General features: G+C 46.3%; 57 protein-coding genes (1 of these 57 running past the window's edge). 20 read left to right on the forward strand and 37 right to left on the reverse strand.

What is annotated here, in order from left to right:
• Positions 1–80: 80 nt before the first annotated feature.
• From BLS59_RS19695 to BLS59_RS19850, 32 genes are all read right to left on the reverse strand, one after another.
• Positions 81–743: an ArdC-like ssDNA-binding domain-containing protein gene (locus BLS59_RS19695; RefSeq protein WP_091151784.1), complete on the reverse strand. Its 663-nt coding sequence runs from the start codon at positions 741–743 to the stop codon at positions 81–83.
• On the reverse strand, positions 733–1,146 hold the full coding sequence (locus BLS59_RS19700; RefSeq protein WP_091151786.1) for a hypothetical protein: 414 nt from the start codon (positions 1,144–1,146) through the stop codon (positions 733–735). Before BLS59_RS19700 ends, BLS59_RS19695 begins: the two co-directional genes overlap by 11 nt.
• A gap of 23 nt (positions 1,147–1,169) precedes the next feature.
• Positions 1,170–3,185 (reverse strand): type IV secretion system DNA-binding domain-containing protein, encoded by a 2,016-nt coding sequence (locus BLS59_RS19705; protein WP_091151788.1) that lies wholly within the window; start codon positions 3,183–3,185, stop codon positions 1,170–1,172.
• A 96-nt stretch (positions 3,186–3,281) separates the two neighbouring features.
• Positions 3,282–3,833 (reverse strand): N-acetyltransferase, encoded by a 552-nt coding sequence (locus BLS59_RS19710; RefSeq protein WP_143014177.1) that lies wholly within the window; start codon positions 3,831–3,833, stop codon positions 3,282–3,284.
• Between the two features lie 2 nt (positions 3,834–3,835).
• Positions 3,836–3,997, reverse strand: a complete 162-nt coding sequence (locus BLS59_RS31675) for a hypothetical protein (protein ID WP_162842700.1) — start codon at positions 3,995–3,997, stop codon at positions 3,836–3,838.
• 205 nt (positions 3,998–4,202) lie between these two features.
• Positions 4,203–4,694, reverse strand: coding sequence for an RsmD family RNA methyltransferase (locus tag BLS59_RS19715; protein WP_091151792.1), 492 nt, complete (start codon positions 4,692–4,694; stop codon positions 4,203–4,205).
• 14 nt (positions 4,695–4,708) lie between these two features.
• Complete coding sequence (locus BLS59_RS19720; protein ID WP_091151794.1) at positions 4,709–10,243, reverse strand: helicase-related protein; 5,535 nt, start codon at positions 10,241–10,243, stop codon at positions 4,709–4,711.
• Positions 10,233–10,448 (reverse strand): hypothetical protein, encoded by a 216-nt coding sequence (locus BLS59_RS19725; protein ID WP_143014178.1) that lies wholly within the window; start codon positions 10,446–10,448, stop codon positions 10,233–10,235. Before BLS59_RS19725 ends, BLS59_RS19720 begins: the two co-directional genes overlap by 11 nt.
• 140 nt (positions 10,449–10,588) lie before the next feature.
• The gene (locus tag BLS59_RS19730; protein ID WP_091151798.1) at positions 10,589–10,879 is read right to left on the reverse strand and encodes a DUF6922 domain-containing protein; all 291 of its coding nucleotides are present in this window, start codon (positions 10,877–10,879) and stop codon (positions 10,589–10,591) included.
• Between the two features lie 22 nt (positions 10,880–10,901).
• The gene (gene traN, locus BLS59_RS19735) at positions 10,902–11,741 is read right to left on the reverse strand and encodes a conjugative transposon protein TraN (RefSeq protein ID WP_091151799.1); all 840 of its coding nucleotides are present in this window, start codon (positions 11,739–11,741) and stop codon (positions 10,902–10,904) included.
• A 2-nt stretch (positions 11,742–11,743) separates the two neighbouring features.
• A complete protein-coding gene (traM, locus tag BLS59_RS19740; protein ID WP_091151801.1) occupies positions 11,744–12,925 on the reverse strand; it encodes a conjugative transposon protein TraM in 1,182 nt (393 codons plus the stop codon).
• A gap of 4 nt (positions 12,926–12,929) precedes the next feature.
• Positions 12,930–13,349, reverse strand: coding sequence for a hypothetical protein (locus BLS59_RS19745; RefSeq protein WP_091151802.1), 420 nt, complete (start codon positions 13,347–13,349; stop codon positions 12,930–12,932).
• Positions 13,327–13,941, reverse strand: coding sequence for a conjugative transposon protein TraK (traK, locus tag BLS59_RS19750; protein ID WP_091151804.1), 615 nt, complete (start codon positions 13,939–13,941; stop codon positions 13,327–13,329). Before traK ends, BLS59_RS19745 begins: the two co-directional genes overlap by 23 nt.
• Positions 13,942–13,959: 18 nt before the next feature.
• Positions 13,960–15,123, reverse strand: a complete 1,164-nt coding sequence (locus BLS59_RS19755; RefSeq protein ID WP_091151806.1) for a TraJ family protein — start codon at positions 15,121–15,123, stop codon at positions 13,960–13,962.
• Entirely contained in the window at positions 15,123–15,902 is a 780-nt protein-coding gene (locus BLS59_RS19760) for a hypothetical protein (RefSeq protein WP_091151809.1), read from the reverse strand. Before BLS59_RS19760 ends, BLS59_RS19755 begins: the two co-directional genes overlap by 1 nt.
• A gap of 72 nt (positions 15,903–15,974) precedes the next feature.
• Positions 15,975–16,211 carry a hypothetical protein gene (locus BLS59_RS19765; protein ID WP_091151811.1) on the reverse strand — a complete coding sequence of 79 codons (237 nt, stop codon included), beginning with the start codon at positions 16,209–16,211 and terminating at the stop codon, positions 15,975–15,977.
• Entirely contained in the window at positions 16,165–16,731 is a 567-nt protein-coding gene (locus BLS59_RS19770; protein ID WP_091151813.1) for a hypothetical protein, read from the reverse strand. Before BLS59_RS19770 ends, BLS59_RS19765 begins: the two co-directional genes overlap by 47 nt.
• Before the next feature lie 43 nt (positions 16,732–16,774).
• Positions 16,775–17,443 (reverse strand): hypothetical protein, encoded by a 669-nt coding sequence (locus BLS59_RS19775; protein WP_091151814.1) that lies wholly within the window; start codon positions 17,441–17,443, stop codon positions 16,775–16,777.
• Positions 17,440–18,108, reverse strand: a complete 669-nt coding sequence (locus BLS59_RS19780) for a hypothetical protein (protein ID WP_091151816.1) — start codon at positions 18,106–18,108, stop codon at positions 17,440–17,442. Before BLS59_RS19780 ends, BLS59_RS19775 begins: the two co-directional genes overlap by 4 nt.
• Positions 18,105–18,734: a hypothetical protein gene (locus BLS59_RS19785; RefSeq protein ID WP_240315289.1), complete on the reverse strand. Its 630-nt coding sequence runs from the start codon at positions 18,732–18,734 to the stop codon at positions 18,105–18,107. The genes BLS59_RS19780 and BLS59_RS19785 overlap by 4 nt, the downstream gene beginning before the upstream one ends.
• Positions 18,724–21,519: a TraG/VirB4 family ATPase gene (locus BLS59_RS32305; protein ID WP_240315290.1), complete on the reverse strand. Its 2,796-nt coding sequence runs from the start codon at positions 21,517–21,519 to the stop codon at positions 18,724–18,726. The genes BLS59_RS19785 and BLS59_RS32305 overlap by 11 nt, the downstream gene beginning before the upstream one ends.
• On the reverse strand, positions 21,497–21,805 hold the full coding sequence (locus tag BLS59_RS19800; protein ID WP_091151818.1) for a plasmid transfer protein: 309 nt from the start codon (positions 21,803–21,805) through the stop codon (positions 21,497–21,499). The genes BLS59_RS32305 and BLS59_RS19800 overlap by 23 nt, the downstream gene beginning before the upstream one ends.
• On the reverse strand, positions 21,805–22,113 hold the full coding sequence (locus BLS59_RS19805; protein ID WP_091151819.1) for a DUF4134 domain-containing protein: 309 nt from the start codon (positions 22,111–22,113) through the stop codon (positions 21,805–21,807). Before BLS59_RS19805 ends, BLS59_RS19800 begins: the two co-directional genes overlap by 1 nt.
• A gap of 100 nt (positions 22,114–22,213) precedes the next feature.
• A complete protein-coding gene (locus tag BLS59_RS19810) occupies positions 22,214–22,507 on the reverse strand; it encodes a DUF4134 family protein (protein WP_091151821.1) in 294 nt (97 codons plus the stop codon).
• Between the two features lies 1 nt (position 22,508).
• A complete protein-coding gene (locus BLS59_RS19815; protein WP_091151823.1) occupies positions 22,509–22,802 on the reverse strand; it encodes a hypothetical protein in 294 nt (97 codons plus the stop codon).
• On the reverse strand, positions 22,799–23,062 hold the full coding sequence (locus BLS59_RS19820; RefSeq protein ID WP_091151825.1) for a hypothetical protein: 264 nt from the start codon (positions 23,060–23,062) through the stop codon (positions 22,799–22,801). Before BLS59_RS19820 ends, BLS59_RS19815 begins: the two co-directional genes overlap by 4 nt.
• On the reverse strand, positions 23,059–23,394 hold the full coding sequence (locus tag BLS59_RS19825; protein ID WP_091151827.1) for a hypothetical protein: 336 nt from the start codon (positions 23,392–23,394) through the stop codon (positions 23,059–23,061). Before BLS59_RS19825 ends, BLS59_RS19820 begins: the two co-directional genes overlap by 4 nt.
• Positions 23,391–24,020 (reverse strand): ParA family protein, encoded by a 630-nt coding sequence (locus BLS59_RS19830; protein ID WP_091151829.1) that lies wholly within the window; start codon positions 24,018–24,020, stop codon positions 23,391–23,393. Before BLS59_RS19830 ends, BLS59_RS19825 begins: the two co-directional genes overlap by 4 nt.
• A 17-nt stretch (positions 24,021–24,037) precedes the next feature.
• Positions 24,038–25,321 (reverse strand): relaxase/mobilization nuclease domain-containing protein, encoded by a 1,284-nt coding sequence (locus BLS59_RS19835; protein ID WP_091151831.1) that lies wholly within the window; start codon positions 25,319–25,321, stop codon positions 24,038–24,040.
• Positions 25,322–25,458: 137 nt separating this feature from the next.
• On the reverse strand, positions 25,459–25,869 hold the full coding sequence (locus BLS59_RS19840; protein ID WP_091151832.1) for a plasmid mobilization protein: 411 nt from the start codon (positions 25,867–25,869) through the stop codon (positions 25,459–25,461).
• Positions 25,870–26,037: 168 nt separating this feature from the next.
• On the reverse strand, positions 26,038–26,949 hold the full coding sequence (locus BLS59_RS19845; protein WP_162842701.1) for a toprim domain-containing protein: 912 nt from the start codon (positions 26,947–26,949) through the stop codon (positions 26,038–26,040).
• A gap of 363 nt (positions 26,950–27,312) precedes the next feature.
• Positions 27,313–28,242: a D-2-hydroxyacid dehydrogenase family protein gene (locus BLS59_RS19850; RefSeq protein ID WP_091151837.1), complete on the reverse strand. Its 930-nt coding sequence runs from the start codon at positions 28,240–28,242 to the stop codon at positions 27,313–27,315.
• Positions 28,243–28,531: 289 nt separating this feature from the next.
• On the opposite strand from BLS59_RS19850, the gene BLS59_RS19855 reads away from it, so the two are divergent.
• Positions 28,532–29,035, forward strand: coding sequence for an ACT domain-containing protein (locus tag BLS59_RS19855; protein WP_091151839.1), 504 nt, complete (start codon positions 28,532–28,534; stop codon positions 29,033–29,035).
• A gap of 15 nt (positions 29,036–29,050) precedes the next feature.
• The gene (locus tag BLS59_RS19860) at positions 29,051–29,299 is read left to right on the forward strand and encodes a hypothetical protein (protein WP_091151841.1); all 249 of its coding nucleotides are present in this window, start codon (positions 29,051–29,053) and stop codon (positions 29,297–29,299) included.
• Here BLS59_RS19860 and BLS59_RS19865 read toward each other — a convergent pair.
• Entirely contained in the window at positions 29,293–30,273 is a 981-nt protein-coding gene (locus tag BLS59_RS19865) for a hypothetical protein (protein ID WP_091151843.1), read from the reverse strand. The genes BLS59_RS19860 and BLS59_RS19865 overlap by 7 nt on opposite strands.
• A gap of 90 nt (positions 30,274–30,363) precedes the next feature.
• On the opposite strand from BLS59_RS19865, the gene BLS59_RS19870 reads away from it, so the two are divergent.
• The 3 genes from BLS59_RS19870 to BLS59_RS19880 are packed head-to-tail and all read left to right on the forward strand — an operon-like array spanning position 30,364 to position 33,708.
• Positions 30,364–30,936 (forward strand): RNA polymerase sigma factor, encoded by a 573-nt coding sequence (locus tag BLS59_RS19870; protein ID WP_091151845.1) that lies wholly within the window; start codon positions 30,364–30,366, stop codon positions 30,934–30,936.
• 13 nt (positions 30,937–30,949) lie between these two features.
• Positions 30,950–32,752, forward strand: coding sequence for an AAA family ATPase (locus tag BLS59_RS19875; RefSeq protein WP_091151847.1), 1,803 nt, complete (start codon positions 30,950–30,952; stop codon positions 32,750–32,752).
• Positions 32,752–33,708, forward strand: a complete 957-nt coding sequence (locus tag BLS59_RS19880) for a hypothetical protein (RefSeq protein ID WP_091151849.1) — start codon at positions 32,752–32,754, stop codon at positions 33,706–33,708. Before BLS59_RS19875 ends, BLS59_RS19880 begins: the two co-directional genes overlap by 1 nt.
• On the opposite strand, the gene BLS59_RS19885 is transcribed toward BLS59_RS19880, so the two are convergent.
• From BLS59_RS19885 to BLS59_RS19895, 3 genes are read right to left on the reverse strand one after another with little or no spacing between them, the layout of a single operon-like run.
• Positions 33,705–34,565: a potassium channel family protein gene (locus tag BLS59_RS19885; protein ID WP_091151851.1), complete on the reverse strand. Its 861-nt coding sequence runs from the start codon at positions 34,563–34,565 to the stop codon at positions 33,705–33,707. The two genes, BLS59_RS19880 and BLS59_RS19885, sit on opposite strands and share 4 nt — an antisense overlap.
• A 3-nt stretch (positions 34,566–34,568) precedes the next feature.
• Positions 34,569–35,342: a hypothetical protein gene (locus BLS59_RS19890; RefSeq protein ID WP_091151853.1), complete on the reverse strand. Its 774-nt coding sequence runs from the start codon at positions 35,340–35,342 to the stop codon at positions 34,569–34,571.
• Entirely contained in the window at positions 35,332–35,646 is a 315-nt protein-coding gene (locus tag BLS59_RS19895) for a hypothetical protein (protein ID WP_091151855.1), read from the reverse strand. The genes BLS59_RS19890 and BLS59_RS19895 overlap by 11 nt, the downstream gene beginning before the upstream one ends.
• 17 nt (positions 35,647–35,663) lie before the next feature.
• Between BLS59_RS19895 and BLS59_RS19900 the strand changes: the two genes are divergently transcribed.
• The 6 genes from BLS59_RS19900 to BLS59_RS19925 all read left to right on the forward strand — a co-directional run bounded on the left by BLS59_RS19900 (position 35,664) and on the right by BLS59_RS19925 (position 46,811).
• A complete protein-coding gene (locus BLS59_RS19900) occupies positions 35,664–36,437 on the forward strand; it encodes a GIY-YIG nuclease family protein (RefSeq protein ID WP_091151857.1) in 774 nt (257 codons plus the stop codon).
• A 48-nt stretch (positions 36,438–36,485) separates the two neighbouring features.
• Positions 36,486–37,604: a FecR family protein gene (locus tag BLS59_RS19905; RefSeq protein WP_091151859.1), complete on the forward strand. Its 1,119-nt coding sequence runs from the start codon at positions 36,486–36,488 to the stop codon at positions 37,602–37,604.
• A 156-nt stretch (positions 37,605–37,760) separates the two neighbouring features.
• Positions 37,761–41,150, forward strand: a complete 3,390-nt coding sequence (locus BLS59_RS19910) for a SusC/RagA family TonB-linked outer membrane protein (protein WP_143014179.1) — start codon at positions 37,761–37,763, stop codon at positions 41,148–41,150.
• A gap of 28 nt (positions 41,151–41,178) precedes the next feature.
• Positions 41,179–42,678: a RagB/SusD family nutrient uptake outer membrane protein gene (locus BLS59_RS19915; RefSeq protein ID WP_091151863.1), complete on the forward strand. Its 1,500-nt coding sequence runs from the start codon at positions 41,179–41,181 to the stop codon at positions 42,676–42,678.
• 54 nt (positions 42,679–42,732) lie between these two features.
• A complete protein-coding gene (locus BLS59_RS19920) occupies positions 42,733–44,061 on the forward strand; it encodes a thioredoxin family protein (RefSeq protein WP_091151866.1) in 1,329 nt (442 codons plus the stop codon).
• A gap of 80 nt (positions 44,062–44,141) precedes the next feature.
• Positions 44,142–46,811: an alpha/beta hydrolase family protein gene (locus BLS59_RS19925; RefSeq protein ID WP_091151868.1), complete on the forward strand. Its 2,670-nt coding sequence runs from the start codon at positions 44,142–44,144 to the stop codon at positions 46,809–46,811.
• Between the two features lie 4 nt (positions 46,812–46,815).
• Here BLS59_RS19925 and BLS59_RS19930 read toward each other — a convergent pair whose 3' ends face one another.
• Positions 46,816–47,697: an AraC family transcriptional regulator gene (locus tag BLS59_RS19930; protein ID WP_091151870.1), complete on the reverse strand. Its 882-nt coding sequence runs from the start codon at positions 47,695–47,697 to the stop codon at positions 46,816–46,818.
• 116 nt (positions 47,698–47,813) lie between these two features.
• Here BLS59_RS19930 and BLS59_RS19935 point away from each other — a divergent pair, with 116 nt between their 5' ends.
• The 9 genes in view from BLS59_RS19935 to galK are tightly spaced (at most 40 nt apart) and all read left to right on the forward strand, a layout consistent with a single transcriptional unit that may run on beyond the window.
• Entirely contained in the window at positions 47,814–49,139 is a 1,326-nt protein-coding gene (locus tag BLS59_RS19935) for a sugar porter family MFS transporter (RefSeq protein WP_091151871.1), read from the forward strand.
• A gap of 4 nt (positions 49,140–49,143) precedes the next feature.
• Positions 49,144–50,025: a phytanoyl-CoA dioxygenase family protein gene (locus BLS59_RS19940; RefSeq protein ID WP_091151873.1), complete on the forward strand. Its 882-nt coding sequence runs from the start codon at positions 49,144–49,146 to the stop codon at positions 50,023–50,025.
• Positions 50,022–50,804, forward strand: coding sequence for an apurinic/apyrimidinic endonuclease family protein (locus tag BLS59_RS19945; RefSeq protein ID WP_091151876.1), 783 nt, complete (start codon positions 50,022–50,024; stop codon positions 50,802–50,804). Before BLS59_RS19940 ends, BLS59_RS19945 begins: the two co-directional genes overlap by 4 nt.
• Positions 50,797–52,332 (forward strand): right-handed parallel beta-helix repeat-containing protein, encoded by a 1,536-nt coding sequence (locus tag BLS59_RS19950; RefSeq protein WP_091151878.1) that lies wholly within the window; start codon positions 50,797–50,799, stop codon positions 52,330–52,332. The genes BLS59_RS19945 and BLS59_RS19950 overlap by 8 nt, the downstream gene beginning before the upstream one ends.
• Before the next feature lie 40 nt (positions 52,333–52,372).
• Positions 52,373–52,801, forward strand: coding sequence for a hypothetical protein (locus BLS59_RS19955; protein WP_091151880.1), 429 nt, complete (start codon positions 52,373–52,375; stop codon positions 52,799–52,801).
• A 1-nt stretch (position 52,802) separates the two neighbouring features.
• Positions 52,803–55,142: a glycoside hydrolase family 2 protein gene (locus BLS59_RS19960; protein WP_091151882.1), complete on the forward strand. Its 2,340-nt coding sequence runs from the start codon at positions 52,803–52,805 to the stop codon at positions 55,140–55,142.
• Position 55,143: 1 nt separating this feature from the next.
• Entirely contained in the window at positions 55,144–55,416 is a 273-nt protein-coding gene (locus BLS59_RS19965) for a hypothetical protein (RefSeq protein ID WP_091151884.1), read from the forward strand.
• A gap of 1 nt (position 55,417) precedes the next feature.
• Complete coding sequence (locus BLS59_RS19970; protein WP_091151886.1) at positions 55,418–56,845, forward strand: S8 family serine peptidase; 1,428 nt, start codon at positions 55,418–55,420, stop codon at positions 56,843–56,845.
• Positions 56,845–57,671: the 5' portion of a galactokinase gene (galK, locus tag BLS59_RS19975; RefSeq protein ID WP_091151888.1), read on the forward strand. The gene runs 367 nt beyond the window's last position; only the first 827 of its 1,194 coding nucleotides appear in the window; the start codon lies at positions 56,845–56,847; its stop codon lies off the right edge, out of view. The genes BLS59_RS19970 and galK overlap by 1 nt, the downstream gene beginning before the upstream one ends.

Genomic DNA, 57,671 nt, shown 5'->3' on the forward strand with positions numbered 1-57,671 from the left:
TCATTTCAAAATTATGCCGCATGTATATACTTAAAAAACGACCTTAGCACATCTATGCTGGTCTCATTCGGCATAATCATTCACGCGGCATTATGACCCAATTCATGCAAAAGGGTAGCATAATATTTGGCAGCGGAATCGAATTGCTCTTTTTTAGGTATTTGTATCCGGTCACGCGATGGTGCATAATATGCTTCGTTGCCGCCATGTTTGATAACTGCCTGGCTTGACCGGATAATTTGTTCGGCCCTTTCGATGGCCGACCATGGCTGCTCAGCCTGTTTTTCACTTAAATCCTGTTGCCAGGGCGGGATGCCGTTGATCTGTTCGCCGTTAAACACCAGCGCATTGATAAACATTGGTCTGGCCAGTTTAATCTGCGCTTTTTTTGGGTTTCCATCCGAATCAAGCACCGGCCTGCCTTTTTCATCCAGGATGGGTTTTAGATCAAATTTTTTAACATAAGTGATCATGGTCGATCTGGCACCCTTCATAACGGACCATTTGCTGGCAGCTGCCTGTTTAAAGGTCAGCCAGCGCGGGTCGTCGTAACCTTGCATCGCTAGCCAGAATGCATTCATGCCGCGATAGTTCTTACCGGTTGTCGGGTTGAGCGGGGTCCTATAACCCGAAGAATTATCATCTGTCCAGGGCTTTTGAAAAGGCGATGTACCTTCCTGCAAAGCGGCGATGAGCTTTTCAGCGATCTGCTCCTGTAAAGGTTTATAGTTTTTAGTATTCATAGCCCCTGTTTTGATTGATCTCCAACTGGTTTTCCAGCGTGTCCATGGCGAATTCCCGCACCACCTTATTGTCCTTCACAAATTCCATCGCCTTGCGCACTAAGGGCGTTAAGCCATGCTGCTGCATTAAGTTCACCTGGAACAGCGCCTTGAAATCATCATAATTCGCTTTGCGTGCTTCGTTCATCAGCAATTCGTAGATCACATCGGCAGGTTTAAAGACCAATAGCGCATTGGTACTGTAACGCGCATTCTCGCCTTTACCGAAGCTGACATAGATATCATCGGTTTCCAGCTTAGCGCCGGTGATCATTCCGACCTGACCTTGTTTTTGCGCCGGATCGTCATCAAAGTCGGGATGCACCAATACCGATGTCCCGGTGAGTTCATCCGTTGGTTTCATAAGCTTATTATTTTAAAGGATTTTTATTTTTTCTTCGGCGTCATGCTGCCTTTGGGCAGCACTTCGACCTGCGGGATAGGTTTGCGGAAACTTTCGACGATGGCTTCTACCTCCTTATTAATGCGCATAAAATTTTCGCGCAGTACCTCATCCTTGCGCCCGGCAAAGTCATAATAGACCGGCAGGTCGCGGTAACCTGCTTCTTCAGTGGCAAGCTCAGCGGTATTCAGGTTCACTTTGCAATTGATGGCCGAGGTTTCAAACTTGCCGGTATAGACTTCCTGGACGTCGGCCGCGATCAGCCCTACCATTTCCCCCGTATTTAAAGAGGCCATTTTACCGGCGGGAATCAAGGGTTCGAGTTTCTCCTGTAAGGAAGTGGAGGTTTTATTACGGTCAATAGACAGGCTTTCGCCGATCTGTTTGTTCTTGCCAAATATCCGTTCCAGCCAGTCCAACGTTTCTTTATTCCGGACGGAACCGGCCAGCACATTGCCGACGACCGCGGTAATGGTGGCTGCGGTATCTTTACCGTAGTGTTGATTGAACTGCGGCAATTCCTGCAATCCCATCAGGATGGCCACCTTATTCGACCTGGCAACAGCTTGCAGGTTATCGATCTTATAAATATATAAGGTGGGAATTTCGTCAATGATCAGCGCCGACGGCAGGTTGCCTTTGCTGTTGATCAGCTTGGTCAGGCGGTTCATGACCACGGAATAGCAAGCCGAATTGATATTCTGCGTGCTTGGGTCGTTAGCCAGTACCACCATACCGGGCGTATTTTTATCCGATATTTTGAGGTTAAAGTCATCACCCGAAAAAACCCAAAACGTCTCCTTCGTAGCCAGTCGGGAAATAAATATTTTCAGGGTACCGATCTGTCCTTCCAACTGCGGAAAGGCTTTAGCCACATAGGCCGTTTTAAATGGCGACAACAGTGATACCAGTTCCGGTTCTGAGAACAGCGTATTAAAAATATCTTCGTAAGAATGATTAAGGAAAGACAGCACATGCGGCAGGCTGGAATATTTACCACCGGCATGTTTACTGAAAAAATAGACACAGGCCGCTAAGAAGTTAACCGCAGACTGCGTAAAGAACTGATCGCTGCCGCCGCTCTTGTCACCTTTCTTCATGGCTTCCACCAAACCCTCTGCGCTTTCTGATGCGTCCGCCAGGGTCTTCAGGTAATCACTCCGCCAGGGATTGGTACGGCGGCTGCGCTCCACATCATTTAAATTAATGACATGGAAATCATAGCCTTTGCACTTGCCCCGCTGTTTGGCCAGCAGATAATGGTAATAAGCTATTTTCCCAAGATCGGGAAACTTATAATCATAGACGCAGCAGCAAAATTCCTTCGCGATCAGCTGGCGAATAAAGGGATTAACGATCCCGAATGACTTGCCGGAGCCTGGCGTACCGATCAAGATGGTAGCCCGGAACGGATTGACGATATTGATCCACCCATCCCGGACTTTGCCCTTGAAATAAAAAAGCATCGGGATATTCACAGAATAAGGCGTAACCACCGGCTTGACCGGCTGCATAAAGCTTTCACCCTCCACATTCCAAATATCCTTACCCAAACCGGAGCGGATCATTTTGGAAACGTTATCCATCGATACGCTGATGAGGATAGCCCCAAACAGCGAACCAAGCATGTAACCTAAATCCCACCACGTGGTAAAAGCAAAGGCCAAAGCGCCAGCCCGCCCGTATAAAAATGCACTGCCAAAAAACAGCAATAATCCTAAAGCCAGCGGGTAAAGGATATGCAGCTTCGGATCAAGCTCCTGTTTCTTTTTAGCCAAAGTGCCGATACTGACCAGGCAGATCAAAAAGAGCGTCGCCAGCTTGCTGTACAATAGATTACTGTAAATAAGCACATGGCTCAGCTTTTCGACCGGCCCATAAAAAAAGCCCCAGAACGGAGCTTGCTTGTAAACGAATATGGCGGCTTCGAGCGCAATGGAGACATAGATGAGGCATTGCATAAAGCCGTGCAGCTTATGCTGCTCGTGCGTTTCTTCCATAAAAATCGTTAAATAAAAAAAGCCACGAACGGGCCGGACATAAAAAAACCGCTACGGGCAGCGGTAATCAAAAATCAGTAATTCTAAAGAACCTGATCAGGTCAGCTTCAACAAATCATAATACATAATGCGGGTCTTGGAGCTGGTATCCGAGTCAAGCAAAAATTTAAAACCATTCCGGTTATAATATTTCTGCTGTTTTTCCTCATTGATCGCGTCAAGAATGAGTAGCCTTACTGCAGGTTTGTGGTCAATTATGACCCAGCCTTTTATAAAGTCCATCATTTCATAAGCAATTCCCGATCCGTGCAGATCAGTATGTACACCCAAGCGGCCAATCTTTATGGAAGGATATTGCCTGATCCGTTTTTCATTGGGAATTTTGATCAGCCTGTGCAGACGATTCCAAATCGTATTACTGTAACCTTTCGTATCGCCCAAATCATTTAGGCAATCATTGGATATACTGAAATAGGCTTTAATGTTCCCTGCCTCATCCTGAAACAGGTAAGTGTTGGCCATGCCTTGCGACTGGTAATTTAAAGCGTCATCACGCAGAAAGGATGTGATATCTTCTAATCCGCAATCAAATGTATCAAGAAGTGACTGTGCTGAAAGCTCAGAAAAGAACAGATCCGACAGTGCCAACGTTATTTAGCCACTTTTTTTGTCAGGACTTTTTCCACTAATGACTGGATACGCTGACGTTCCTGGGTTGATACTTTCTGAGTTTGTTCAGATACAAGCACCTGATTGAACTTCCGTGAGGAAGAACCACTCAGAATTGGGGTTGCTTTTATTGGAGTTGCCATAACTTATATCTTTATTAATACACAAATATACAAAATATTGGATATATTATCTTTGATATAGAGAAAATTGACAATAATCGCGCCAATAGTATCGTACTAAATTCTCCAATTGTATAGCGCAAATCTCAGACTAGTTTATCAAACTAACACATTTTCGGCGATAGTCGCCATAAATGTACCGGTATCATAAACAAATGTCTTTTTATTAAGGGTCAGGATGGTAACGCTCGATGCTGGCAATCGTATCATGGATCGCCCCGCCATGACTGAACAGGGCGACCCGCTCCAACGAAAATTTGCGGCCAGCCCCCATCACGATAGAATGGTAGCCAAAAGTGATGACGATACCGCCCGGCGACAGGCAGCGCGGTATTTCGTCCTTCAACTGCCGGAAGGGGCTACAGATATGGCCTTTATACAGCTCCATACTTTTGCGCATTGCATAAGGCGGGTCAAGCAAGATCGTATTAAAACTGTCGCCGGTCCAGTTCCGTAACAATGCCAGCGCATCTAAATGATAATCGGCGGGCATCGCCGGGTCAAGGTCATTGCGTATCTCAATCACATCGAGCATGGTCGGCCCGGCAAACAAATTGAGCACCCGGCCTTCACAATGCTGCTCCACCCACAAGCGGATCGGGCGAACCGAAAAAGTGTAGCGATGCAAAGGGCAGCGCAGGTGCTCGAATACAATCATAGCAATTGGATAGTTTATAAAATGCCCTGAGCAGGATAATCCTGCTGACCCAAAGCGGCGGCGCGAAGCGGCTTTAGGTTTTCGGAATGGTCGAGCGTATCTGTTTGCTCTTGTTCTACAAACTGTTCTTCTGCCTGTTCTTCTTCGGGCGCGGCCTGCTTTTGCGTCGCCTTGATCTTGGCAGCAATTTCCTGTTCCAGCCTGCGCAGCTCTACCCGCAGCTCGACCAGTTCCTGTTCTTTTTCAAAGGTCTTTTGACTTAACTCGGTTAAAGTTGGCACCTCTGCAAGTAGTTCGGTTTGCTCATTTTCGTACTTTTCCCGTAAGCCGGTGACCTTATCAATGGCATTGAGAAAATAGCGTGCCGCCAGCTTAGGATTATCTATGTTCGGGTTACCGCCGTTAGCCTGGTATTTAATGCCGCCCGGCCCTTCGGCAAACAGGTGGTTTTGCATCCGGTACTTGAACAGTCCCTGGTCCTCATAACCTTCGCGTTGCTGCCGGATATAGAGGTTAAACCCGTATAAGGTGCCAATTTGCTTTTCTTCCGGCTCGCCTTTAGCGGGTTGCCAGCCTTTATACAGCGCAATGATTTTATTGCCTAATGCCTCTGCATCCGCAGATGGAAAATCCGTCAATTGTATCGGGTTTAATTTATTGCCCTCTTTATTATGTTTTAATTGGGAAGTGTAAAGCGCCTCGTCTTGCAACAGGCCGTCCATCGTGCCCTTAATTTCGCCCAAACGTTTTTCGGCGGCTTCCAGGCTGTAACGGTTGCGGGCAACTTCGCGGAAGTGGGCTGATTTCCAGCCTTCCAATTGGGCTACTTTCTTTTCCACCTTTGTCTTTTCCAAAAGGGTTGTATCGCCTGAAAGGATCGCGATATACTCCGAAAAGTTCATCCCGCTTTTTTCATCCAAAGCGCCCTCATCGAGGGTACGTACATTCAGCTCGCAGGCCTTCATCTGCGAAATAAAGGTCTGCTTGTTCTTCAACAAGTTGAACTTATAGGCATCCAGCGATTGCTCGACCCCATAAATAAAGTTCAGCACCTTATTATCGTAGTGCTTTTTGGCCAGCCAGTTACCCTGCCTGGCACCTCTGCCGTCGCGCTGCTCCAGGTCGCTCGGACGCCACGGTGTGTCAAAATGGTGCATGGCTAAAACCCGTGCCTGAACGTTCAAACCGGTGCCGGCTTTTTCCGTGCTGCCTAATAACAGCCTGATTTCCCCGGCATTCATCTTGCGGAATAGTTCCGGTTTTTGACGGTCCGTCCAGTCGTGGATATAAGTGATCTCGTGCGCCGGAATGTCAAAATCCCGCACCAGCTTTTCTTTCAGCGCATCATAGATATTGAATACCCCCTGCTTTGGTGTTCCGACGTCGCTGAACACAATTTGCGTTCCTTTATGTTCGGTGCTCAGGTTATACATTTCGGCAATCTTGCGTGCGCAGACATTGACCTTATTATCCGGGTGGTCTTCATAATCCGGATCGATCAGCCGCATATCCGCCGACATTTTCTTGGCGTAATTGGTGGCGATCAGCATCCGGGCATTATCTTCCTCGGCGCTCAGGCGGGGACGGCCCAATAAGGTCGCGTCGCCGGTTTCAGCAAACTGCATCAGCTTTTTGATAAAGTCCTGCTGGTCGGGTGTTGGGTGAATGTTCACCAATGTTTCCGATAGCTCCGGCTTATCCAGGTTGATATGTTTCGCCGTTTTATAATCGGTGATCTCATTATAAAACAGCGCCAGTTCGGGCACTTTGATAAAATGACGGAAGCGCTCTTTGGCGGTGATCTGGTTGGTGACCGAAAACTCAAAGTCGGTTGTCTTTTTGGCGAATACCGCAGCCCAGGCATCAAAGTTGCTGATGCTCTGCCGTTCAAACTCGTTTGGCCGCAGGTATTTGAAGATCAAATACATTTCCGTTAAACTGTTGGAGATTGGCGTACCCGATAAGAACGTGACACACAGGTCGGCATCAAACTTCTGCTGTAAAGTCCTGACCGCAAACAGCATATTCAATGCCTTTTGGCTGCCGTCCTGGTTACCCAAACCGGCCACGCGGTTGTGGCGGGTAGTAAAGGTGAGGTTCTTGAACTTATGGGATTCATCGACGAACAGGTGGTCGATGTTCATTTCCAGGAAATTGATGCCCGCGTCCTTTTTATTTTCCAGCGTATATAAAACGCCCTCCAATTTGGCTTCGAGGTTCTTTTTGCGCAGTTCCAGCCCTTTCAATATCGATCGCGAAACCTCGCCGCCCAATGATTTGAGCGTATCGAGGTCGGCCTGGATATTATCGAGTTCGGCTTGCATGATCTCCTGCTGCACTTCCGGCGACTGCGGGATCTTACCAAACTGGTCATGCGTCAGGATAATGCAGTCCCAATTGTTGTTCTTGATCTGGTGAAACAGCGTTTGACGCTTGACCGGGGTAAAATCATTTTCACCGGGTGCCAGTATTTTGGCATGTGGATAAGCCTTGCGGTAGGTATCGCTGATCTGCCCAACATTGGCTTTGAGCGCCAGGATCATCGGCTTTTGCACGATACCTAACCGTTTCATTTCCTGAGCGGCAACGATCATGGTCAAAGTTTTACCTAAGCCCACTTCATGATCGATCAGGGCACCCCGGTTCTGAATGATGCGCCAGGCGGCGTTACGCTGCGAACTGTATAAGTCTTCGATTCCCAATGCCTTGCGGTCAAGACCGGGAAAGGCCAGATGGCTGCCGTCATATTCGCGCAGCACATAGCAATTAAAGGTTTGGTTATATAAATTTTCAATGGCGTTCTTCTCGCTGCCCGGCAGTTCGCGCAGCCATTCCTCGAAGCGGCTGCGGATCGATTCGATCTTTTGGTGCCCCAACTGGATGGCTTCGTTGTCCGGCAGCCTGACGGCGTTATCACCGGTACCGACCTTATAGCTGAAATACGGACTGGTATTTTCCAGCGCATGTTCCAACAGCGCCGCGCCTTTCATTTTGATGCCGGACTTTGGCATGATCGCGAATTCCTCGTCGGTCTTGGCGTTCCCGTTCTTATAGGTGACTTTGAAACTGTCTGCGGAGGAAAAGTATTCGATATGCGTGTCCAGGCCAAACAGGTCGCTGGCAAATTGCTGGTAGTATTCCACCGGCATCCAGCGTTCGCCCAGGTTAAAATCCAGTAATTCAAAAGGTATTTTCTCGGGCTGTACCCGCCGGATCGCTGCCAGACTGCGTGCGATCTGTAAATCATCAGGATGCGCCTCCGCCGCCCGCTCCGTCAACTCCAATTTCTGCACCACGTTCCCGGACAGGTAGCTGTCATTGGTTTCCCAGGTGCGGCTGACCGGATTCATCAATATCTTGCCGTCCAGCTGCCGGACGATCGCGTATTCGTCCAGCCCGGTCATGGTACTCATATAATCCAGGTCAACGATGCCCTTATCATTCAGGCTACGAGCCAGGGCCTCTGCCGGATCATCGGTGTGCAGGTCTTCCTGCTGCGCGAACACCGGGCCAAAGAAGATATCGGCTTTTGACCAGGCTTCATTTTCGCGTCGCTCCAAGGAGGACAGTACCACGAAACCCAACGCGGCATCCTGTAAAATCTTGTTCCGGTTGCTGCCTTTATTCAGGTCACCAAATTTCCCGGTAAAGCTTTGATAATTGCGGTTGAGCAACACCCGCAAGTGCGGCTGCACCTGTAAGGCTTCCACTTCCTTCGCGTACAGTTCCATATAGCTATCGCGCAGGGCAATGTATTGCCGGAAAAACGACAAATCAACTTGACTATCAAACGGCTTAAAGTCCGCCTGGCCGTTCTCGATCAGGCCGGTCAGACCCGCCTTGCCTTCATGGATCACCAAAGTATCCCGCTTATAAAAAGGCTTGATATTGGTGAAGGGCACCGGCCTATCGGGCAGTAATTCAAAAACAGGTTCTAAACTCCGGTCACCCTCGTAGCGGTAATCATGCCCGAATTGTTTGAGTTTGGCCGATAAAGCTTTGAGTTCATAGGTTAGCGTATTACCGCTGACCCATTTGTTGGAAAAACTCAGCTCCTGCACATTACTGTATAATTTGTACAGGTAGCGGCCGGAAGATTTGGCTTGCGCGGTGATCAGCACAATACTGTCATGCTCAGGCCGGGTGGTCGTGCGGATGGTACTGATCTGCCTGCCGGTGGCCGGATCAACAAAGACCCTGTCCAGATCGGATAAATAACCGTGGGCCTGGTCATTATTAAAAGTCGGCGCATCAAAAAGGCCTAACTGCCCTTGTGTTGAGACATCACCAGCAGGTAGTTCCGGCATGGGCAGAAAAGTAAAAAACCGTGCGTTGGCCACGGTTTTATTGCCGGATTTAATGGCTGACCTTTCCTCATCCAGTTGCTCCTGTAATGCTTTCCAGCGATCCCGGTCAAAATTCGCTGCCAGGCCTTCCGCTATCTGTTCCATCAGCGGTTGCCGGATATCTTCCAGCGGGCCTTTCTGCCAGAGCATCTGGCTTGGCTTGCCATACTGATTTTTCCCCTCGCCGGTGGTGTCGCCCAGGCGCAGTTCTGGGTGCCGGTCGATATAGGCATTGACCGAAAATTTGCCGTAGCTATTTTCCTGCTCGACCGTTTCGATCAGCAACAATTCAGCCGGGGTAAAAGCTTCTTTATGATCGTTCTTCTGCACCAGGAGCAAATGGCTCGGGGCTTCCGTATTGGCAGTATCCTTCATCAAATTATCCGGCAGGACGGACAGGCTGATAAAATCCGCCGAGGTAAAGACATGCTTACGTCCCAGTGTATTGGAAGCCGTGTTTAAAAAGGCATCCGTAACTAAATAAGCCAGCAGGCCGCCGTCTCCCAATTTATCCAGGCCCTTGGCAAAGAAATAATCATGGATCTTGTTGGTTACGGTACTGCCCTGGTAGGCCGGGTCGAAGACCTTGAAATTACCGAAGGGGATATTACTGGTTATGAAATCGTATTTGCCTTTTTCGTCCGGGACTGTTTCTTCAAATCCGCGAATCTGAACAATACTGTTTACGGATATGGACTGCGTTAGCGCCATCAAAATGCTGCCGGTCAGTTCATCCTTTTCTACCGCGTTGATCTCCTGCAAGTCCGGGAAGGCCTTAACCGCTTCAGTGATAAAAATACCGGCCCCGCTGCTCGGCTCATACAGGTGCTGCGGCAATATGCCCTGATCCTTCATGGCGGCATACAAAGCACCCGGCACCAGTTCCGGCGTATAAAATGCCGTCTGGATGCTGCTTTTCATCCCGTCGATGGCCGACTTGTAATCGGCAGGCGATAATTTCTCCCGGAGCAGCTCATGCAAGACGATCACTAACGGATGCAATTTCAGATCATTGGCGGAGGCATTTTGCTGTACCCATTCTTCTACAGGCCCGGCACCGAACAGGATGGCTTTCAGGCCACCGAACCCGGCATAGCCTTTCAATACCTCCACTTCTTCCGGGGTATAACTTTCCTGTTCCGATAAGGCGATGCGCAGCGCATCGATATTACCGGACAGTTTTTTTGAACTGTTAAAAGCCATGGGCTAAATCTCCTTCCAGGTATTCGGCAATAGTGCCGGTGACGGCGTAACGCAACAGGCGGCTGTCCTCGCTTTCGGGGAAACCGAACTCATCAAACAAGTATTTGCAGGCAGCCAGCAGGTTCAGCATCTCATAAATGAGGATGCCACTGACGTGAAATGCCAGGTGGGTTTGCTCAAATTCTTCCTCGAAGACTTTCTGCAAATAATCATAGCGTTCGCGTTCGTCCGGCTCCAGTAGCTTTAAAGGATGCATAAAAAGAAAGGCATAAAAAAAGCCGCCTGGAGGGGCAGCTAATTATTGAGTGGATGGGATTACCGTCGCATTAAACTAAAATCAAGATTTTATTTAATCGACCACCTATAAAACGGTTCAACCTGGTAGCGTTTGGCAACCAATTCGCAAACCTTGTTGCTAATATTTTCCCTGGTGTATTGCAGTGTTGATAGAATGGTTTCTTTGGAATAGAGGTTTTCTAATTTCTGAATGTTCATTTCAAAGTTAGTTTCGTCTGTCACAAACAACGCGCGCGGAATGATCAGGCCTAAATCGCGCTCCACATCGAGGCGGCTCGGGTCCGCATCCCAAAAAACATATTTGGGAAATATTTGAGAAAGGTCTACGCGTTTTTTCATGCCATTCAAAAATACAGTATTATTAATTAACCGGGATTACATCTGCATCGAGCACATCTTGATAGCTGATATTTAAAGTGATCACCCTACCAGAAATCTGCTTTTCGCTCAATTCGATGTGCAGTACCTTGTTCCCCGGAAAGGTCATTTTTTTCAGGACGATGATGTTGCGGTAGGTCTTTTGAAAAAGCGGGTTATTTAATAAGATGAATTCAGGCTTCAGTTCAACCGACTGTACATTGGTGGCCTTGGTGATCTTTTTATCATCAATATGAAAACGGAAGTCTTCAATATTATAAGCCAGGTTCGTTTTATTCCGGTAACCCAGGTCAATGAATACATAATCATCCGCGGTATAGATATGGTACAGTTCTGCTTTCAGGTCGAACGCTTTCGTTTTTTCAATCGCGTGGCCCGGCCGTTTACAAAACAGGTTAAGCGCTAACTGCTTTAGCTGGTTTTGCGAAAGCCCGATGCCCGAAATATCCAGCGGGCGGGTGTCGCCGGGATTGATGGTAATTTCGGTGCGGCTATCCCTGGCGGTAACAGAATCGGCCCGGATCACATGGTATTGTGCCATAAACTTTTCCCCGGCAATGGTAATCACCGCATCGGCCGAACTGATCGAATCCTTTATGCGGATACGCAGCACGTTTTTAAGCGGCAGATCGCCGATGACCGATTTGGCCGAAATATCCACGTACTGGATCGGTTCCGGTGAAATGAACTGCACCGATACATTTTCGGGCAGGTAAATGATGGGCAAGGCGTTCATTTTTACGCCCTCCGCAAAGGGCGTCAGCTGCGCATAGCTGTGCAGGCCTGCCAATAAACCGGCAAGAAATACGAATATTTTTTTCATGATTAGTAATGTTGCTGCGCTTTTTCCAGCGCTTCGTTATCGATTAAATAGAGGTAGGAATTGTATTTGATCTTGGCCTTGTCCTTATGGATCAACCCGGCGATAGCCGATGAAGTGGATTCAAACATTTTACTGGCCGTGCTCATGGCGAACTGGCTGGCCACCGATCCGGTGCCGCCACCGTCAATGGTAACGCCCTGTACGGTATTGGTGCCGAGGTCTTTGGTGAAATCACGAAAAGCCGACTCCGGCACATACAGCCCCGAAAGTCCGTCAAGGTCGTACACCTGCAATTTGACCGGCAGGATCTTGTTTTCATACAAAATGGATTTGACGGTCAGCTCCACACGCTGCCCGGAAAAGCCGGTGATCAGCGCATAGAGATAAGTGCCCTTGGGAATGCGGTAACTCCCGGCATCAATATCGTCCAGCAGCCGCAGGCGGATACGTGAACCGGCATAGCCCGTCAGGTTCTCATCGATGACTACCTTAATAAAGTCCGGGTGCTTTACCGGCAGCACGGTATTAAATGCCGTTGAAGGTGCATCGGCCAGCCGGACAGCTAATTTGGGTTCATTGGCTTTTTGCGCGGCCACTTTCGCCAGGGCTTCAGACTTTTGCCGTTCGGCTTTGATAGCCGGGTCATTGGCCTTGTTCATGCTGTCCAAATAGGCCATCTGCTGCCGGAACGTTTCCATCGGGTCTTTGACTTGCTGATCTGCTGAACCCGGATTGTTTCGAGCAGGATGCCGGTTCTTCAGCCCGTTTAACGCCTGGATCATGGCCTGGTCGTTGTCGCCTGTTTTTCGCTTCGGCGGGCTGACCGCCCCCTGGCCATATTTGGCTTTCATCGCTTCATTGATCGAATCCAGCATTTTCTTTTCCTTGTCGGAATAACTGCTTTGAAAGGCGGGGTTGGTGGTTTTTTCGGCTGGCAGGGCATTAACGGCCGTCATGCCATCGCCTTCTTTATAAGTATTGCGGTAAGCATCCAGCTTATCGTCGAGCTGCTTCTTTTGGACATCGCCGGAAACTTGCCCGACCGAAGTATTGATACCATTTACAGGTTTGTCTTCGGTCTTTTTAGCGGCAAAACCGCTGTGGTAAACAAAGAAGAACAAGCACAGGAAAGGCAGCAGGATGAGCGGCAGGATGTATTTGGGTTGTTTTAAATTGATTGACATAATGCTAATGGGGTAAGGTGAGACGAATATGCTGGAGGCTGTCCAGATCTTGAACCAGCGTTAAACTGTCGGCCTTAGTCAATACTCTTTTCGCCGTAATGCTATCGACCTGCCGCCGTAAATGAATAGTCGTTTTGAGTGCCGCACCTGCTGCCAGGATTTGGTCAAAACTGCTGTTCAATACTTCGCTTCGCGGCTTTACTTTGACTTTTTCAGGCGGCACCATTTTGGGGTGCAGCCATACCGCCAGTACAGCCGAAGCAAGTAGCAGAGCCGTCATTAATCCAAAAAGAAGGCGGGGATATTTAGCAGCGAACTGCTTGCCGAAGTTATTGCCCTTCTCCGCATAGACCGAAAACTCCTTGCGCAGTTCCCTATACAGCGTATCCCTGGGATCGCGGTTAGAATGTATTTTTCTGAACATTTTCGAGGTCTTTATTTTCGAGCGTTTTCCAGTTCACAATGAGCACGCCGTGCGGGTTATTGTCACTGCGCGGGATGTCTTTCAAGTAGCCTTCAGTTATGAGCGAACGGATGACGGTCGAGCTGCGCCGGTCGATCTTCAGCTTGCCGTAATAGCGGAAATACCGCTTAGCTATATCCAGGGAAATAGAATCGGTTTGCAGCGTAATGACCGAACTGGATGATAGGACGGAGTTAAAAAAGCCGTTCTCCTTCAGGTTGTTCACCTGGTCGGCACCTGATTCATCGACGAGGTACATCGCCTTTTTTAACTGGTATTCAATGTACTTGTCATCCGGCGTGAGCGAAAAGAACAGTGCGTGAAAGAGATCAATGTCCGCGCGGTACTCGGCCGGCCGGTTCACCTGCATATCTGTTTGATTGGCTTGCAGCGGAATACCGTTGCTCAGAATATAAATACTTTTGCGGGCATCGTTGACCTGGCGGTAGGAATACGAACAGCAAATGGCCGACAAAACGATGGAAGTCAAAAAACTGCCAAAAGCCACCCAGGTCGCCAGCCTTATTTTGGCTTCGATATTTTTAACGATCATAAAAGGTTGGTAAAGAGGTTAAATGAAACTGCCGACAATACGGGTAGCACCGGCCATGGTACTGGCACCACGGCCGAAGTTAGATGCGGCTGAACTGACACCCGAAGTAGAAATGATCCAGGTAGAAATGCTGGGCACGGTGAACATACAGATGGCACCGATCACAAAAACGATAATGACGGTACCAAAGGATAAAATTCCGTTACCGGCAAATACTGCCAGTTTCGCCATGTCCGCAGGCGCGCCTGTCTTGCCGACCAGTTCCTGGTACTTGCTGATCTCGGAGGTGAGCGCATATTGTTGCATTAGTCCGCATAAATACATGATGAGGTAAGCGATGCCGGAATACAAATTAACCGACACAAAACGCGCAACCCAGGTGCTGAAGCTATCGCGGAAAGCGGGCAAAATACTTACCGCTACGGAGAATGGCCCCAGGATAATCAGGATGGAAGAATAGATAATTTGAATCATGAAAATTATGTACACAGCTATTCTCAAAATCCAGATGCCGAGTAACTCCAGCAGCTGCGTAAAGAGCAATTGCATCCCGACCGTCAGCCGGTTCTTCAGTTCCAGCAGTGGGGAAACCACATCGGCAATGCCCTGCTTCACTGTACTGGTCACCGCATTCCAGGCCTGCCCGTACCAAGTGTCGCTTTCCTTTTCAGCCACATCGGCCTGCGCCTGGAAAGTATACAGGGAATTGGCGACCTGCAGCATCAGGTTAGCGCGTGTGAAGCGCAAGCCATCCACGTCGCTCTGCACGCTGTCAAACATCTGCTCGGTCTGCTGGGCGACCAGATCCGTCGGAAAGGCAACCATTTTGACAAAGCCGCCCCACCATATAATGATCATGGCTAAACCGAAGGGGCGCAGTAGCGGCATGATCTCCATTTGCTTGTCGCCGACCATCATCTCGTAACTTTTGATGGCAAAAAAGATGATCATGAAAATGGCAGCCAATGCCTGCGCATCACCGATGAACATACTGAAATGGTTCCAGATCGAACCTTTGAGGCCCTTTAAAAAGACCATGACGCCGCTTTCATAAACCGCGTCGCCCTGTAAGTATTGCAAAGACTTCCTGCTGATCGCGGTATCGACAGTGGCTGTCTGGGCAAAGCCTGCCGTTCCCCACAGGGAAAACAGCAGGCATAAATAAATTAATTTCTGCTTCATTAGTATTTGGCGTTTTGGAGTACCTTATTAGCGATCTGCACATCGCTGTTGGGTGTCCAGTTGGGAATAGTTACCGTACCTTTTTGCAGGGACTGCTGGTGCGCCGCCATATCCAAAGTCATTTGCGCGGACGAGGTACGGATGGCCCAGACCGATGATAAATTCTTATATTCATTCAGCATCCGGTAATAAGCCATGATGCGTGAACCCCGGTCCATATCGGTGGAACGTGCGCCGTTCAATCTTTCTTTCAGCTTATCCAACTCCCCGGTGTACCAGCCGTATAGCCCCTCGGAAACCAGCTTGCCGCTGACCTGCGGCGATAGCCCGCCTAAAATAGAAACGGACGAATAATTCAGCAACGGGTTGAATTGCTGCTTATAATACAGCAACCATAAGGGGGCGGCATCCGACAACAAGCCCGACTGCGAAGCAATTTGAGAAAGCGCCGTATTGCGCGCGGTATCCGATTGTAGCTTATAACGGTTGTCAATACCGTTCATCGTACTGACCAGCGCCAGGCGCTGAGTTTGCTCGCCGGTGGCGCTCAAAGGCCGGATATCTGTTTTGTGGTAGTTCGGATCGAACAATCCCCAGACCAGCCAGTAATAAGGGTTCAAACTTAGAAAGCCCGCTTTGGGGTAGAACTTGTTCTGGTCCCATTGCTGGAAAACCATCCGCTGGCTTTGGTTATCGACGGCGTCATCCTTGATGATGGATTGCGCAAACAGGCGCCCGCAACAAAGCAGGCACAGGCATATTATGCTAATTTTTTTCATGAAATTGGTAAATAAAAAAGGCGACCGGGTGGCCGCCTGTTAATGAGTAGGATTTTTTGATGGAGGTTGTTCTTACAACATTTTTATAATGGTATCCTTGATTTGAACGGGCATATCGTTATCATCCATAATGATTTCAATATCTACAAGAAACTTTTCACCAGTCGGCAGCTCTTTGGTATAATGTTCGCCGTCGCCCGGGTATTTGGCATAAAAGGGATTACCGAGGTCAAAGGCATGCTGGCGACCCAGTTCGTGAATGTTATTGATGTTTTGTAGTAATTCGTCTACTTTCGATGATCGTTCCATATCTCGCCATGAAAATTTCCTTGAGTAATTCTGCCGCTTTATTTCGTTCCCTGGTTCTTCCGGCGCGGATGGCATCGATCAGCGCTAATTTATCATACAGCAATTGATCACTTAACGCTGCAAGCGGTTGCTCGGGGTAAAACGGCTGAATGGCATATCCCTCGGTCTTGCCGTATGCGCTGGGCCATACATACTGGTCGCTTTCCTCAAATATAAAATACGCTTTGAGGATGGGCGAACTATGCCCGGTTGTAACACCGACAGCCCTTTCACCCGCCTGTGTTGGGAAAACATATTTCAGACCATGAACAATGAGTTCGTAAAACGCATTCCTATGTACCATTCTTTGATCAACACTCAAGAGTCTGGCGATTTTAGATCGGTTCAACGATTCGTTAATCTTTGATTTGCTGATAAAAAGGGAATCGGCAAGATCGCTGCTACTCCAGCCTTCTGCCATCGACAGGACTTTGAGTAACACGACAATATCATACCCCTTCATACCACTGTGTTGCTTCATGCTCAAAAATACTAAACAGAAGTCGCAAATCCGGAATTTTGCGTTATTGATTCAGGTACTTAGCATTCATAATGATCTGCTCCACAAAGTATTTGTCCTTATTGATAAAGTCCTGCCACGGGTTTATCGAAGCGATGATCCCGCGCTGTTTGGCCCAATACATCGCCCGCCAGGCACCATAGGCCAGACCGTCTAAAATCTGCAAGGTATTGGTGACTTTTTTGAGTAGCTGGTCGCGGCCGTTATAGTCCGCCAAAATATTATCGCCGGATTTGAGTACATAGGTGGAAACCTCGCTGACGAGCGCTACCGACCGCACCTTCATTTCGCCAGCGATATTGGTCGCAAACAGCAATAAATAGGGGTCGGATTTTCCCAAAGCCAGCGCCTGGTTCAAATAGCTGATCATGTCAGCCGTGATCGTCGCCATATATTTGACTTCTAAGCCATCCTTTAAGGCGGAGTTCACATTGGATAAACCGTTATAGATCATTTCCTGCGCCAGCACCACGGAACCGACATTGGTATTCAGGTCTTCAATGTTATTGTTGATCTTGCCCAAATATTGGTTATGGGTTTCCTCGGCGCTGCTCCGCACGGCCTGGTTAGCTTCGACCGAGGCGAAGTATTTCGGGTCGAAAACATATTGCTGCGCATGAGCTGAAAGCGAAAAGCCTAAAGCTGAAAGCAGGAATAAAATAATACTTTTCATTGTTTAAGGTACTTGGCGTTTTGAATAATGCTTTCAGCCACGTTTTTATCCTGGTCGATATAATTCTGAAAGGGATTGATCGAACGCAGTAAAGAATTCAGGCTGGAATAGGTCAGCGTATTGACCAGGTTACCCGATAATTCCTGTATCTCAGAAAGCTGCATCAATACATAATCAAACAACAGCTTCCGGTCAGATGCTTTCATTTGATTCACATCTCCGATGGATAAGGTCAGGCCGGTAACATAGCCAATCAACCCTTGTGCTTTTTCGACAAATTCGATCTCCGTCTGGTAGCCTAAAAAAGCCAGCGCGGGATTCTTTTCCACCAGGCTGACAATTTGGGCCTGGTAACTGACGATCTGCTTCACCTCGGGGGTAGCATAGATACCGATGTCTGCGATATTGATGGCCGTGCCCAATGTATTGTAGCGGTTCTGTAAAGTGCGATAGATATTCTTCATTTTTGTCAGCAGCGTCAGGTTCGCCTGCTCGTTGGCCGTGACCGTTGCCTGGTTATTGCGGGCATTGACCTGTTGGGTATGCTCGGATTTTGATTGATCGATCAACTGATGAATACCGGCAATGTCAAGGGTACTCTGCTGCGCAGAAGCGGAAAGCTTCAAGCAGAAAGCCAAAAGCAACCATACAATTATGTTTTTCATTGCTTCAGGTATTTAGCGTTATTCAATACGTCGTTGGCGATCTGCACGTCCATGTTTTTCCATTCGGCCCAGGGATTGAGTGAAGCCCAGATGCCGCGCATTTTGGCCCAGTACATGGCCCGGCCCATACCGTAAGCAATGCCCCGCAGGATCTGCATTTCACTTTCAATGTGGTTAAGCAGCCTGCCGCGTTCACCCGCATCCATTAGGTTTGAGCCACCCTTAAGCACAAATGCGCTGACATCGGCGGCCAGTGTAACCGCCCGCGTTTGAAATTCACGCGCGCCTCCTTCGGCAAACAGCAATAAGACGGGATCAGATTTAGCAATGGTAACCGCCTGGCCGACATCGTTGACGATATCCGTCCCGCAGCTGGCGATCTCTTTAATGGAAGTGAGGTTATTGATAACCGAAGCGACCTGGCTCAGGCCGGTGTAGATCTTGTTTTGCAGATCGTTGACAATAACCAGTTGACTCGTTACCGCCAACTGTCCTCGCTGTATGGCGCTGAGATTATTATTCGTGGTATTCAACTGTCCGTTGATGACCGCGCTGTTAACGGCAATAGCCGCAGAAGTCGCCGGGTCAACCACAATTTCCTGCCCGAATGCGGCTTTACACATCATAAGGGGCAACATGATAAGGGCCGATAAAATTTTCATCTGTTATGTATAAAAGAGGTTGTCCGTTTTGGTTAATATGACTGACGAATTGCGCCAGTGTCATCTGGCTGCTTTGGAAGTCCTGCACGAACAGGTCGAGCGCACGCTGGTAATGGCCAAAGTATTCGATATAAATATGCAGGGCGGATTTTTCCGGCTTTTCCGTTGAAAAGGTCATGTACTGGTGCAGGCTGACCTCTACCCCGTAAACTTCGCCAACCGAACCGCGCCGGATATACACTTCCTTGAAGCGGCCGCGCCCTTCGGTATTTTCCAACTGGTTGATCGAGAAAATCTTTTTGCGTTCGGTTTCATTGATGGATAAAAGCGCGGCGATCTCGTTATAATTGTCCTTGAACTTGGTCTGGTCCAGCAGGCATACCGTATCGGAGTTATTGATGATACTGTCTTTAACCACGGCATTGCCGATGATGTCGCCTAACTCCTGCGTTACCACAATGGCCTCGCCCCAAAATTTCCGTACGGTCTTATATAAATAAACCAAATAGTTGGCCATCAGTGGGCTTGCGATCGCCTTCCACGCTTCTTCCACAACCAAAGCTTTACGGCGGGAAGAGCGGAAACGCATTTTCTGGATAAACACATCCATGATCGCCAGCGTAACGATGGGAAAGAGGACGCGATTTTCTTTCACCGCGTCAATTTCATAGACAATAAAGCGCTCGGTAAACAGCGACGAATCGGTTGCTTCGTTCAGGATCTGCGCAAATTCACCGCCCTTGTAAAACTTCTTCAATACATAGCGAAACTCATCGACATCGAAAGGGATGTGTTCTTCCTGCTTGATCTCCGGGATCTTCCAGAGCGCGAATTCGTAAAAGCTATTGAAATTGAGCTGCTCGATATGCGGCTTGCCCTCGGCTTTGAGGCGGCGCAGTTGTTCCTCCTTAACAGCAACATGAAACTTCTCATCATAAGCGGCGCGAAAAGGATTCGCTTCATTAGGCGTTAGCGTATCTCCCGAATGCGTCAGCGCATCCACCAGCGCCTGATCGTCGCGGGGCAGTTCACCGGCCAGCTCGTTGTCCAGCACTTCGATCTCAAATTCGGGAAAGAGCGTAAAACCGGTGCCGCCTTTCATTTCTTCGGCTACTTTTTTTCGGATGGCGAACTGGTCTTTTTTAGAAATGACAGGTAATTCTTCCTGTTCAAAATAGACGAGGTAATAAGCATTGATGACATTACTGATCACATCGCGCTCGACCTGGCTGAAAACGCCATCGGCACCTTTCCAAAGCAGGCCGACCAGCGTAATCAGGAAATCCTTTTTCTCAATATTGAATTCCTCTACCGTAATCTGGAAGGGGTTCATCGTGATCGGTTTCTTATCGGTATAGGTGATGTACTTCCCCTTATAATAGGCGCACAACCCGGAATAGGAATGCCCGGTGTCCACAATGACCATATCCATATTGAACAGCATATATTGTTCAATCAGGCTATTCATAAAAAAGGATTTACCCGACCCGCTGGGGCCTAAAACGAACTTGTTGCGGTTATTGATGCGGTTAGTACGCATCGGTAGATCGGCTACGTCAATGCCTACCGGTACGCCCTGCCGATCCGTAAAGCGTACCAAAAAATCGGACGGCTCATCCAGCGGCATCGATTCCTTCAGAAAGAAGCAAACCGCCGCATCGCAGGTGGTCAGGAACCAGTCGTAATCTTTCAGCTCCACGGCATTACCCGGCAACGCGCAACGGTAAAGTTCCAGTTGATTATAGCCATTCTTGCTGGCCATAATACCTAAACCAAAAAGCGCGCTTTCAATAAAGTTTGCTGCCTTTTGAATTTTGTCCTGTTGTGCTGCCAGCACAATATTGAAATGGCAGTTGACCAATAACTGGTTCTCCCGTGCCACATCATTTAAAAGCAGATCAATATCTTCAACACATAAGGTATTGGCCGGGTCGGGTATGCCGGAGTGCCGTTTCTTTTTCAGTTCCAACTTTTTGAGCGTCATAAATTGGCTGGGTATATCGATGACCTGGTTAAACAGGATCACCTCGAAATCCGGCACCCGGAACAGGAACGAAAGGAAATCCACCGGGAAACCCCGCAGGGTTTCCTTTTCATTCATCTCGATATGGGTACTTACTGTCGGCGGCAGATCTACGTTATCAATATTGATCAGCGGGATATTGCGGATAGCGCGGTCGCCCATTTTGATCTCGGTATCGTTCGGCGCAAAGTTGTTGAGCACGATATGTTCCGGCTTAAAGTCCATAGCCAGGAACTGCATGATGAGCAGGTTAAGCTGCTGCTCGATCAGGATCACGGGTGTCGTCTTTGCGGCGATCAGGATGTCCATCACCTTATCCAATTGCTGGCTGAAATCCCGCAGCGCCTTTTTATCAAATACATAAAAAGCGCCCTTGCGCACCTGGCGGGTCAGCGTCATATAGGTATTAACTTTAATGTAATCGCGACCGGCAAAATGCTCATTGTATTTCTGCTGTAAATACTCGCCGCTTGATTGGAGCGGGTATTTTTCCTTGCTGATCACATCCGATTTTTGCAGCAAATACCCATCGCCCATGATCTTGACCACGTTGATCATCAGGGCATGGAACTCATCGTAAGCTGCCGAGGCAGCCGAGAAGCGGGTAACCGGGTTAGTGATTTGGATAACCACCGAACATTCGCCGCCTGCACCGACTAAAATATCGGTGCCGTTATAATGATCGATACCGATGTAAGGAATATTAAAGACTTGTTTTCCGGCCATAACGGGAGAGATTTTTGAAGTTGACCTGGTGAATGAAAATGCCCGTCGGGCGGGCTTTGATATGGAGACCCTGTTTCTGTTTGGCAGCGATAAAGATTAACCCGCCTGCAACGGCGGCGATCAGGACGATCAGGCCCAGCCACATATTGACCAGCGCCATTGTTAACGCGCCCAATACCAGGCCGGCCAAAAGCGAAGCCACACCCCAATAGATAAACTTGCCTTTAAAGCCCCGGTACACGAGGGGCCTTTGCAGCCCCTTGTACACCTGGAATTGCCTTGCCATTAGGTAAGGCCAAAGAAAGCTTTGATCACGACTGCGGATACCACGAGGAACACACAGCTGCCGCCCCAACCCATTAATTCTTTATTAATGTCCTGGTCGCCGCTGTTCCATTTCGAGTACACGCGGATCGCGCCGACGATGCCGACAATACCGCCGATGACCAGCGTGACATTGGTCACCGGGGCTACATAAGTTTTAAGCGAAGTGGTGGCGGAGTTTAGCCCGGTCACACCGTTTTGGGCAAAGGCGGATGCCGTGCCCAATGCAAGGACCACGGCTGTGGCCCACATTTTTTTGATTTTGTTCATTTAGGGGTATTAAAAATTTGGTGAAAAAAAAAGGCGGCCCCGAATCATCGGGAACCGCCGGGGTTATGGAGGGGTATTAAATGCTTCGACAAGCTCAGCACTACAGGCCAAACACGCCGCGCAGGAAGGCTCCGGCCAGCACCATAAAAAATGCGGCAAAGAACCAGGCGGCCACCTGCTCATCGATACGCGGGTTCCCCATTTGCCAGTTATGGTAAATGCGTACCGCGCCGATAATGCCGAATACAGCGGCCAGCACCAACGAGCAGTCCATCGCGGAAAAGAAAGTCGACCTTAAATTCTGCTGCGCCTGCTGCATTTCGGAAATTCCGGGTTGCGCCGTTGCGCCGAACGCCAGCAGGCAACAGCAAAAAATCCATAAATAAACTTTCATGTTAGAAGCTGACGCCGCGCGTGTAAATGATGGCTTCCTGTTTGGCCAGGCGAAAGAGGTCGGTGATCGGCACCCCACCGGAGCCGAGCACTTCGTTTTTGTTGGTGGATTTTGTTGGCTGTATTTCCTGCGTTGCCGGTTGAACCGGCGTTACCTGTTCAGAAAAGGTCAGCTCATGCGGATGACCGCTGGCTACGCCTTGCCTTTTGCTGCGCGCCAGGTCAGAAAGAACGACAACGAAGTAATAAATGCCATAGCCACCAGCCAGCCAGAATAAAAAATATGTCCAGTTCATGTGTTGAGTTGTTTTAAGAATTGGTCGATAGCCAGCCGCAGTTCCGGGTGCTGTTTCAATAATTCGCTGATCGCAAAGGCCATCACGATGGTCATATCAATGCCGGTCGCCAGCTTGAGCTGGTTCAGGATCACGACCGTATATTCATCGAGGCGGATATGCACCAGGCTGTTATGGTCGCTGTTATCATAGGCCCGGATACGGTCGAGTATCTCGTTAAAGGCCGGGTCGCGCAGTGGGCGAAGGATTTTTGGGTTCATAGCTCGAAGTTGGCTAAGTGTGCTTTGATTAATGATTTGAGTTCGGGGTTCTGGTCGAACAGCGCCTGGATGGAATAGCAGATCAGGCGGGTCACCTCGATACCGGTAGCGATCTTCAGGTGATGGATCATCTGGGCGGTTTGCGCATCCACGCGGGCATGGATCAGCGTTTTGTTGGCGCTGACATCGAGATCGCGCATTATGGATACGATCTCCGGGATGTCGGGCGGTTTGGCTGATTTGGGTTTAACCACCTTGACTGGCTTTGCCGGTATGTCCGGTTTGGCCATCTTGCTCCTTAACTGGTCGGCCAGGGTTTTGATCTCGCTCATAAATAAGGTTGGATAAAGTCTTTAAAAAGCCGGTCGAACACCGGCAAGAGCAGCGCCTGTACATTGAAAGGGGTCTGGAAAGTGTTCGTGCGCTGGAAATCGATCCGGTCGGCGATCGCTTCGGTAACGTGCCCTAACTGGTTCAATTGCTCGTTCACATCCGCCTTGATCTCATATTTGACATTGGCTTTGATGCGGTTGGGCACAAATAATAAATGCACCTCCGGGTTGATCTTTTTGAGTACCAAAGCAAAGGGTATGGTCGATTCAAAACTGAATTCGTCATAAGCAAAGGGACAGATCGCGACCTGCGCCGCTTTAAACACGCCAATCAAACCGTCGTCATCCAGTTTGCCCGGCAGGTCGATCAAAACAATATCTTTCGGGTTATCCCGAATGGTATCGGCCATCATCGGAAAGTCGGATAAACCAAAGGCCAGCACTTCATAAGGCTCGGCATTCTCCAGTATTTTGGCTTTCTCGAATTTTTGCGAAATGGATTGCTGGTAGTCCATATCCAGCACCGTGACCTTGCATTTTTTGGTTTGCGTGAGGTAATTGGCCAGCAAAAGTGTAAGCGTGCTCTTCCCGGCACCGCCTTTCTGGTTCCCGATAATAATCACCATAAGTATTGTTTTAAATGTCAGCGGAGATTGGTTCTTGCTTTCTTCTTTCGGCGGCGTTTCATGCCTAAAATGGCATCATCATCAACGTCTGAAGCCAGGCTGATACCTGGAATAGGCACCCGTTGCCGTGTCTGTTGTGCATCGCGGAAGTGATAGGTTAATGATGACTGTTGTTTTTCGTTCAAAAGCTCAGCCGTATTGATAAATACACCGGTTGCCGGATCATGCAGGGTAAAGCCATCTTCGTTTTTAATGATGACCAAACCCTGGTGCTGTAAGCCCTGCGTCAGATCAGGGTAATTATACATCGCCGCTTTTAAAAGCGCGCCGTAATAGTGCATTTGCTGATTGTTGTTTTCATAACGAACCTTTGGCTTTTCTTTATCCGGGGCTTCAACCGCGCTGATATGTAATAACTCTTTTAAAGGCATGATCTCACCGCCTTTAAAAACATTTTTACCGGAATGATCGATCACGGTATAACCATAAGGCTCCTTGTCGCCGGAAGCGTGAAAGACCAGTTCAACGCCGAACCTGACTTTCATGATAGCCGCAAATTCTGACTGGTAACCCTTGCGCCCTTTCTCTAAGTTAGTATCGTGAATGGCCGCATATTTATGGAACCAGGCTTTGAACTGGTTGAGCCTTTGCTGATCAAGGTCTTTGTTTAAGCGCTCAATGATCAAACTCCGGTCAATCGTTTCCTGTAAATGGCCGAATTTGATCACTTCGTACTGTCCATCCCGTTCCCGCAATACATAACCTTTGCTCTCCAGGATCATACGGAACTGTGCTTCGGTTGCAAAACGAAAAGCCAGCGCTTTTTCAATATCGGCTTTGGCATCATGTTTTGGATCGATACCCATGATGCGGTTGAGTACTTCAATCGCCCGGTTCTTTTCAAAGCGGTCGCTGATCTTTTTGCCTGTCCGGTCGATCCGCGCGGTCACCAAATGAATGTGATTATTGGCGGTGTCCATATGAAAGATGATCAGGTAGGGTTGTTTTTCATAACCCATCTGCGCCAGCCATTCCTCCCCAATCGCGGTTAATTCGTACTTGTCATACGTGCGGCCTTCGGCAGAGATCACCACATGAAACTGCGGCCTTTTGACATGCTTGTTCGTTGCCGAAACCATCGCCAAATGATTTTTGTAATCTTCGGGCCGGACGGTAGAAAGCCCCTGTAAAGCGCCAAAATTCGCTACTGTCATCAATTCTCCTTTTCCTTCGTCCACCTTATCGGTATTATAGCTGACGGCCGGAAACCCATCAGCGGGCGGCAGGATATGAACGATCATAATTTGTTCGGTCTAAACTTGTACGCACCAAACTTGTTTGCTGAGCGCTTGTACGGTATAAACAAGTGCGGCCTGAACTAATTCGCAATGAAATTGTGCGCAGCAAACTTGTTCGCTGGGAACAAATTCGCCCTGAACTAAGCGCCTGCCATCCTGAACACCCTGCGCAAACTGGCGTCTAAGGCCTGCTGGTTTTTGAGATATTGCGTAAACAAAATGTTAAACCGTTCAATGACCACTGGTGAGGGAATTCCGCGCTTTCTTAAAATGTTCGCGTATTTGGCCAGCTGGTTAATATTATTGCCGCAGCGTCCCATTTCCGCGCCGACCTCATCCAGTAAAACAATCAGTTCTTTGGCATTCACCATCAGCAAACCGGCATCGTTTAACAGCCGGTGCCTGATCAATTCAGTTTTGTTAAGCCCCAGGGTTTTTTCCATTTCGCAGATAATCTCATATTCATCCTCGGTAAAGCGGGCGTCTATCTTTTTAGTTTTTTTCTCGGCCTGTTTTTGCGGCCTGCCCTTTGTCCTTCCTCTACCATTCATCAGAGTAAACGAGTTGCGAGTTTACGATACTCCCCGGTCTTCGCGTAGGTACGGAGCGAAGTCCGGGGCAAGATTGTGAGGGGCTGACAAAAAATGAGCGGAGCGATTTTTTGTCGGACACGAACACATCTTGCAAGGGAAAAAACCAAAAGGGAACTTGTTCGCTTTTCAGCGTCCCAACTGCAAATTAACCCGCTCCGCAACGATCAGATCATTGTAATCGTTGTAGCCTGCATATATACCGGCCCGGTCAATACTGTGTGGTAAAGCGGCTTTAAAGTCAAGTGTGGCCTGCCGTCCCGACGGGTCGTTGTCAAAATAAAGCGACACCTCCCGGAAATCCTGTGCCCTGGTAATCCCTGTCTGAAGCAAGGAAAGCGAATTCAATACGAGTACGCTGTCCGGTGCAAACGGGTATTCTGTAAGCCAGCTCAGGTAGTTAAAAAAACCTTCGAAAACGGCGAGCCGCTTTTCGGAGTTCGGGATGAAGCTGATCGCCTTATGGCCGAGACAACCCTTGAAATGCAAATTACGGATTTCCCAGGCACCCTGCTCATTTTGCCAGCCTGCCGCAAAGAAATTGCTACGTTTCTTGTCATCATCTTCTACATAATAATAGATTTCTTTGAGGCGACCATCAGCGACGGTGTTAACGCCGCGGCTTTCCAAGTAATTCAAAATCGCGGCGTTGTTACCCAAATCTTTGATGTCAAGGATCTCATAATTGGGTTCTTTTTCTACCCTCGGTTGCCGCCTATAATTAAATGGAGGACTAATACCCGGAACGATACCGCTGCAAGTACTTACAATCTTTTCCAATACTTCATAAAAGGGAACCCCCGGCCAGTAAAGCAAGCCAAAATCAATAATATTTCCACCTTTACCTTCGCCGAAATCAAACCAAGTACCCTTTTTATCGTTGACTGAGAACGATGGCGTGGTATCTGAATCACGCAGCATACTCAAATAAAGCTGTTCATTGCGAACCCGTTTTACCGGTTCATAGCCAAGGCGTGCCAGGAGATCTGCAAGTGAATGGTTTTCCTTAACCTCGCTGGCTTTTAAGCGTTGATTTTCCATAATTTCGGGCATAAAAAAAGGGGCGCATGGCCCCTTTAATAATTATATATAATATATGATGTTCGGAACTACTCACGTCGTATTCTACAATACGGCCTCCCGGCTGCCTATGCGCGTTCGCTTTATTGATATGATCTCAGCTTCGCATAATTTCCATTTCTGCAATGGATAATGCTTCATTCCCCGATGTCAAAGACCGTGAGATCAGGATGAACTTGTTCTTGCCTGATCGACGGTACAAAGGTTCGGAGACGGCCAATTTTTGATGGGTTCCTTTGAGGGTGGCACCCTTAAATAAATTATATGCTATTGATTTACTGCCTTTTATGAATTTGACTGGTCATTTTTATAGACGCTGTGCCATTACGGACTTAATAGCCAGTCTTCGATCTGTTTAACGGTATCGCCATAAAATACCCGGTAGGTTTGTTCGGTGACATATCCAATATGCGGCGTCGCTAAAACATTACGGAGCGTACGCAACGGATGCTCAGTCCCCAAAGGCTCCGTACCATATACATCAAGCGCCGCGCCCGCGATCTCGTTGTTTTGCAGCGCGGCTATTAACGCCGCCTCGTCGACCAAAGACCCGCGGGACGTATTGATCAAATAAGCTAAAGGCTTCATCAAAGCCAGCTCCGCAGCACCGATGACACCTCCGGAACGGTCACTGAGTACCAAATGAACAGTGACAAAGTCGGACCATTGCAGCAGGCTTTGTTTGGAAACCAACACCGCGCCGTGTTCTGCGGCTTTTTCGGTGGTAAGGTTCTCGCTCCAGGCGATGATCTTCATATCGAAAGCTTTGGCATAGGCGGCGATCTTTTGGCCCACACGGCCCAGGCCGATGATGCCGATGGTCTTGCCTTTGAGGTCGGCACCGATGGTGGTTTGCCAGCTGCCGGTTTTAAAGTTATGACTTTCTGTAACGATGTTCCTGGCCATCGCCATGATAAGCGCCCAGGTCATTTCCGGCGCGCCGCTTTCGACATAATCCGTAAACCGCAATTCAATTCCCAGTTCCTCGCAGGCTATGGTGTCAATGGCGGCGTTGCGTTTACCGGTAGAAACGATCAATTTGAGATTAGGTAGCTGGCTCAATATAAATCGCGTGAGCGGTGTGCGCTCGCGCATGGCGCAAACGATGGTAAACGGGTATAAACGGTTAATCACATCAGCTTCATCGGATAGGTGATCGGTAAATACAGTGACTTCGGCTTTCGATTGAATAGTTGACCAATCAGCATAGGTAAAAGCAACTTGTTGATAGTCGTCCAGTACAGCTATTTTCATGCAGGTAAAAATGTAAATTTATTTCTTGCAAAACCCACCACCGCTGTAATTTCTGCATCAAACAAGTATTACGAAAGAATATCGAAATTTTCAGATGAATTCCTATATTGCGGACGAACAAACCCCACAAATGGATCAACGTATAAATTTTAATCATACTGCCGCGCAACTTATTGCCGTGATTATTATTGTGGTCCTGCTGATTCCAGCCGGGGGGTAATATTGTAAATAAATTTTACTCAATATATAGCCTCCCGGAAAAACCGGGAGGCTTTTTTTATGCTGAAAAATGAGAAAGCCAAACCCTAACGAAACCCCTTATGTGATCACCGTTTACGCGGATGACAAGAAAGGCCTCCTGGCCCAATTACTGATGCTGTTCAATCGCCGCGATATTCCGGTGCAATCCCTGAATGTTGCCCGAACTGATCTGAATGAAGTCGTAATGGTCACCATCGAAGTAGAAATGGTTGCCACTGAAATAAATCCAATCCTGCATAAACTGGAAAAGGTCATCGAAGTTTATAAGGCCAAAGCTTATTTGTCGGCAGATATGCCTTTGCCGAAAGTCGGGATCTATCGGGTGACCGCTGAACGCATGGATCCGGGGTTCTGGCTGTTGCTGCAAAAACATGGCGCGACCTTGAGCGGAATGGGTAAGTCATCTTTCCTGGTGCAGAAAACGGGTAGTGACCGCGACTTAACGGCCTTATATGAAGAATTGGAGGGCCCTCATTTACTGGCCTTCTGTAAAAGTACATTAATGGCGCCGGAAACACTGGTGCCGCAATAAATCTATATTTGCAATATGTCTGAAGACCAAATTAAATTAAACCTTACACTTAAGGCCATTGCTGAACTTGTTAATATAGCGGCTGAAGATCCCTATATCCTGAATATTATCCGAAAAATGCCGGAAAAAGATATTCGATTTGTAATGGACTCCGTCATCGATAAAGACCTGGGCGCTTACTTAACTTGTTTCGAAGAATTAGATGAGTTCGAGTGGTGCCGCGTGATCTTGCTGGTGATGGAGGAGCGGCGTCAAGCTCAATAAGGCCTTTTGGTGTTGTCGTCAAAAAACATATAAATGCCCTTTGTTTCCTCGTCAAGGTTCTGGTAATAAGTTTCGACGAATGGCCGACCGGAATGGTTGAACTTGCAATAAAAGTGCGGGCATGGATAATGCTCATCGCCATTGAGGTCGTACTGGACGATGTCTTCAAAAGCAACGACTTCAATTCTCGCTGTTTTGATCGTCATGGCTTCTTCAAGCGGCATTTCGCTCGTCCATTGGCCGTCCCTGAATAAGTAGATATTGACGATGCCGGTCACAAAGCCCAGCCCATTGTGGCTCAGCCTGCTGATCTCAGCGCCGAACCATTGCGGTTCTTCGTAGGTATTATAAACGTGCTGGGGATAGTGCTGGTCATCAACCGAGTGAATGATCATTTTGGAATTTCGGGTTCGTTTGCCGGTATCAAAATTCAGCCAAAGGCCAAAGTCACGCTCGATCTTTTGCTTCATTTCGACCCGGTACTTGATCAGGTCTTCCCTCTGTGCAGCATAATGGGCAAAATTCGGGTAGTAGGTTTTAATGGTATTCTTGGTCTTGGCCAGCTTCTTTTGAATGGACTCCCAGCCCCAAAAGATAATGGTCGGCTGAAAACCTTTTTCCAGCCGTATGGCCTCGCAATATTCATCGAAATCAGGGTCTTCGCTGAGCGTAGTTACGATATACAGTGTATCATAACTAAGTGTCGGCTGATGCTCCATCAGCTTATTGATCGTATCTTCAACATCCGCGAAAAATTCCCGTTTGAGCAATGCGCGGTTCCTCGTCAGGTCTTTCAGTTTGCACTGGATGACCGACCGCTGATGATTGGAAAATATATCGATACCCTTTTGCTGATGCCCGTTCTTTCCGAATAATTTATAGGAAGGTATGTCCGTGTTTTCATTGAAAAGATCACAGATCAGGCTTTCAAATAATTTCGGATCGTTTAACGGCGGAAGCTGGTAGTCGGGCATCTATACAATTATTTAACGATCAAAGATAAATTTTCCTTAACATTGATTTTTTATTTAAGTAACTTTATACAAGCTTACTAGCCCCGATTGATGAAAGCCTACGATTTGTATACGGACCAGGAATTGCTCGAACTGCTGCGTTCGGGGGATAGTACTGCGTATACGGAGATCTACCACCGCTATAAGTTCATTTTGCACCAGCATGCCTGGAATAAGCTGCGGAATAAGGAGGAGGCGCAGGATATTCTACAAGAAGTTTTTACCAATCTTTGGCTGAAACGGGAGACGATCCATATCAGCAGCAATCTTTCGGGTTATTTGTACAGCGCGGTGCGTAACCGAATCCTCGATCATTTTTCGCATAATGATGTTAAGCTTAAATATATCAATAACCTGAAGCCGGATTTGGGTGAAGTGCCGACGGACCACCGGGTACGGGAGAACCAGTTAAAAGCCATCATTGAAAAGGAGATCGCGGAACTACCACCACGGATGCGCGAAGTTTTTGAAATGAGCCGCAAGCAGCACATGACCTACAAAGAGATTGCCGCAGAACTGGGGACTTCTGAAGAAACCGTCAAAAAACAAGTATCAGGTGCTTTAAAGGTATTACGTATCAAGCTGGGCATTTTTATTTACTTGTTCATTTTACTGCATTACTAACCTAGTACCTTACATGAGAATTGCTGCGGTTCATATTCCCGGAGGCTATTTGCCCCATATCTTCGGGGACGATCACCAGGAGGTGACGATAAATTTTGGCGGTCAGCATCTATATACCTTCACAAATGGTGATTTGGTGGGTGTAACGCCTAATGCGTTTTACCTGGATGATGTACTGGACAGTGCCATAAGCCTCTTCTCCTGTATCGTAGGGGGCAATGGCGGTGGCAAGACCACGCTGTTACGCCTGATCACCAGTTCTTATCACTGTACTTATGTAATAGAAAAACCTGATGGTGATTTTGAGTTAACGGAAAGCCTAAAAGCCATTCACCGGGTTTATTATACGCCTTACCTTCATCAGCAAACTTTTGATAATATTGGTGAAAACGGGAAAGACTTGTCGAAGCTGGCATTGCTTAAACTGGATAATCATGGCGACAGTGCTTTACTGGACGACTTCCTGGATGCCCATAACTCAGAGAATTCAAAAAGATGGATCAGGTTCAATCACTTTTACAGAAGTGTAGGGTCTGCAAAGATTCCGTTGCCCGTATTTCTGGAATTGGAGCTGACGCTCCGCTACTTTGATATCGATATCCAACGCCCCGATCGGTTTCATGATACTTCGTATCAACTCCGGCCGGCGATCACGCTATTGTTCGGTAAAATAGAAGCGGAAAAAAACGAGCGGGAAATCGCAGCGGGCCGCGGGCGTGACCTGACGCAGGAAGAAGCCCATCATTTATCTTTTATGATCCGGTTTGAGTATGATCTCTACCAGGCCGCTTTGGGAAAATTGGTTGCCATTCTGGAACGTGCAGGCAATCATTACCTGGATGAGGGGTCGCTACCAGAGGACTACGAGGAGCAACTGCAACAACGGGACGTTCGGGCCGGATTTGAATGGTTTTTAAAGAATGCGGCTGTTTTCCAGGGGGATGAAAATTATAGCTTTTCCCAGCATACCGTTTTGCTGGAACTGATCGACTACGTCCGTTCGCTGATCAATGAAGAAAGCTTGACGGACAATTGGCGCCGCCTGGTTATTAACGAGGAACAAGCATTACACATTATTGAATTATATGATGCATTCAATAATTCGTTTATCAATGACTGGTTTAGTTACGATTCCAAACCGCTATTCGGTTTTAAACCAGACATCACGGTAAGTTCCGGGGAACAGCAATTCCTGAATCTTTTTAGCACTTTATACTACCATGCCCAAAATATAAAAGCGGATGTAGATATCGATCTGCATTCTTTTCATTCCCTGGCACATATCGGTGACAATATTTTACTTTTATTGGACGAGGGCGATAATGCATTTCACCCGCAATGGAAAAAGGAATATGTAAAGTATTTAAGGAATATACTTCCGCTGATTTTCGAAGGCTACCACCTCCAGGTCATCATTACGTCGCATGACCCGCTTACCTTATCGGATATTCCTAAAAACAACGTTGTATTTGTAGAAAAAGGCGAGTTCGGTTCGCTCATTGGGCAGTCCGACAATAAACGCACATTTGGCGCGAACCTGGCCGACCTCCTTAAAGACTCTTTTTTCTTACAGGATGGGCAGATCGGGAGCTATGTAGCGGAGGTAATTGACATCATAATCGACGATATCCGTCATAACCGTTTAGATACTCAGCGCCGGCAAACCATTGAAAGAATCATCCATGCGCTGGATGAGCCTATTCTAAAATTCAAACTGGCAGAAATGCTGAGCGCAGCTACCGGGGAGCAGGACTTTGAACGTCAGCTGCTCGATGAGGAGATCAGGCGTCTTCGTGAAAGGAGAAATCGAATCTGATGTTTTATCCCGACCAAACCAGCGCCGGATTTCTCCATGCCCGTGATGAGCATTTTATTAATGTTCGTTACGTCATCAAAAAGAAATTGCTGGGCAACCGATTTAAAGAGGCCCATCCAAAGGGCCTGCCCCAAAAGATCGACCAGGTCACCGGTATCCATGCCAGCGTAGCTAATTTCTTTAACAATGAATCGCACCTTAAAAAGCTGCTGATTGGTACGCCCAATATATTGGACTCGCTGAAAAGCAAATTTCAAACGCCGAAAGAAAAGGCCAGTGTCAAGTTACTGGTCAGGTACGATACCTTCATTGATAAAAAAGATACTACCACTTTCCGGTTTTATAACGCCTACCACCTGGCCGAAAATCTCCGGCAACATACCTGCGTTTACTGCAACCGCCTTTACACGCAGACCATTATTACGGAAAACAGGGAGTTTGTGGCGCGGCCAACTTTTGACCATTGGTTCCCTAAAGGCGACTACCCGTTGCTGGCTTTATCCTTTTACAACCTGGTACCCAGTTGCTCGGTTTGCAACAGCAGTATCAAGGGGTCGACTGCTCTTTCGCTTAGTAAAATATTTCACCCCTATTTAAAGCACCAGCATCCCCGCGACCAGATGGATTTCAGGTTTTCTTTTGATCTGGAGGACCATACCAAAGCAGAAGGCAAATTAATAGCGAACAATGTTTTTAGCCAGCAAAGCATTGATACGATGCGCCTGGCGGAGATGTACAGTGTACATGCGGAGGAGATCCGTGAACTGATCTATTTAAAAAAAGCCTACTCGGAATCTTATCTGCATTCGCTGAGATCCATACTAAAAACACCGGTGTCTAATGAAGAGATCTATCGGTTGGCGTTCGGTGTGTATGTGGACGATGACCTGCTTTATCAAAGACCACTGAGTAAATTAAAAAAAGACATCCTGACCGAACTTGGTTTGATCGGCTAGGAGTTTTTACGGTGTTTATTCATCGCGCTTTTCAGGCATTCACTTAAGCGCGAAGCGCCTTCCGGACAATAATGAAAGAAATTGGCAAACTTTTCCGTCTGCAGCTGTTCGTCAACCTTATAAAATCCTTCATAAGCCGTAAGCGCCGTCCTGTTACTGATCACCAGGATTTCCTCGACGCCGTATTCTACATAGGTGGAATAACTGGCCATACCGATATCGGCCGATAGGCCGATCCGCAAACAATCGTAAGGGTGTAAGGTGGCATTAATGTCTTGAAAAGTTTTATCAAAATGGAGCTGAAAGGTCTGGACCGATTTGGTAATGAAGGGCACCCGGACCGGTGATCGCGTGTCCCAGTCCTCATCCAGTTTGAAATACCAGGAAGTTTCCAGATTCGTGAGAAACTGATTGGCGGTATTTAAGTAAATGATCATAAAGGCTTCATCATCTAGGCAGTAATATGCATATTTGGAAAATACAATGATATTCTTTTTGGGCAGCAGCAATTTGATCGTGATCAGGGAGATACTGCAGGTATAGATCGCTAAACCGGTGATTGCTTCCAAAATGGTGAAAAACCTAAAGATGCCGGATGGCGACATGTCGCCGTAGCCGATGGTCAGCATCGACACGAAATTAAAGTAGATGAGATCCCAAAAAGTCACATCGGCCTGGGTCGTAACAATATGTGTTTTGCCGCCTATGAAATATTCTGCGACACTGATTAATAACACGGGGCCTGCATAAAGCAGTGCGCCCCAGCCAATAATTGCCCGGTTACTTAACGCATCTATAAGCTCTAAAAAAGATTTTGATCTTTCCTTCGGCAATTCAAATTGGTTTCCTGTTTTCATTAATTAATTCATCAAAAAGATCTTTTTTAATTTGGCGATGTGGGCGGTGCGGTTGAAATTACCGATGCTGGTTTTTAAGCCTTTGCGCCTGTCGGCACGGTTCATTCCCGGCCATTGCGCTTTGGTTTTTCCGGCAAGCCGTTTAAAAGTGCCGGATTTGTCATAATGGATATTTCGATAGGTCTTTTCAATAAAGTGTTCGAAGATACCTTCGCAATGTAAATAAGCGTATTTTTTCCGGGTGCCGTTCATCACCAATATATTTAAAGCCTTTTCCCAGCTTTTTTCGGTGAGCAGGCTATCATAAAAGTCGCCGAAATCTTCCATTAAATTACCGCTGCCGATCTTTTCACGAGGGCCGATATAGCCCCAATAAGGCGCTGGCTTGGTAATATCGATCATCTGCCAGATGCCGCTGCCATAGCAAGTTGCCAGGGTGATGATGAGCTGGTTTTGGACAGAAGTATTGATGAACCGGCAATATTCCTGGATCTCGGTCCATAATACATGCTCGCCATTTTTTAAGGCCAGCCCTTTTTGGGAGCCATGTATCTCGAAATGAATGACCGGCATAAGTTCATCTTGGTGAACATAGGCGCAAATCTCCTCCAGGCAGACAAAGAATGCTGCCTTATCTGCCGGGTTATAAAAATACTTTCCATGCCCGTTCTGGTCACAACGCCGGGCAATTATATCATCGTATAAAATCTTACCGGTTTGCACTTCTTCGTCCGGCAAAGACTGTATGACCACGATACCGTTGTATTTAATATCCATTTACCATAGCCTCAAAATGCTCGTGCTTGGTGAACCTTGGCAACCGCATATTATGCTCATAAGCGGCATCCAATTGCTGCTGAACTCCCGGGTTTTTACAATAGATTTTCATATCGATCGCATAGCTGTGGCCGAAGTCTTTAACCACATGGTCGATATTAATCTGTACGTTAGGATTATTGGTATTGATCGTCATCAGGTCGTTCCACAGTTCCATGTTGGCCGAATCGACTGCCTGCCGGTGTTCTTTAGGCATTAATAATTCGTTGTATTTTAGGGTTTGTTTAAAAGGTTTTGGTATCATTAGGTAAAAATAAAGAAATGCCTGATAAATTCGATACTTGTTGTTTCCGGTTATCAAAAGACGACATCGTTGCTTTTGACGAGGTGGATAATGGTCCGATCAACAATGTGATGGCGGGTTTAGCGGATCATTGCTATGGCGTTAATCTGTTTGATGATGAACACGGCTTATCGGTGAAGATGTTTTACATCAATGGGGCCAGGGCCCTAAAAGGAGATCTCATCGAACTGGAATTACGCGACCGGGATTATTTTGAGTTGTTGATGCGCTTTTGTATGCTGCTGGCTGATGATTATTTAGAGGTTGATGCACTGGATGCTTTTAATACCTTTCAATCCAAATTGCGCGGCTTCCTCGAAAAGCTTGGCTTCACAACCATCAGCAGCCTGGAAATCGAAAAGTTCGAAGGACAGAATGCGGTCATGATGACAGCATCCAAGCGGGGCTTCTTCAGACTAAAGTTCATGGACAAAAAAGAATTTTACCGAGATTTTTTTAATAACGTTCATTCGTGTAAAATTGAAATAGAGCGGCAATATATTTACCTCATGGTCAATACCGATACTTCGCTGATCAAGATCGGGAAAAGTAACAACCCGCGTTACCGCGAACGAACGCTCCATTCACAGGAACCTGTTGTACATCTGGTCGCCCTGTGGTGCTGTGACCCCAAAATAGAAAAAGACCTGCACAAGATGTTCGCTGCGAAACGGGTGCGCGGCGAGTGGTTCCGGCTGTTAGTTTCTGATCTGACAAAAATCGAGCGGCATATGAATAAAATATTAACTTAATTTTAATTCCGAATACCCCTCACGATCTGCGCTTGCCGTCTTACTGTTATGGAAGAGCAGGAATTGATCAAAGCTTTACTGGAAAAATACAAAGCAGGCACCATTACCGATGCGGACAAAGCCGTTTTGGATAAGTGGTATCTGCATGTCGCTGCGGATAGTTCGGAAGAATTATCGGAGGCGGACCGTTTGCAGACCTTTGATACGGTATTGCATCACTTGGAAGAAGTTAGTGCAGCGAAGCCTATTAGGCGTTTATGGCCACGCATCGCCGCCGCGGCTTCAGTGATCCTGGCCTTAGGTATTGGAGGCTATTTCGTATTGCATAAAAACGAACCAATTACACAGGTGGCGGTGCAGCATGATGTACTACCGGGTGGTAATAAAGCTTACCTGACTTTAGGCAACGGGCAGCGGATCTCGCTGACGGATGCAAAGAACGGAACCATCGCCAATCAAGCCGGCAAAATAATTCAAAAAACCGCTGATGGCCTAATCGCTTATGACAATTCGAATACTAGTCATAAAAACTCTGAAATTATTTTCAATATCATTGAAACGCCTCGTGGCGGGCAATACCAGGTCGTCCTGCCGGATGGCAGTAAGGTATGGCTGAACGCTGCCTCTTCATTGAAATATCCCGCTGCTTTTACCGGTACCGACCGCCAGGTGGAACTGAGCGGTGAAGCTTACTTTGAAGTGGCTAAGGACAAAGCGCATCCATTTAAGGTCAAAACCAACCGGGAAACCGTGGAAGTTTTGGGAACCCATTTCAATATCAATAGCTATAACGACGAGCCGACACTTAAAACCACCTTATTGGAAGGCAGCGTAAAAATAACGACTGCTAACACACAGCAAATTATTAAGCCGGGCGAACAAGCTGTATTAGGCAGCAGCTTAAAGATACAGCAAGCTGATGAAGAAGAAGTACTGGCCTGGAAGAACGGCCTGTTCATGTTCAACGACGAACCGCTCGAAAGCATTATGCGTAAGGTATCCCGCTGGTACGATGTAGACGTCCAATACGGCGACATTGATAAAACCCAGTCCTTTGGCGGCGGTGTATCCCGTTTCGATAATATTTCCAAAGTGCTCCAAAAACTGGAAATCACCCGCATGGTGCATTTTAAAATTCAAGGCAAAACCATTTATGTAACTAAATAATCACCCTAAAATTTAAGCATATGAAAAGACATTTACGACGATAAAGCAAGGCCATAAAAAAAACCAGAAGTGCTTGAACACCCCTGGTTAACCCAGCCCGTTAAAAAATTGAATGTTTAACCGCAACCGCCACGACCGTTTCAAAATAGCGGCGGATTGCAAAAGCAAGGAACACAAATGTATAAAAAATATACACAGGAAACTGGTATGCTCAAAAGGCTGTACCATAAAATATGGCTGATCATGCGACTCACGACCATCATCTTACTGATAACATTACTACAGGTCAGCGCTGCCACCAAAGCTCAGAACCTGACGTTAAAGAAAACTAACGCCAGCCTGAAAAGCATCTTCAGCGAAGTCAAAAAACAAACCGGCTATATCGTGCTTTACCCGTCGGCATTAATCAACAATGCCAAACCAGTCACGATTAATCTGACCAACACCCCCCTAAAGGATGCGATGCTCCGCATCCTCCAAAACCAAAATTTGGAATTCGAAATACAGGACAATTCCATCGTCGTCCGCGCCAAAGCGCCCTCCTTTCCCGACAAAGTGGCTCTTGCTCTTATTGATGTGCATGGCAAGGTGGTGGATGAAAGGAACAAACCGCTTACAGGTGTAACTCTTCGGGTGAAAAATGGCAAACAGGCGACAGTCACCGATGCTAATGGTGATTTTCAGTTAAAGAGTGTAGACGATAACAGTATTCTAATTGTTTCCTTTATTGGATTTACAACCAAAGAGATCGCAGCATCCGTTGATCTCAATGTCATTAACCTGGAAACGAGCACCTCAAAACTCGATGAGGTGCACGTAATTGCCTACGGAGTTACATCCAAAAGGCTTACTACCGGTAATATTGGAGGTATAAAAGCTTCTGACATTGAAACGCAACCTGTAAGTAACCCTTTATTGGCTTTAGCTGGCCGTGTGCCGGGCGTTTTCGTAATTCAAAATTCCGGTAATGCAGGAAGTGGTGTTACCATCAAGATTCAGGGCGCCAATTCAATTAGCAGGGGGAATGACCCCTTTTATGTTGTAGATGGATCGCCTTATTTACAGCAAACATTGCCTACACTGGGTAACAATATACAATTAGGATCCGGGGACGAATATTTCGGGAAAATTGGCGGAAGTGGTAACCCATTCAGTTTTTTAAACCCAGCTGACATTGAAAGTATTGAAGTGTTGAAAGATGCTGATGCAACAGCCATTTATGGCTCACGTGCAGCAAACGGGGCAATTTTAATTACCACAAAAAAAGGCAAATCCGGCAAAACGAAAATTGACATGACTATGCAAAGTGGAATAGGGAAAGTTAGTCATTATATGGATTTGCTTAACACAAATCAATATTTGGAAATGCGTAAAGAAGCTTATTTCAAAAATGATGGGTTTACAACTACCTCATCCAGATATCGTACACAATATGACATTAATGGAACCTGGGATACTACGCGTTATACTAATTGGCAAAAGGAGCTTATTGGTGGCAATGCTAATTATTCGGACGTTCAAGCTTCAATTTCAGGCGGAGGCAGCTCTACAACCTTCAGGCTAAATGGTAGCTATCACCGAGAGACATCTGTGTTTTCAAACACTTTCGCAGATGTAAAGGGGGGTATAGGATTAAATGTTAATCATTCTTCAGCGAATGGAAAATTTAAAATTCAGTTTTCCGGTAACTATCTAAGTGATAATAATCAACTACCCGGTATCGATTTAACTGCATATGCGCTAAGAATGGCTCCTGATGCACCCCAATTGTATCATTCTGATGGAACTTTAAACTGGCAGCGCATTCCATCAGGAACTGATAGCATCTCAACTTGGGTTAACCCTCTTAGCTATAAATTAAGAACATATAAGGTTATTACTGACAATCTTATATCAAATCTTAATCTAACTTATCATATTATAAATGGATTAGACTTCAATACAAATATAGGTTACAGTAATACACATTCAAACGATGTCTCAACTAATCCATCTTCAGCCGTTCAACCTGAAAGAAGAGCTATAACACCAAGAGTGGCAGGATATGGAAACGGTAAATCAAATTCATGGATAATTGAACCTCAAATCAATTATCGCATCAATTTAAATAAAGGGCGATTCGAGTTTTTGCTTGGATCAACTTTTCAGGAAAACCAAACTTACTCGCAGCAGCTTAACGGCGAAGGGTACAATAGCGATATCGTTATGGAAGATTTTAGAGCCGCTGCAGTAATTACTGCTGGTCAAAGCATCCAAAATATTTATAAATACACTGCTCTTTTTGCCCGCGTAAATTATAATTGGGAGGACAAGTACATAGTAAACCTAACTACGAGGAGAGATGGCAGCAGCCGCTTTGGAATAGAGAATCAATTTCATAATTTTGGCGCGGTTGGCGCAGCATGGCTCTTCAGCAACGAGGAACTTTTTAAAAACCATGCTCACTGGATTAGTCTTGGCAAGCTACGGGCGAGTTATGGCACGACTGGCAGTGATCAGATAGGAGATTACCAATATCTCAATCAATACGAGATAGCTGCCTACCCTGTCGCCTACCAGGGAGTTATATCCTCTCAACCCATGGGGCATAGTAACCCTTATATACAATGGGAGGAAACTAAGAAGTTTCAAGCCGGTTTAGACTTAGGATTCTTAAAAGACCGGATTTTATTAGCAATAGGCTATTTCAACAACCGGTCATCTAATCAATTGCTAAATTATTCACTTCCTATTACTACCGGATTCCCCTTTGTTTTCAGAAATTTCCCTGCTACGGTAGAAAATTCTGGTTGGGAAATTTCTTTTAACACTATCAATGTACAGAGCAAATCATTTACATGGAATAGTAGTTTAAACTTTACCGCGGGTAGAAACAAATTGATTTCTTTTCCTGGGTTGGAAAAATCACCCTATGCAAGTCTGTTAATCGTTGGGGAACCTGTAAGTATAGAAAAGCATTATAACTTCGCAGGAGTAAATCCTGAAACTGGTTTATATCAATATTATGATGCCCAAGGTAAAATTACAAATGAACCAAATGCGCTTACAGATAGGACGGTTATACGCAGACCATTACAAAACTTCTATGGTGGATTGCAAAATAGTTTCACTTATAAAAATATCCAGCTAGACTTTCTGTTTCAATTTGTGAAACAAACTGCAAGAAATTTTGATCTCGGCCTTAGTTCACGTACCGGAGTAAGTAATTTAAATCAACCTACAACCGTTTTAAATCGTTGGCAAAACTCTGGAGATCAGACAGACATTCAAAAGTATAGTACAACTTTGTTAATTAACGATTATGCACAGGAAAGCTCTAGGGCTTTTAGCGATGCTTCATATGTTCGGTTGAAAAATTTATCGCTCTCTTGGAGTTTGCCTTCAAAGTTAATTCGCTCGATACATTTAGAAAATTGCAGAGTTTTTGCTCATGGACAAAATCTATTAACCTTTACTAAATATAAAGGGCTAGATCCTGAAACACCCGGTAATTTAAGCTTGCCACCTTTACGAACTTATACATTCGGGCTTCAGGTAACGCTTTAATCAATTTTTACAATTAATCTAAGATCTCATGAAATATTCAAAAATAAGTTATGATTCAAATGCCAAACATTGGCTGTCATTCAAGAGAGTGGCAATGTATATGGTGTTTATAACGCTTTTATTTACAAGTATGGGGTGCAAAAAGTTCATTGCCGTTGCTCCCCCAATTACGAGTACTAATTCGGATAATATATATTCGAATGATGGAACCGCCATTAGTGTATTAACAAGTTTGTACGCAAAGATGAGTGCTGAAAATTCTAATAATTTTGTTTCTAGTGGATTTAATTCTCTTGGCCTTTATACTGGCCTTTCAGCTGATGAAATTACTCTCTTTAGCGGTTCGACGAATCCGGTTTTGACTGCCTATTACCAAAATAAATTAAACAATACCGTTACTAATTCAGTAGATGTTTTTGAAACTAGCTATCCATATATTTTTACCATTAATGCAGCAATTGAAGGATTAACAAAATCAACAACATTAACTCCATCTGTCAAAAATGAACTATTAGGCGAAGCTTATTTTATGCGAGCCTTTTTTTACTTCTATTTAACCAATCTATATAGTGAAGTTCCATTGATTTTGGTAACCGATTACAATATTACTTCCAAGCAGGGGAGTATCGGGCAAAATGAAATATATAATCAAATTAAAGTCGACTTATTAAAGGCTCAAAATTTGATGGCGGATAAATTTTATGATGGCACCCTTCTAAGCGGTACAGGTGAGCGCGTACGACCAAATAAAACCGCAGCTACCGCATTGTTGGCCAGGGTATACTTATACAACAAAGAATGGTCAAATGCAGAGACGGAGGCTACTGAAGTCATTCAGAATTCTACGACCTACAAGATCGAGCCGGATTTAAATACGGTTTTTTTAATAGGTAGTAAGGAAACAATTTGGTCCTTACAATCAGTTAATAATAATAGCGCGTCAAATACCGGAGATGGAGCTGTATTTATTCTAACCGGACCTCCAGATGAAAATTTCCATCCATTTTATTTAAGTAGTAGTTTGATAAACAGCTTTGACCACGATGACCTTAGATTAACGAACTGGACACAACACATTGTTGCTGGTGGGCAACCTTACGATTATGCTTACAAGTATAAATTAGATAATACAAATAACAGCACCGGTGAATATTTAGTAATCTTTCGCTTGGCAGAACAGTATTTGATTCGTGCAGAAGCAAGAGCGCGCCTTGGCAATATAGTTGGTAGTAATAGCGCTAAATCAGATATAGATGTGATACGATTACGGGCAGGCTTGAGAGGGACCGCCGCTACTTCAATGCCTGACATGATTAATAATATATTATTGGAACGTAGACACGAATTATTTACGGAATGGGGCCATCGTTGGTTGGACTTAAAACGGACAAATACTGTCGATTCGGTTATGACGACAGCAACTGCACTTAAAGGAGCTGGAAGTTGGGATAGCCACATGGCTTTATTTCCCATTCCATATGGTACTATTCAGGCGAATCCAAATATTAAACAGAATCCTGGATATTAATATTGAATCCCTTATCTCCCGCCGATTCCGGCGGGAGAATAACAATCAAATCAAATGAAAAAAAAAATAATGATGTTGCTATGGATCGTTATGTCTTCGCCAACGATATTGATGGCTCAGGGATATAAGGGAATAGCCTTTTTAGAGGATATTCGCTGGTCGGCTATATTGGAAAAAGCTAAAAAAGAACACAAGTATATATTTGTAGATGCATATACTACATGGTGTGGCCCATGTAAGATGATGGACAGGGATGTCTACTCTAATGAACAAGTTGGATTATACATCAATGCGAATTTCATTGCTGTGAAGGTGCAGATGGACAGCACAAAGGAAGACAAAGAAAGCATAATTGTATGGCGTAAAGATGCCACGTCCATCGCTCAACAAGCTAAAATTGATGCTTACCCTACACTCCTCTTTTTTTCACCCGACGGCCAACTCGCCTATAAATCGGTGGGGTATAAAAGCGCACTGGAATTCGTGAGTGTCGCAAAATTCGCCGGCAATCCTAATGGAAATGTCATATTAAAACGCCAATTACTTGATTATCAGAATGGGAAAAAGGACTACAAAAATATGTCAACGCTGTCAAAAATGACGAGTGAGGTTTTGGCTGACAATAAACTTGCTTTGCAAATCGCAATAGATTATAAAAAAAATTACTTGGATAAACTTTCCCAAAAGGATTTTTTAAATGCTGAAAATTTGGCTTTCATACGAAGTTTTGGTGCATCATTATTAGACTTGAACGATAATCTTTTTAAAGCCTGTTACGATTCGCCAGGAAAAGTTGATTCATTAATAGGAAAAGGATCTGCCAATCTGTATTCAAAATCAATTATCAGTATTCGTGAAGTGAAACCTCGATTATATAAAGATAAGAAGCCTCTAACCAATAATCCGAGTTGGAAAAAACTTACTGAGTTGTTAAAACGAAGGTATACAAAGATTAACGTTGACGATTTGATACTAGATGAAAAAGTAAATTTTTACAGGAGCGTTAGTAACTGGGTTGTTTATTCCAATTACCTTAATCAACAATTGAAGGTACATCCACCTTCAAGTGATGAATTGGAGGTTTATTACAGACTAAATCATCCCGCATGGGATGCCTTTTTGCATTGCTCTGACCATGAGGTATTAAAAAAAGCATTACAGTGGAGTAGTTTATCAATAAAACTTACAGGGAGTATCGATCAGTTTATGGATACCAAAGCTAATATTTTGTACAAATTAGGTCGTCTTGCAGAAGCAATTTCTTTAGAGGAAAAAATAGTAAAAATGGAAGAAGATAATGCGAAAGAAATTGGTCAAAATCCCAATTCCTCAGAATTTCAGGAAACCTTGGTAAAAATGAAGAAAGGTATTCCGACGTGGTAAGTTATAGTGTTAAAAAAAAAATTCAATTAGGTATAACCCCGCTTTGCTTATTTTTTAGTGTTTTATCGGTGAAAACCGTTATGGCGCAAGACAGCGTTAATTATAGCTATCTAACCAAAACTGAACTGAATTTCAAAAGCATGAATTTTTGGACTAATGCGAGTTCGCCGTCAATCAATAATGACGGAAATTATATCAGTTATTGGATAACAAATAGTGCAACCCATCAGTCCACATTAATTTTGAAATCCTTAAATAGTTCCTGGCTAATAAGTGCGCCTAATGTCAAAGCGAATTACTTCTCCGATGACAATAGGCATGCCTTTATTCTTGACAATCGCAATGAACTAAAACTGTTAGAATTAGGGTCTGATAAATATGTTGAAAAAAAAAATATTAACTCATGTGAAAAAATTAGCAGTCATAGTAGGGAATGGCTTATCTGTTACAATTCGGATAAGGATCTAATATTATTAGATACTAAAATTAACAAAGAGTATGTTTTTCCTTTAGTTGATTCATATTATATAGAAAAGCCTTCCAAAAGAATTTATGTAATACGTAAAGTAGGAAGCAAGAATAAGCTATCCTATATATCAATCGAAAATCAGAAACTAAATCAAATTGGAGTTTATATTAATGGCATCAATGATTTAATTATCGATAATAATGGTACGCAGATAGCATTTACAGTTGAAGAATACGCAACTAAAAAGAAACAGCTTTATTACAGCATTAACGATTCAAAACCAAAGGCAGTCAAAAATATCCCTCAAGGATATTCACTTTCTAAACTTGTAAGATTCGGAAAAAAGGGTAAACAGATTTTTCTTGAATTGTCAAAAAAAATCATTGATACAGTAAAAACACGTGAAGATGGTGTCGATGTGTGGTCATATACTGATGATATATTTTCGCTGGTAAAAGATACCCCCGTCCCAAAAATTACTTACGCGGCATCATTGAACTTAAATAACCGGAGCATTTCTATTTTAGAAAATGATGGAGAAAACATTTCATCCTTTGATAATTGCGATGACTATGTTTTTTTAACTGCCGGTAAAAGTTTATCATCGATATTTCATTGGCAAAAGGAAGGTGATGCACGATTTTTTGTGATTAACACATTAAATAACAAAAGAACGACGGTTAATGGCAACTACGTCTCTTTCGCAAATTCAGGAAAATTTTTAATCTATCAGGTGGGAGAAGAGTATGATGATTACGAAAGCCTGGAAATAGCCACGGGAAAAATATATAGAATCACCGGAAACTGGCCAATTGATGTTTCTAATTCTAGTTACGACGTTAATGGGGAAGGTCTGAGATTGAAAAAGTTGGTGCCCGCTGGCTGGTTAAAAGATATTGACGATGTCTTGATGTATGATGAGTTTGATATTTGGCAGGTTAGTCTAAAAAACCTTCACCAGCCCCAAAATCTTACAAAGGGGTGCGGAAGAGAAAAACATATTTCTTTTCGTTTTTGTGACTTGAATCCCAACAAGGATATTTGTCTCCGTTACCGTTATCTCTTATCCGGATTCAGTAAATTAAATAAGGACAACGGATTTTACCTATTAAAGATAGGGCGGACAAATATACTAGATTCACTGTTTATGGGTAAATATGCGTTTGACCTTCATTTGGGACAAGCTAATGGCGTTGGCGCTGAGTTTTGTCCTATTAAGGCCAAAGAAAAAGATATCTGGATCGTTAAGCGTGAAAGTGTAACCGAATCGCCGAATTATTTTTTTACAATAGACTTCAAGACATTCAATGAAATTAGCTTTAACCATCCAGAAAAACAGTTTGAACTAATGGACGATCGTTTGGTGAATTTCAGGAAGTCCGATGGCACTTTTGAACAGGGAATCTTGTACGTTCCTCAAAATTTAGATAAACGTAAAAAATATCCTGTGATAATCCATTACTACGAAGTGTTATCTGACTGGAAAAATGTCTTTCAACAACCAAACACGACAGGGAGCTCGATAAATATTCCTTGGTTTGTGAATCATGGATATTTGGTTTTTACTCCTGATATACATTATAAAATTGCTGAACCCGGCCAAAGTGCCTACAACTCTGTGATGGGGGCTGCATCATATCTCAAAACATTGCCCTATGTCGATACAGTCCATATGGGATTGCAAGGGCACAGTTTCGGGGGATTCGAAACAAACTACATTGTCACACATACTCGAATTTTTGCTGCCGCTATGGCATCAAGTGGCGTAAGCAATTTAATCAGTTCATATAATTCAATTACATTTAATGGTCGTTTGAAACAAGATCATGATCAGTACCGCATGTTTGGCACTCCCTGGGAAAAGCCAGCTTCCTATATTGAGAATTCACCTGTCTTTTTTGCCGATAAAGTCACGACGCCATTATTGCTGATGAATAATAAAAAAGATGGTGCCGTCCCTTTCGCCCAAGGGCTAGAGTTTTTTCTTTCGTTGAGACGATTAGGCAAACCCGTTTGGTTGCTGCAATATGATGACGAAGCTCATGTTTTGGTCAAAGATGAAAACAGAGAATTGCATACATTGAGGCTTACTCAATTTTTTGACCATTACCTTAAAGGACTCCAGGCTCCAAAATGGATGCTTAATTTAAATACATCAAATTCAACGCCCGGCTCGGGATTAGTTTCGGCGGAAGAGCAAAAGAAAATTGATGCTTATTCGAAGATTCCGTTGTCAGAGAAGTTAAAACCTTTATCGGAAAAAACAACTGATAATAACTGAACTCTTACAAAATATGAATGTTATTTTGCGGTAATGCCAACTTCGTCTGACATTGTTTACGGAATTGAAGGGGTGTAAGCCCCTTCAATTTTAAAAACTGCTGGTGAAAATTAGCCAGAGTATTATATCCACTGTCGTAACAAATTTCCGGAACCTGTTTATACGTGTCGGTCAGCAAACTACAGGCGAAGCCAATGCGAACTTCATGCAGAAAATCCATATAGGTCTTTTTAGTGCTGCGTTTAAAATAAGCGCAGAAGGCAGGGATGCTCATACAGGCGACACCAGCCACATCGCTCAACGAGATTGGTTCTTTGAAGTGATCGATGGTGTACTGAAAGACCCGGTCTATGTTGGCCTGGTCTTTTGCGTTTAGTTGTCGGATCGTTTGTGTCGAAACCGGCATGTATTCACTGCTTTCGGCCAATATTTCAAGGCATTCGAGCAGCAGGGAGACGCGGCGGAAGCCAGTTGCGGTTTCCAAAGCGACTATTAACGGCTGCAAGTGTGACAGTGCTTTGCCCATGATTTTCAAACCTGCTGCGGAAGCTTGGAGCAGGTTCCGTAAGGCAAAGCATTCGGGCGTACTAAAAAAGTCGTTTCCCCAGCAGTCTTCCCGGAACTGGACAACCATCGCACTGGTGATCAGTTCGGAATGGCGCTTTTGAAAGGTATGTGGCAGGCCCGATCCCAACAGGTATATATCACCGGTGTCGAATTCCCCTACGTGGTTACCGATAAAGCTTTGTCCGGAACCTTCGGTGAACAGTATCAGCTCATATTCGATATGCTGGTGCCAGCCCACTTCGAAATTTGGTGTACGATAGGTACGTGCGACAAAGGAGTGGCTTTCCGGCAGGGGCAGTTTTTGAACGAGCGGTTTCACGATATTAATGAGTTGAAAGATCAAAAGTAAGATTTAGGATGAATATCCTTTACTTTTTGAAGAATTACGAATATGTTCTGCATTAGGGCGAGCCGTAAATTAGATAATTATAAACCATGATGATCAACCGGTCCTTTATTATTTTAATAAGTTGTGTGGCTGCTCTTGGCGGCTTGCTGTTTGGATTTGACACCGCGATCATTTCCGGTGCCATCCCCTATATCACGCCTTATTTTGGGCTGGATGCGGGTGGTTTGGGTTGGGCGGTCGGCTGCATTTTGATTGGCTGCGCCGCCGGCGCTTTAGGTGCGGGATGGTTAGCCGAAAGGTTTGGAAGACTTGCAACATTAATTGTTTGCGCGCTGCTATTTGCTGTATCAGGCATAGGTGCTGGATTATCCCATAGTTTGTTTGTTTTTGTGCTTTTCAGGTTAATTGGCGGTCTGGGTGTTGGCGCGGCGGCGATGGTGTCGCCGATGTATATCGCTGAAACCGTTCCGGCCCATTGGCGTGGCAGATTGGTTTCGTTGTATCAATTAGCGATCGTCAGCGGTATTTTACTTGCTTATTTTTCGAATTACTTTTTTGAACGCTTTGATCATAACTGGCGGCTGATGTTTGCCTCACAGGCTGCGCCCGCGCTGCTCTTCCTGATCTTGTTGTTTTTAGTGCCGGAGACACCACGCTGGTTATTACGTCATCAGCGCAAAATAGAAGCACTGGCTATCCTGATCCGCATTTCCGGCAGCGAAGCCGCACAAACAGAACTGGCTCAAATAGAAAATAGCTTTACAACTGAAAGTGGTTCAGCATTTCAGCTGCTATTTAGTAAAGCCAGCCGCCCTGTCTTAGCCACCGGTATCCTGATCGCAGTTTTCCAGCAGGTGACCGGTATCAATGCCGTATTGTATTACGCCCCGCTGATCTTCAAAGAAACCGGCCTGAACAATAGTTCTGCACTCTTACAAACCATTGGCATCGGCGCGGTCAACGTCTTGGCTACTTTCATCGCCATTGGGTTTGTCGACAAGGTTGGGCGAAAGAAATTCCTGCTGATCGGCAGCCTCCTGATGGGTACCTGCTTAGTGGTACTCGCCTTTTGTTTTAATTACCAATATTTTGATCATTATATCGTGCTGGTGGTGCTCGTGCTTTATGTGGGCACTTTCGGTTGTACGCTGGGCGCGGTGACCTGGGTCTATCTCTCGGAGATCTTCCCCAACCGAATAAGGGGCCTGGCGCTCTCGGTAGCAACGCTTGCCTTGTGGCTGGCTGATTTTATAGTGACTTATACTTTCCCGCTATTGATCAAGAATTTGGGTACGCCGCTCACCCTGGGCTGTTACGCCCTGTGTTGTATCCTGTCGTTTATTTATGTGCTGAATAAGGTGCCGGAAACCAAGGACAAAACACTGGAAGAAATTGAAACCTTATTTATCTAATGCCATGAAGATCGACATCAGTAACGCCTATATCCAAAAGAAAGCGCTTAGCGCCGACAATATCCAATTCTACCGGGAATACGGCTTTCTGGTAGCCAAGGCCTTGTTCAGCCAGAAAGAGATCGCGGCATTAAAAGCCGAGACCGCCAGTATCTTCCGCGGGGAACGCGGGCAAATATCCGGCTTATTGCCGCCAGCGGGTTTGAACGATGATGAGATCCTGAAACAATATGTCGCCATCCATTTTCCCCATAAGCTTTCGTCCCTGATCAAAGAAAACCTCTCGCATCCCGATGTGATCCGAATTTTGAAGAAGATCGTCAGCCCGAACCTGAAGTGCATGCAATCCATGCTTTTTGTCAAGGCGCCGGGCAAGGCAGGACAAAGCTGGCACCAGGACGAATTTTATATCCCCACAAGGGATAAATCCCTGGTCGGGGTGTGGATCGCCGTGGATGACGCCACCGAGTATAATGGCTGCCTGTGGATCATCCCCGGCTCCCATAAGCCCGGCTTTATGCGCCGCAGGGTGGCGAATTTATCAGATGAATACGCCGATGTGGATACGGTGGATGTGAGCGGATTTTACCCGGACCACCAAGTACCCGTGGAGGTCAGCAGCGGATCGGTAGTGTTCTTTAACGGCTACACACTGCATAGCTCCAAGCGCAACAAAACCAAAAATTGTTTCCGAACGGCGCTGGTCAACCATTACATGAGCGCGGAATCCATGCTGCCCTGGGACCAGGACGGCAAACTCGAACCGACTGAAGACCTGCGCGACATCGTGCTGGTTGCCGGAAAAGATCCTTATGCTTACAAAGGCACGGTAGATGTGAACCAACCCTATTTACGGCCCGAGGTCCTTAATATTAAAACGTCATGAGCCTGCAATACTTTTGCCCGAGATGGGGCAGCGAACATATCGACTGGGCCGATTTCTTCATACGGTGTAAAGATGCTGGGTTTGATGGCGTGGAGTACGCGATATCGTCGGCAACTCCAACCAGGGAATTGGATATCGTTTGGGATCTGGCTGCAAAAAACAATATATTAATGCTCGCCCAGCACTATGACACGAATGAGTCTGATTTTGAAAGGCACATTGAGCAGTATAGCCAATGGCTGAACCGCATCAGCAGGTACCCGGTTCTGAGCATTAACTCGCAGACCGGTAAGGACTTTTTCAGTTTTGAGCAGAACCTTCGCCTCATCGATCAGGCCATGGATCTCGCCGCACGGACCGGCATTCCCATTTCGCATGAAACCCATCGTGGCAAGTTTTCCTATTCGGCGCATATGACCAAACAATACTTATACTGGTTCAGCGAGCTGCGGCTTACGCTTGACCTGTCGCACTGGGTCAATGTATCCGAATCTTACTTACAGGACCAACAAACAACGGTGATCGAAGCGATGGAACGAACCGATCACCTCCATGCGCGGGTGGGTTTTCCCGAAGGCCCGCAGGTACCTGATCCAAGGTTGCCCGAATGGCGGGAGGCGCTCAACTACCACCTGAACTGGTGGGACCATGTGGTTTCCTTGCAGCCACACATCAGTATCACGCCCGAGTTTGGGCCATACCCCTATAATGTGTCCGGCACAGATCAATGGGAGGTGAATGTCTGGATGATGAATTTTTTAAAGAAACGGTATGCGTAAACTATTCAGCCTATATCTCTGTTTGCTCTCGCTGATGGCCTCTGCGACGGAATACCATGTGGCCAAAAAAGGTAGACATACTTTCCGTACGATTGGTGAAGCGGCAGCAGTGGCCAAGCCCGGCGATGTCATTATCGTCCATAACGGTATTTACCGCGAACTCGTCGCGCCGGCTATTTCCGGTGTTACTTACCGCGCCGCCAAAGGCGAAAAACCCGAGATCCGCGGTTCAGAGGTTGTTAGTGCCTGGACACCTGAGCGCCCCGGTATTTGGAAACTGGTGCTGCCCAACAGTTATTTTGGTAACTATAATCCCTACACCGACCTCATCTTTGGCGATTGGTTCTTTCCTCAAAAACTAAAACTTCATACCGGCGAGGTTTATCTCAACGGCAAAGCCCTGGAAGAAGGCCCGGGTTGGACGACCGAACAAAAGGATGGGCAAACTATTATTTACGCGCACTTTAATCATTTGAATGCGAAAGATGTGGTCGAGATCAATGTCAGGCCATCTTGTTTTTACCCTGCTAAAACCGGTGTGAATAACATTACCGTCAGCGGCTTTGTCCTGAAGCAAGCGGCCACGCAATGGGCCGCGCCTACTGCCGAACAGGTCGGTATCATCGGCACGAACTGGAGCAGTGGCTGGACCATTGAAAACAATACCATCAGCGACAGCAAATGCGTGGGGATTACCCTCGGTAAAGACCGCGCTTCCGGGCAAAACCCCTGGTCGGCGGAAATGTCCAAAGAAGGATCGGATATCTATAACGATATGATCAAACTGGTAGCTGCTCGTGACTGGAATAAGCAAAATATCGGTTCACATATTGTACGTAACAATACGATCTATAACTGCGGTGTTGCCGGTATCTGTGGCAGCCTGGGCGCGATCAACAGCCAAATATTACATAATACCATCCATGATATTTATACCCGCCGCAACTTCTATGGTGCAGAGATGGCCGGCATCAAAATTCACGGTGCCATTGATGTCATCATTAAGGGTAATAAAGTCAGCAACGCCTTTATCGGCCTTTGGCTGGACTGGATGGCACAAGGGACGGTAATTTCCGGCAATACCTTTTCGGGTAATGATTATGCGGACTTCTTTCCGGAAGTTAATCACGGGCCGTATTTATTTAAAGATAATGTAATGCTGTCGCCAGTCGCCTTCCGCGATTGGTCAGAAGGCGGCACCCTTACCCATAATTTATTTGGCGGCAAGCTGAGCCGAGCACCGCAGGATAGGCAAACGCCTTATTTTAAACCACACAGTACCAAGATCATCGGCGTCAAAAAAATATTGGGCGGCAATAATACATTCACCAACAACTACTTCTTGAGTGACGGGCCAGAATTGAAAATTCCTTTGATGCATCCCTGGGATAAACCCGACAGCCTGCAAAGCTATGGGCTGAGCCTGTACGACAGTGCTGCGCAGCCTGTTATCCGGCGCAATAACCATATAATCACCAAAAAAAATATAGCCCATATTATCAAACAGCATTTTTTATTTACCCCCTAAGCCGCTCTATACCGTCTTACTATAAATTAAACCAAAAAACATGAAACGCAAATTGATCATAGCCTTGCTGTGCCTGAGTACAGCCGCTTTCGCACAGAAAAAAACAGATTTTACCGGTAAGTTCAAAGTGAATAAGGAACGCACCAATTTCGGGCAGGCGCCCGAATTTATCCTACCCCGTTTTATTATCGTTAAACAAACCGGTGACAAGCTTATCGTATCTCGTATTAAGCTTGACCAGCAGTTAATGGAATTGCCGGCGGTGAGCGATACGCTGGCGTTTACAGGTAATGCCGGCTTCAAATGGCTGAGCGATACTTCGCTGCAGGTCAGCAAACAAAACGGCGCGGCTTCCTGGACCGAGATCTGGACACTGGAAGACCAAGGCAAGACGCTGCACCTTGAGCGCGATGTGGTGCAGAGCGATGATTTCAAATACCACACGATCGCTTATTTCGACAAACAATAATATGAAAATCATAGCACTTTCTCTATTGCTCGCTGCGGCAAGTCCGGTACTGGCGCAGGATTACCACATGCAGCCCATACCTATTCAAACCCGCTGGGCCAAAGACGTCTCACCGACGAACGCGTTAAAGGAATACCCGCGCCCGCAACTGGTGCGGGCAAACTGGACCAACCTGAACGGGCTTTGGGATTATACTATCACTGCCAAAGACGCCACGCAGCCTACCAAGGCTGACGGCAAAATATTAGTGCCCTATCCTATAGAATCGGCGTTATCCGGTGTAAAGAAGGCGCTATTGCCCAACCAAAACCTGTGGTACAAACGCAGCTTTCAAAAACCGGCACTAAAAACCGGTGAACGTGTTCAGTTAAACTTCGGCGCGGTGGATTATCAGGCCACTGTATTTGTAAACAGTACGCAGGTCGGCCAGCATGAGGGTGGCTACACCGAATTTTCATTCGATATCACCAGCGCCTTAAAGGATGGCAGCAATGAGATCGTAGTGAAAGTATTTGATCCCTCTGACCAGGGTGTGGGTCCGCATGGTAAACAAGTATTGAACCCGAAGGATATTTATTATACGCCAACCTCGGGGATCTGGCAAACCGTCTGGCTGGAAGTATTGCCTGCGCATGCTATCAGTTCTTTGACCATCACACCTGATATTGACAGATCGGTCGTGAATATCACCGTAAATTCAGCTGCTACTTCGCCAGTTCAATTAATGATCGACGGCAAAACAGTCAATGGCACCACAAACAAGAATATGGCGATTCCGATCAAAAATGTTAGGTTATGGTCACCGGCCACGCCTAACCTGTATGAGTTCAGCGCCAAACTGGGCAGCGATGTTGTTAAGTCATACTTCGGTATGCGCAAAATAGCGGTTCAAAAAGATGAAAAAGGATTTGACCGGATCTTCTTAAATAACAAGCCGTACTATAACTTAGGTGCCCTTGACCAGGGTTTCTGGCCGGACGGGCTCTATACTGCGCCAACCGATGAGGCACTGGCTTTTGACATTATAGCCATTAAAGCCATGGGCTTTAATACTATCCGCAAACACATTAAAGTTGAACCTGCCCGATGGTATTACCATGCCGATAAGAGCGGAATGCTGGTATGGCAGGACCTCGTGAACCCGAACCAAGGTTTGCCGGAAGGTGCTAAAGCCGCTTTTGAAAAACAGTCAGCTGAGGAAGTGCTGCAATTACACAATTATCCGAGCATCGTGACTTGGGTACTCTTTAACGAGAAATGGGGCCAGTATGACCAGGAGCGTTTGACCAAATGGTTGAAAGCGGCTGATCCGTCGCGCATTGTGAACGGGCATACTGGTGAATTGCTGTATGTGAACGAGCAGTTGCGTTCGCCATCGCCGAATGCTTATATCAGTGCGGATATGACCGATGTACACGCTTATCCCGACCCAATGAACAGCCTGAAAATGAATGGTAAAGCCCAGGTTTGCGGCGAGTTCGGCGGTATTGGCGTCTTTATCCCTGACCACCAGTGGATCACGGGTTCAGCCTGGGGTTATGTGCAGGAAAAACCTGCCGGCCTGAAAGCGAAATACACCATCATGCAGCAGCACCTCCAGCTTTTCCAAAACGAAGGCCTGGGCGGTTCTATCTATACCCAGCCTTTCGATGTGGAGGGTGAGCAGAACGGACTGATGACCTATGACCGCGAAGTGGTGAAGATCCCGTTTGCGGAACTTCGCGAGATTCATAAATTTTTGAATCCTGATATGGGCATTATCCCTGTTGTTACGGCTAAGGATGCTGACCTAACTGAGCCGGGATTACTGTATAGCAAATTGTTGCAGGAGTATATTGATGGCAAGCGCGATGGTGCGTTCCTGAAAAAAATGGCGATGATGGCCAGCCAGGCCGGTGATAAAAGCGGCGCGGCACTGGCCGGCGCGGATTATATCAAAACGATCAAAACCCCGCTCAGCGACGACGATATCCAGTCGGTGATCCAGTTTACGGCCAGCACCAAAGACGCGGGCTTCGCCTATATGAATAGCAATGCTGAAGTTTTTAAAAGGACCATGGGCGACCGGAAGTATACCGTCGCGGTCATGAATATGATCTTCAAAGGCGAGATGGAACCCTTGATGCAGGCTAAGGCCGGTTGGGACGAGATCGAAGCCAAAATAAAACCATACGGCGCGGCCGGTGAGGAGATCTTTTTACGGGCGAAGACGATCGCATTTTATAATGAACAGAACTGGGCGGGTTACAAACCGGTTGCTAAGGCATACCTGGACAAGTATGGTAAGAATATTTCCGGGAATGAAAAAACGACCTTCCAGCAAGCCATTGACCAGCACTAACATGAAGACACTGCTATTTGGTTGGCTTTGCCTGTTAATCTGTTCCTGCGGTACCCTGCGGACCACAGAAAACAACTGGACCGTAGAGGCGAGCCTTTTACCCGGAGCCGCAAGCGAATTGGTATTGACGGACTATGCCCCAATGGTATCTATGGATCATGACGGACGAATATTTGCCTTTCGCTACTGTGTCCCGAGCTACGCGTTAGCGCAGCAGGTCCGGGCGCAGTTACTGGCGACGGGCCTGGTCGAATATATTCAAATCAAACACTAACATGATCAAACTTATCTCATTTGCTGTAGGCCTATGCGCTTGTATACAAGTGCAAGCGCAGCAAATCCCCAATTGGCAAAACCAGGACCTGCAAAAGGACAGCCTGTTCGGTATCAGTACCGACAAGGCTTATACCTTATTGCAAGGCAGGAAAGCGACGCCAGTTATCGTGGCCGTCATCGATGCCGGGGTCGATACCCTGCACGAGGACCTGAAAAGCGTATTATGGCTCAATGCAAAAAAGAAAAAAGGCGATAACGGCACCTATGGCTGGAGCTTTATCGGTTCGGCCAAAGGTAATGTGCATTATGACAATCTGGAACTGACCCGGCAGGTACGGCAGGGCGATACCACGCTGAAAAAGGAACTAGCCAGACAACTGGCCGAAGCGCAGCAAACGTACCAGGGCATGCGCAACTTTGAAGCCATCCTGAACAGTGTCACCAAAAAGATCGGCAAGGAAAATCCAGGCCTGGCTGATTTCAAAGCCTTCCAGCCGGACGGGCCGGGTGAAACCCAGGTAACCGGTACACTGATCAAAATATTATCGGAAAAAGATGATTTTGCCACCTTCAAACAGGAGCAAATTGACAAGGGCATCGAACATTATAAAGCATTGGCCGAATACCAGCTCAACATCGCTTATGACCCGCGGAGCATTGTCGGAGACGACTATTTAGATAGCAAGCAACATAATTATGGTTCAGCCGATAATAACGGCCCTGACCCAACGCATGGTACCCATGTATCGGGAATCATCGCCGCTGTCCGCCACAATGGCATAGGACTGGATGGGATCGCCGATCAGGTAAAAGTCATGAACATCCGCGCGGTACCCGACGGGGATGAGCGGGATAAGGATATCGCCAACGCGATCCGCTACGCTGCTGACCATGGTGCGAAGGTGATCAATATGAGTTTCGGCAAAAGCTATAGTTCCGATAAGAAAGCTGTCGATGAAGCCATGAAATATGCCCTCAAAAAAGACGTGCTATTGGTACAAGCAGCGGGTAATGACAACCACAACATTGACAGTTTGAATAATTTTCCGAACCGTAAGGTAGTAGCTGGTGCCTGGATCGTTGTCGGGGCTTCGGGCCTCCGTGACGATAAAGAACTCAAAGCGCCATTTTCCAATTATGGTAAAACCGCCGTTGATGTTTTTGCCCCCGGCGTGCAGATTTATTCCAGCATCCCGGGTTCCAAGTATGCTTACTTTGACGGCACCAGTATGGCCTGCCCGGTCGTTGCAGGCTTAGCGGCTTTGATCAGGGAGTACTATCCCAAACTCAAAGCAACTGAGGTCAAAGACATCATCCTGAAAACCGTGGTGAAAAGAGATTCCCTCACCAATTATTGTTTAACCGGTGGTGTGGTGAATGCCTACCAGGCGCTTTTGTTAGCCGCAACCTATACCCACAGATCCTGATGCACCACAACGCCAACCCTACAGCCTACCGCATATTACTCGAACAGGTCCATCAAGGCCTGGATCCTGTGATCGTGCGCGCGCCCGGCCGCATCAACCTGATCGGCGAACATACCGACTATAACGGCGGGCTGGCCCTGCCGGCCGCGATCAACCGCTACATTTATGTTTCGGTCAGCCGAAGGGATGATGATCAACTGAATTTATTAGCCGAAGACTTCGGGGCGCACCGGGTGGCATTAAGCGATCTGTACCCCAGTCCAGGCAATTGGTACACCTATGTGGAGGGGGTAGCCGCCGCCCTGATCGGGCGCGGTTACCACATCGGTGGTTTTAACCTGCATTGCGGCGGCAATATCCCGACGGGTGCCGGCCTATCCTCATCGGCGGCGCTGTGCTGCGGCACGGTGATGGCGCTGGATACGCTCTTCGATTTGCATGTTAGCCGGGAAGAAATGGCGCTGATCGCGCAGGAGGCCGAACATACTTTCGCGGGGGTACAATGCGGGCTGATGGACCAGTACGCTTGTTTGTTTGGTAAGCGGGGCTACGCCGTCAAAATGGATTTCAGCACCCTGCAATTTGAACATGTTAGACTGAATCTGGAAGAATTAGATTTGGTACTGCTCGACACCGGCGTTAAACATAGTTTAGCTTCAACCGAATACAATTTGCGCAAAGCGGAAACCCGCCGTGCGCTTGAGCTGCTGAACGTTAATCAATTGCGTGACGCTGATATCAATATGCTGTATGATGCCGTACTCATCCCTGACCCGGTCGCTTTTAAGCGTGCCCGTTTCTTCCTCGAAGAAAACAAACGCGTCGA

Origin of the sequence: Mucilaginibacter pineti (assembly GCF_900101875.1) — a bacterium.
Lineage (GTDB): Bacteria > Bacteroidota > Bacteroidia > Sphingobacteriales > Sphingobacteriaceae > Mucilaginibacter > Mucilaginibacter pineti.

Coding starts and splice junctions, on each gene's coding strand:
- BLS59_RS19695 (WP_091151784.1), bottom strand. CDS start 743: ATGAATACTAAAAACTATAAACCTTTACAGGAGCAGATCGCTGAAAAG.
- BLS59_RS19700 (WP_091151786.1), bottom strand. CDS start 1,146: ATGAAACCAACGGATGAACTCACCGGGACATCGGTATTGGTGCATCCC.
- BLS59_RS19705 (WP_091151788.1), bottom strand. CDS start 3,185: ATGGAAGAAACGCACGAGCAGCATAAGCTGCACGGCTTTATGCAATGC.
- BLS59_RS31675 (WP_162842700.1), bottom strand. CDS start 3,997: ATGGCAACTCCAATAAAAGCAACCCCAATTCTGAGTGGTTCTTCCTCA.
- BLS59_RS19715 (WP_091151792.1), bottom strand. CDS start 4,694: ATGATTGTATTCGAGCACCTGCGCTGCCCTTTGCATCGCTACACTTTT.
- BLS59_RS19720 (WP_091151794.1), bottom strand. CDS start 10,243: ATGGCTTTTAACAGTTCAAAAAAACTGTCCGGTAATATCGATGCGCTG.
- BLS59_RS19730 (WP_091151798.1), bottom strand. CDS start 10,879: ATGAAAAAACGCGTAGACCTTTCTCAAATATTTCCCAAATATGTTTTT.
- traN (WP_091151799.1), bottom strand. CDS start 11,741: ATGAAAAAAATATTCGTATTTCTTGCCGGTTTATTGGCAGGCCTGCAC.
- traM (WP_091151801.1), bottom strand. CDS start 12,925: ATGTCAATCAATTTAAAACAACCCAAATACATCCTGCCGCTCATCCTG.
- BLS59_RS19745 (WP_091151802.1), bottom strand. CDS start 13,349: ATGTTCAGAAAAATACATTCTAACCGCGATCCCAGGGATACGCTGTAT.
- traK (WP_091151804.1), bottom strand. CDS start 13,941: ATGATCGTTAAAAATATCGAAGCCAAAATAAGGCTGGCGACCTGGGTG.
- BLS59_RS19755 (WP_091151806.1), bottom strand. CDS start 15,123: ATGAAGCAGAAATTAATTTATTTATGCCTGCTGTTTTCCCTGTGGGGA.
- BLS59_RS19760 (WP_091151809.1), bottom strand. CDS start 15,902: ATGAAAAAAATTAGCATAATATGCCTGTGCCTGCTTTGTTGCGGGCGC.
- BLS59_RS19765 (WP_091151811.1), bottom strand. CDS start 16,211: ATGGAACGATCATCGAAAGTAGACGAATTACTACAAAACATCAATAAC.
- BLS59_RS19770 (WP_091151813.1), bottom strand. CDS start 16,731: ATGAAGCAACACAGTGGTATGAAGGGGTATGATATTGTCGTGTTACTC.
- BLS59_RS19775 (WP_091151814.1), bottom strand. CDS start 17,443: ATGAAAAGTATTATTTTATTCCTGCTTTCAGCTTTAGGCTTTTCGCTT.
- BLS59_RS19780 (WP_091151816.1), bottom strand. CDS start 18,108: ATGAAAAACATAATTGTATGGTTGCTTTTGGCTTTCTGCTTGAAGCTT.
- BLS59_RS19785 (WP_240315289.1), bottom strand. CDS start 18,734: ATGATGTGTAAAGCCGCATTCGGGCAGGAAATTGTGGTTGACCCGGCG.
- BLS59_RS32305 (WP_240315290.1), bottom strand. CDS start 21,519: ATGGCCGGAAAACAAGTCTTTAATATTCCTTACATCGGTATCGATCAT.
- BLS59_RS19800 (WP_091151818.1), bottom strand. CDS start 21,805: ATGGCAAGGCAATTCCAGGTGTACAAGGGGCTGCAAAGGCCCCTCGTG.
- BLS59_RS19805 (WP_091151819.1), bottom strand. CDS start 22,113: ATGAACAAAATCAAAAAAATGTGGGCCACAGCCGTGGTCCTTGCATTG.
- BLS59_RS19810 (WP_091151821.1), bottom strand. CDS start 22,507: ATGAAAGTTTATTTATGGATTTTTTGCTGTTGCCTGCTGGCGTTCGGC.
- BLS59_RS19815 (WP_091151823.1), bottom strand. CDS start 22,802: ATGAACTGGACATATTTTTTATTCTGGCTGGCTGGTGGCTATGGCATT.
- BLS59_RS19820 (WP_091151825.1), bottom strand. CDS start 23,062: ATGAACCCAAAAATCCTTCGCCCACTGCGCGACCCGGCCTTTAACGAG.
- BLS59_RS19825 (WP_091151827.1), bottom strand. CDS start 23,394: ATGAGCGAGATCAAAACCCTGGCCGACCAGTTAAGGAGCAAGATGGCC.
- BLS59_RS19830 (WP_091151829.1), bottom strand. CDS start 24,020: ATGGTGATTATTATCGGGAACCAGAAAGGCGGTGCCGGGAAGAGCACG.
- BLS59_RS19835 (WP_091151831.1), bottom strand. CDS start 25,321: ATGATCGTTCATATCCTGCCGCCCGCTGATGGGTTTCCGGCCGTCAGC.
- BLS59_RS19840 (WP_091151832.1), bottom strand. CDS start 25,869: ATGAATGGTAGAGGAAGGACAAAGGGCAGGCCGCAAAAACAGGCCGAG.
- BLS59_RS19845 (WP_162842701.1), bottom strand. CDS start 26,949: ATGGAAAATCAACGCTTAAAAGCCAGCGAGGTTAAGGAAAACCATTCA.
- BLS59_RS19850 (WP_091151837.1), bottom strand. CDS start 28,242: ATGAAAATAGCTGTACTGGACGACTATCAACAAGTTGCTTTTACCTAT.
- BLS59_RS19855 (WP_091151839.1), top strand. CDS start 28,532: ATGAGAAAGCCAAACCCTAACGAAACCCCTTATGTGATCACCGTTTAC.
- BLS59_RS19860 (WP_091151841.1), top strand. CDS start 29,051: ATGTCTGAAGACCAAATTAAATTAAACCTTACACTTAAGGCCATTGCT.
- BLS59_RS19865 (WP_091151843.1), bottom strand. CDS start 30,273: ATGCCCGACTACCAGCTTCCGCCGTTAAACGATCCGAAATTATTTGAA.
- BLS59_RS19870 (WP_091151845.1), top strand. CDS start 30,364: ATGAAAGCCTACGATTTGTATACGGACCAGGAATTGCTCGAACTGCTG.
- BLS59_RS19875 (WP_091151847.1), top strand. CDS start 30,950: ATGAGAATTGCTGCGGTTCATATTCCCGGAGGCTATTTGCCCCATATC.
- BLS59_RS19880 (WP_091151849.1), top strand. CDS start 32,752: ATGTTTTATCCCGACCAAACCAGCGCCGGATTTCTCCATGCCCGTGAT.
- BLS59_RS19885 (WP_091151851.1), bottom strand. CDS start 34,565: ATGAAAACAGGAAACCAATTTGAATTGCCGAAGGAAAGATCAAAATCT.
- BLS59_RS19890 (WP_091151853.1), bottom strand. CDS start 35,342: ATGGATATTAAATACAACGGTATCGTGGTCATACAGTCTTTGCCGGAC.
- BLS59_RS19895 (WP_091151855.1), bottom strand. CDS start 35,646: ATGATACCAAAACCTTTTAAACAAACCCTAAAATACAACGAATTATTA.
- BLS59_RS19900 (WP_091151857.1), top strand. CDS start 35,664: ATGCCTGATAAATTCGATACTTGTTGTTTCCGGTTATCAAAAGACGAC.
- BLS59_RS19905 (WP_091151859.1), top strand. CDS start 36,486: ATGGAAGAGCAGGAATTGATCAAAGCTTTACTGGAAAAATACAAAGCA.
- BLS59_RS19915 (WP_091151863.1), top strand. CDS start 41,179: ATGAAATATTCAAAAATAAGTTATGATTCAAATGCCAAACATTGGCTG.
- BLS59_RS19920 (WP_091151866.1), top strand. CDS start 42,733: ATGAAAAAAAAAATAATGATGTTGCTATGGATCGTTATGTCTTCGCCA.
- BLS59_RS19925 (WP_091151868.1), top strand. CDS start 44,142: ATGGCGCAAGACAGCGTTAATTATAGCTATCTAACCAAAACTGAACTG.
- BLS59_RS19935 (WP_091151871.1), top strand. CDS start 47,814: ATGATGATCAACCGGTCCTTTATTATTTTAATAAGTTGTGTGGCTGCT.
- BLS59_RS19940 (WP_091151873.1), top strand. CDS start 49,144: ATGAAGATCGACATCAGTAACGCCTATATCCAAAAGAAAGCGCTTAGC.
- BLS59_RS19945 (WP_091151876.1), top strand. CDS start 50,022: ATGAGCCTGCAATACTTTTGCCCGAGATGGGGCAGCGAACATATCGAC.
- BLS59_RS19950 (WP_091151878.1), top strand. CDS start 50,797: ATGCGTAAACTATTCAGCCTATATCTCTGTTTGCTCTCGCTGATGGCC.
- BLS59_RS19955 (WP_091151880.1), top strand. CDS start 52,373: ATGAAACGCAAATTGATCATAGCCTTGCTGTGCCTGAGTACAGCCGCT.
- BLS59_RS19960 (WP_091151882.1), top strand. CDS start 52,803: ATGAAAATCATAGCACTTTCTCTATTGCTCGCTGCGGCAAGTCCGGTA.
- BLS59_RS19965 (WP_091151884.1), top strand. CDS start 55,144: ATGAAGACACTGCTATTTGGTTGGCTTTGCCTGTTAATCTGTTCCTGC.
- BLS59_RS19970 (WP_091151886.1), top strand. CDS start 55,418: ATGATCAAACTTATCTCATTTGCTGTAGGCCTATGCGCTTGTATACAA.